Here is a 57,671-nt window from a genome sequence, read left to right as displayed (position 1 = left end):
GGAATTCCGCGCCCTCGCCCGGACCTACGGCGCCGGCACCGGGAACTGCGCTCTGGGATCGGTCAAGACGAACATCGGGCACACCGAACCGGTGGCCGGTCTCGCCGGACTCCTCAAGGCGCTCCTCGCCGTCAACCGGGGGCAGATCCCGCCGAACCTCCGTTTCCACCAATGGAATTCCGAGATCGACCCTGCGGGCACCCGGTTCTTCGTCCCCACCGAAGTCACACCCTGGCCCAGGACACACACCTCCCGCCTCGCGGCGGTCTCCTCCCTCAGCGTCACCGGGGCCAACGTCCACCTGATCGTCGAGCAGCCCCCGCCGGCCCCGAGCCGCCCCCGCCACGCCACGCCCGGATCCGACCCCGCGCGGCGCGAGAGCACCGACCCCGAGCCGATGGCGTTCGTGCTCTCGGCGGCCACCCGTCCCGCGGTCGACATCGCGGCCCGCCGCCTCGCCGAATGGCTCACCGGCGACGGCGCCGACGTGCCCCTGGCGGACGTGGCCCACACCCTCGCCCTGCGACGCTCCCATCTGCGTGAGCGCACGGCCGTCGTCGCCCGCACCCGAGGGGAACTCGTCGATCGGCTCACCGCTGCCGCCGACGGGTCCGTCGACACCGCGACGGCGACGGGCACCGCCGCCTCCGACACCGACACCGACACGGTGTTCCTGTTCTCCGGACACGGCTCCCAGTGGGCCGGCATGTGCCGCGAACTGCTGGACCACGACCGGACGTTCACCCGGGTCATCGACCGGCTCGAGCCGCTGGTCGCGGCCGAGTCCGGGTTCTCCCTGCGCGAGATCCTGGCCGGCACCGAACTCGTCGAGGGCATGGACCGGGTGCAGCCCACCCTCTTCGCCATCCAGGTCGCGCTGTGCGCGATGTGGGCGGACCACGGCGTACGGCCGGCCGCGGTGATCGGGCACTCCATGGGAGAGGTGGCCGCGGCGGTGGTCGCCGGCGCGCTGTCCCCGGAAGAGGGAACCCGCGTCATCTGCCACCGATCCCGGCTGAACCTGCGCGCCGCCGGCATCGGCCGCATGGCCTCCGTCGAACTGCCCCGCGCCGACGTCGAAGCCGAGATCGCCCGAAACCACGTCGAGGGAGTGAGCGTCGCCGTCGTCGCCTCCCCGCAGACGACCGTGATCGGGGGAGACGCAGCCGCCGTCGAATCACTGGTCCACGCCTGGGAGAAGGACGGCGTCGCGGCGACGTTCGTCAACGTCGACATCGCCGCGCACACCGCCCACATGGACCCGATCCTGGACGAGTTGCGGGCCGGCCTCACCGCGCTCGCACCGCAGTCGCCGACGGCCCGTTTCTACACCACCGTCCACGACGACGCGCGCGGCGAGGTACCGCTCGACGCGGACTACTGGACCGCCAACCAGCGCCGTCCCGTTCTCCTGGCGTCCGCGGTCCGGGCCGCCGTCGAGGACGGTTACCGGCGCTTCCTGGAGATCAGTCCGCACCCTGTCCTGACCCACGCGGTGCACGCCACCGTCGATTCCCTGGGCCAGGATCCCGCCGAGGTATTCGCCTCCCTCCACCGCGACACCCACGACCCCACCGACTTCCTCGTCCAGGTCGCCTCCATGCACTGCGCGGGCCACACGGTCGACTGGCACACCCGCTACGGAACGGGCGAACTCGCCGACGTGCCCGGGATGAGCTGGGAACGCACCCGGCACGTCATCGACCCCTCGCCCCTGCGCGACGCGACGACACCGGCCGCCACCGGAGGCCACCCCCTGACCGGCCCCCACCTGACCGACCCGGACGACACCCGGCGCCACCTGTGGCAGAAGACCCTCACCCGCACCACCCTGCCGTGGCTGGACGAACACCGCGTCAACGACGTCCCGGTCCTGCCCGGCGCCGCCTACACCGAGATGGCCATCGCCTGCGCCGGCGACGTGTTCGCCGCCGACCCGCACACCGTCGAAGTCCGCGACCTGGACCTTCATCGCATGCTGCCCCTGGGCGAGGAACGCGAGGTGACCGCGGTCGCGACCACCCTCGGGCCCGCGACGGCCGCGTGGGAAGTGACCGCCCCCGACCCCGACGGCACCCCCAAGCCGTACGCGAACGCGGAACTGCACCACATCACCGACGCCCCGCCGCCGGAGGCGGTCGACATCCCCGCGCTCCTGGCCGCGCCCGCCACCGACATCGAACCGGCCGAGCTGTACCGACGCATGAGGGAAGACCGCGGCATCACCCACGGACCGGCGTTCTGCGGCATCGAACGCCTGCGCCTGCTCCACGACCGGCCCACCCCCACCGCCCTGGCGGACGTGACGCTGCCCCCGACCGGCCACGCCGGCACGCGCTCCCTCCACCTCCACCCGATCCTCCTGGACATCTGTCTCCAGGCCGTGGGCAGCACCTGGCTGGCCTCCCGTGTCGTTCCACCCGGCGGGCTGGTCCCGCGCCGCCTGGGACGGGTCAGGGTCCTGGGCGACACCACCGCCGCGGCCCACTGCCACGTCGAACTCACCGACAGCGGCGACCACTCCTGCACGGCCCGGTGCGTCCTGACCGACACCACCGGAACCGTCCTCGCCGAAGCCGACTCCATCCGATGCGTCACCGTGCCCCTGCAAAGCGCCGAAGACGTCTTCGACCACCGCACCCTCGACGTGACCTGGCAGGAAGCCCCCCTTCCAGCCGACACGTCCGCCACATCCGACACGTCCGCCACGGGAGGCTGGCACCTGTGCCACGAGGCCGACCGCGCAGTCGAGGCACGCGAGGTGAAGTCCGCCCTCCAGGCGCACGGAGCCCAGGCGGTCCTGCACCCCATGACCGCCGACACCATCGCCGATCTGCACGACCCCGCACACGCCGTCGTGTACCTGCCCTCCCTCGACGACATCCCCGGCCCCGCGGTCCGTGCCCGCACCAACGTGCGGCACCTGATCCGCCTGGCCCAGGCCCTCATCGGCCGCGACGACGACCAGCCGAAGCCGCGACTGTGGGTCCTCACCCGCAACACGCAACACGTCCTGCCCGACGACACCCCCAACCTCGCCGGAGCCGGCCTGCGCGGCGCGCTGCGCGTCATGGCCCTGGAACACTCCGCCCTGCACCCCACCCACCTCGACGTCGACCAGGCGACCACCCCCCAGGAACTCGCGCGAGAACTCCTCGCCTGCCCCGAAACCGACGACGACATCGCCTACCGCGACCACACCCGCCACCTCGCCCACCTCACGCACAACCCCCTCGGGACCGATGACCGCATCCGGCGCCGCGTCGACTGGGCCCGCGACGGCGCGAGTCTGCTGCGCGGACGGACCAAGACCCTCGACGGCCTGCACCTGGAAGCACTCGCCCCCCAGCCGCCCGGCCCCGGAGAAATCCAGGTCCAACTGCATTCCACCAGCCTGAACTTCGTCAACGTCCTCAAGGCCGTCGGCACCTTCGACCAACTGCACGCCGACGCCGACATAGCCCAACCGGCGGTCTTCGACGGAGCCGGCACCGTCACCGCCGTCGGCCCCGACGTCCGAAACCCCGCCGTCGGAGACCTGGTCGCCGTGCCCGTGTGCTGGTCCAACGACGACGGCACACTGATGTGTTCGCGCGCCACCGTGCGCGCCGACTGGGCGATTCCCCTGGCCCGACAGCAGGACCTCGACCACGCCGCCGGCCTCCCGATCGCCTACCTCACGTCCTGGTACGGGTTACGTCACCTCGGGCACCTCGGCGAAGGCGACCGGGTGTTGATCCACTCCGCGACCGGCGGCGTCGGACTCGCCGCGCTCAACGTCGCCCGCCACCTGGGGGCGGAAGTCCTGGCCACCGCCGGAACGGAAACCAAACGCGAATACCTGCGCGGTCTCGGCGTCCACCACGTGATGGACTCCCGCAGCCTCGACTTCGCGGAGCAGGTCCGCCACGCCACCGCCGGACAAGGCGTCGACGTCGTCCTCAACTCCCTCACCGGCCCCGCCCAGGCCGCGGGCCTGGACCTCCTCGCCCGCGAAGGCAGGTTCATCGAGATCGGCAAGCGCGACATCTACGAGAACACCCGCCTGGGACTGCTCCCGTTCCGCCGCAACATCACCTTCAGCAGCGTCGACATCGCGCTGCTCATGCAAACGGCCCCCGACCTCATCGGCACCCTCACCCAAGAGATCGCCCACGAGTACACCACCGGAGCCCTCCCGCCCCTGCCGATGGAACTCGCCCCCGTATCCCAGGCCTCGGCCGTCTTCCAGACCATGGCCTCCGCCCGCCACATCGGCAACCTCGGCCTCACCTGGCCCACCGACGGAAGCACCGACCTGCCCGTCACCCCCCGGGACGTCCGACCCGTCCAGCCCCGAAGCTGCTACCTGATCACCGGCGGCCTGGGCGGCCTGGGCCTGGACGTGGCGAACTGGCTGGCAGGACAAGGAGCACAAGCCATCGTCCTGGGCGGCCGCTCCGAACCCAACGAACGCGCCACACAGGTCATCGAGAAACTCACCACCCAGGGCGTCCACGTCATCGTCGTCCTCGGCGACATCGCCGACCCGCAGACCGCCACCCGCTTCGTCACCGCCGCCGAGTCCACCGGCCTCCCGCTGCGCGGCATCGTCCACGGCGCCGCCGTTGTCGAGGACGCCATCCTCGACAACGTCGACACCCCCCAACTCGAACGGGTCTGGAACTCCAAGGCCCTGGGAGCCTGGCACCTCCACGAGGCGACCAGGACCACACCCCCGGACTGGTGGATCTCCTTCACCTCCGTCGCCGCCGTCATCGGCCAACCCGGACAGACCTGCTACGCCGCGGCGAACTCGTGGCTGGACGAGTTCACCTCGTGGCGGCGCGCCCACGACCTGCCCGCCACCAGCATCGTCTGGGGACCCTGGGGCGAACACGGACGCGCCGTCCACCTCGAATCCCTCGGCTACACCCTGATCACCCCCGCCGAGGGAATCGACGCGATGGAGAAGATCCTCACCCGCTCCTCCCGCGCCCGCGTCATCCACGCACCCCCCGACCTCGAACTGCGCCTGGGCCTGCACCCGGACGCGGCCCACCTCGCCTACTACGCGGCGATGCCCGCCACCGACGACGCCACCGAGGACACCGGCACGTTCCTCACCGAATGGGCCGCCTGCGCCGACCCCGCCGGACGCGCACGACTACTCCACGAGCGGATCGCCGACCACACCGCGGCCGTCCTGCGCTGCCCTCCGGACACCGTCGACGCCAACACCCCGTTCGTCGAGCTGGGACTGGACTCGCTCCTGGCGATCCAGCTCCGCAACCACATCGCCCACGAGTTCCACGTCGAACTGCCCACCTCGATCCTGTGGACGCACCCCACGCCCGCCGCCCTCGCGGAACTCCTCACCGACCGCCTGCCCCCGATCGAAAGCGGGAACTGAACGATGGACTCCGCCCACGTCGTGATCGTCGGCGCCGGCCCGTGCGGCCTGGCCACCGCGGCCCAACTCCTGCGCCGCGGGATCCGGGTGAGGCTGTTCGAAGCATCGTCCGTGCCCTCCCAGGGTTCCAAGGCCATCATGCTCTGGCCTCCCGCCCAAGCGGTCCTGGACGACTTGGAGGTACTGGACGCGGCGCGCGCCCTCGCCCACCGACCCGACCGCCTCGACTACTTCGGCGACCACGGACGCCTCGCGCGCATCCCACTGACCCCCGAGCAGTCCCCTCTCGTCCTGCCCCAAGCCCGCACGGACGCCCTCCTCGAACAAGCCGTGGGCAAAGCGGGAGGCACCGTGGAACGGGGACGACGGCTGATCGCCCTGACCCAGGCGCACGACACGATCGAAGTCGTCGTACGCGACGACGCGGGCCGAGAGGAACACCTGCGCACGCAGTGGCTCGTCGGCGCCGACGGAGTACACAGCACGGTGCGCGAACTGCTCGGCATCACCTTCCCCGGCAACGCCCTACCCATCCGGTTCGCGTTGGCCGAAGGCCGACTCACCGGCGAGTCCGTGCCCACCGCGCCGTCCTACTACTTCACCTCGCGAGGGGGCCTGGTCATCGTTCCGCTTCCGGGCGGCTGCGTCAGGGTCTCCGGAAGCACCCACGAGGGCCAGGAGGCCACCGAACACCTCATCCAGGAAATGCTGGACACCCGCGGCCCCGAAGGCCTGCGGATGGACCGCTTCCAGGGGTTCACCACCTTCAGCTCTGCCGAGCGCGTCGTCGAGCGCATGCGGATCGGGCGCGTCCTGCTCGTGGGGGACGCGGCCCACACCCACTCGGCGGTCGGCGGGCAAGGCCTGAACCTGGGACTGCAGGACGTCCGCAACCTGGCCTGGAAGCTCGCCGGCGTCATCAGCGGCAGGCTCGACGACGCGATCCTGGACACCTACGGCCCCGAGCGCATCGCCGCGGCGCGACAGGTCATCAAGACCACCGGCGTCCTGACCCGCGTCGCTCTCGCTCCGCCGCCCTGGAGCGGCCTGCGCAACGTCGTGCTCAACATCGCGCACAGGAGCCGCCGAGCCCTCGGCTGGTATGCCGCCAGGGTGGCGGGGCAGCGCATCCGCTTTCCCGCGACCCCTGTGGGCTGCCCGTCGGCATCCCGAGGCGCGGGACTGCCGGCACCCCACTGGGCGACACGGCCCGCCGGCAGTATGTCCGACCGGCTCCTGCTGGCCACCTCCGGTCCCACCGACAGCCCCCTGCACCGGGCCGCCGACGCCGTGGCCCGGCGCCACGCCCCCCTCGTCGGCCGCCACCACGTTCCCCGTCGACGCCGCGAGTTCCTCCTGGTCCGCCCCGACGGATACGTCGCGGCACGCGGAACCGCGAAGGACCTCCGCCGCGCCGAACGGCTTCTCGCCGCCATCAACCCCGCCGTAAAGAATTGAGAGGACCGGCATGTCGCATCAGCATGCATTCGACGAACACGCGGACACCTACCGCAAGTGGGCCGCCTCGATCGCCGACGGCGACGTGGAGATGTACGTCTCCTGCTTCGCCCCGGACGCCGTGGTGGAAGACGTCGCCATGGGCATGGTCACCCGTGGAGCACACGACATCCGTGAAGCGGCCATCCGCTGGTTCCAGGCGGTAGGCGACCAGAAGATCACCCTCCTCGCGCAGTTGGAAGGCGACGGACACTCCGCCGTCATGTGGGAGCTGTCCGCGGTGGTCCACGGCGTCTTCGCCGAACTCAGCCCGAACTCGCGGCCGGGCAGCCGCTTCACCAAGCAGGGCATGAGCGCCTTCCGCTTCGACGACCAGGCCCGCTTCGTCTGGGAAAGGTCCCACTGGGACCGGGCCGGCGTTCTCCGCCAGATCGAGGCGCCCCGTGACCAGTGAGACTCCCGCATCCCGCACCGCGGAATCCGTCGGCTTCATCGGCCTCGGCGTCCTGGGCACCGCCATCGCGCGGCGACTGGCCGCCTTCGGGCGCCTGGACACCGTATGGAACAGGACACCGGGACGGTCGAGCGGCCTGACCGCCGAGGGAGCACGCGAAGCAGCCAATCCCGCGGCCCTCATGGGCGAGACCACCGTGACGATCCTCTGCGTCAGCGACGCAAACGCCGTTCGAGAATTGGCCTTCGGCCCCGGCGGACTCGCGGAAGGCGCCGGTCCGGACAAGATCGTGGTCGACCACTCCAGCATCTCCCCGGACAGCACCCGGGACATCGCCGCCCGCCTGGCCGGCGAGACCGGCGCGCACTGGATCGACGCGCCGGTCTCGGGAGGCCCCCAGGGGGCCGCAGCCGGAACCCTCACCGTCCTGGCCGGCGGCAGCCGGGACGACTTCGAGCGCGTGGAACCCCTCCTCGCCCCGTACGCGGGCCGACGCACCCTCGTCGGTCCCACCGGGGCCGGACAGGCGGCGAAACTGTGCAACCAAGTCATCGTGGCAGCCACCTCCTGGGGCCTGGCAGAGGCCACCCTCCTGGCCACGGCCGCGGGTATCGACCCGGCCCGCCTGCCCGAGTACCTCGAAGGCGGCTTCGCCGATTCCCCGCTCCTGCGCGTCCTGCAACCGCTCCTGACGCCGGGCAACACGGCCTCCTTCGGTTCACGCGACCACCTGCTCAAGGACCTCGACACCGCCTTGCAACTGGCACGCGGCGCCAACTGCCCCATGCCCGTCACCGCGCATGCGGCCGAACTCCTGCGCACCGCGCGCCGGTGGTCCCCCCCTCTGCACAACGGCGGAATCTTCGACTTCCTCAACGGGCCGCCACCCGACGGAGGCCGTCCCGACGACTGAGCGCGGCGACGCCCCTCACGGCAAAGGACCGACTCCGCCCGCCGGCGAGGACCGTCACCGAATCGCACAACCACAGACCCGACACCCGAACCGAACAGACCGACGGAGCCCCTGTGATGGACGATCCCCGCACACCCGGCGCAGACAAGCCCGCGACCGTGGACCTTCGCCCTCATACCGACGCGCTCATCCACGCCCCCCACACCGTCTACGCCCCGCTCCTGGAGCAGGGACCCGTCCACTGGGCCATCCAGCCCGACGGCACCCGGACCTGGCTCGTCCTCGGCTACCCCGAGGCCAAGGCGGCACTGGCGCACCCCGCCCTGTCGAGCAACCCCGTCCACGCCACACCGCAATGGCGTGCCCACTACCTCGGAGACCCCGACACCACCGAATTTCCCCACGGCCGCAACATGCTCAACTCCGACCCGCCCGAGCACACCCGGCTCCGCAAACCCACCACCCAGGCATTCACCCCTCGCCGCATCGAAACCCTGCGCCCGACGGTCGAAGAACACACCGCCCGCCTCCTCCGCGCCCTTCCCCCGCGGGACCCGTTCGACCTGATCGACGACTTCGCGGCCCCCCTCACGCTCGTCATGATCTGCGACGTTCTCGGGGTCCCCGAACTCGACCACGGACGCATCCGCGAATGGGCAGACCGCGTCAGCTTCCCCGCCGTCCCCGAGGACGCCATCCGCGCCCGGCAGGATCTGATCCCCTACTTCGACCGACTGATCGGCAACAAGCGCGCATGCCCTGGCGGCGGACTCTTCGACGCCCTCCTGCGTACGGCGGACGGCGACCTGCTCTCCCACGACGAACTCCGCGCGACCGCGTTCCTGTTACTCCTCGCCGGACACGAGACCACCATCAGCCTCCTCTCCAACGCCGTCCTCAATCTCCTCACGCACCCCGACCAACTCGCCCTCCTGCGAGGGAATCCGGACCTCGTCGACCAGGCCATCGACGAAACCCTGCGGTTGACGCCGCCGGCACCCAGCCCCTTTCCCCGATTCGCCCGCGAAGACCTCACCCTCGGCCACACGAGCATCCCCGGGGACGGCAGCCAGGTGCAGATCGTCATCGCCGGCGCCCACCGTGACCCCCGTCAATTCCCCAACCCCGACGCCTTCGACATCGGCCGCCCCACCGACTACCTCCTTGCGTTCGGACACGGCATCCACAGCTGCCCCGGTCGGTCCCTGGCCCATCTGGAGGCAACGATCGCCATCCCCGCCCTCCTGGAACACTTCCCGAACCTGGAGTTGGCCGCCGCTCCCGACGCCCTCGACTGGCGCACCGGCCCTCTGCTCCGGGCCCTGACACACCTGCCGTGCACGGCAGGCGCGAGCGGTGTACGCCCCACCGCGGCAGCCGCTCGCAACCGCTGACAGATCCGCACGACTCGCCGGCCGCGACGACGAAGGAAAGCCCCGGGCCCCGGGCCCCGGAACTCCGGGCCCGCCGTGCCCGGTGCCGTGCCCGTCCCCGCGCTTCGCCGCCGGATCCGACCCGGGCGAAGGTGCGATCCGTCACCACATCCCCGGGAAAGGAAAGGAACTCCGACATGGAGCAGCGATTTACTTCCAAGGCTCACCGGATTTGTCTGTGGATGGGCCCGGTGATGATCGCCGCCTATCTCGTCGGTTTCGTCCCGCTGGCGGACTTCTTTCCACCGCCCGATCCCACGTGGACATCGGAGCGTCTGAGTGCGTGGATCGTCGAACATCGACTCGGAGTGCAACTCGCGTGCGTGCTCATGATTTTCGGCGCCACATTGATCGCACCGTGGGGGGCCGCGCTGGCGATATGGACCCGGAAGACCGAGAGCCGGTTCCCCGTGCTCCACGCCACCCAACTCATCTCGCTCGGTTGTGGCGTGTGCGTCCTCATGCTCGTCAACGTCTTCTGGGCGGCCGCCGCCTACCGCGCGGACGAGACATCCCCCCAGGTCACCCAAGCACTGTGGGACATGGGATGGTTCCTGTTCCTGTTCGCCGTCCCGCCGTTCATCGTCTCCTTCGTCTCCCTGGCGCTGGGCATTCTCTGGAACCCCCCGGAACACCAGCTCTATCCGCGCTGGGCCGCCTACATGACCCTCGCGCTGTGCCTGAACTGGAGTACCGACGTGACCGTCATCTTCTTCAAGAGCGGCCAGTGGACGTATACGGGGTTCGCCGGACTGTGGCTCATCTTCGGCACCTTCTCCGGGTGGGTGTTCGTGATGACGTATCTCGGCTTCAGGGCCGTTTCCCGCCAGGAGCGGACGTGCCGACAGGAAGACGCCGAAAGCGCCTACCACGCCCCAGGGGCCACGGTTTCCTGAGCGCGACCGACGCCCACATCGGCACCAGCGCCGGAGTCACACCGCGCGGGCCGCAAGCGAGGAAGGCAAGGAGTCAATGCGCTACGCACCGAAGAGCAAGTGCGCCACTGCGGAGGACATCGAGGAACTCCGCGTTCCGCGTCGGCAATCCGACACCGACCACCCAACCCCGCGGATCCCCGGCGAGTCGGGCATCTGGGTGTTCGTCTTCACGGACCTCCTGATGTTCGGCGTCTACTTCGGGCTGGTGGTCTACGAACGGGGGAACCACCGGCGGGCATTCTCGGACGGCCGCGCGCAGATGCTCACAGGGCTCGGCCTCGCCAACACCTTCCTTCTGCTCACGGCGTCCCTCTTCATAGCCCTGACAATCCCCGCCGTGCGGGAGTCGGCAGGAAGAAGGGCACGCGGCCTCCTGCTGAGCGCGGGAAGCTGCGGAGCGATCTTCATAGTGAACAAAGGAATCGAGTGGGGCACCGAAGCCGCCGACGGCCATACCCCACAAACCAGCATCTTCTTCCAGATGTACTACATCCTCACAGGAATCCATCTCCTCCACGTGGTCATCGCGATGGTCGTGATCGTCCTCCTGTGGCGTCGGGCCGGACTCATTCATGGCAAACCGGGTGTTCGGCAGCTTCGTTTCTTCGAGAACGGGGCCACGTTCTGGCATCTGACCGACGCGCTCTGGATTGTCCTGTTCACCCTCTTCTACCTGGTCCGGTGAGAAATGAGTACGGTCGACACCAACACCGCACACACGCGGAGCCACCGGGCAGTGGTCGTGGCCTGGGTAATCCTGGTAGCGCTCACCACACTGTCATGGAAGCTGGCCGGTGCGGGCCATGCGGGCTTGAGCGCCGAAGCAGGCGCCGTCGCCCTACTCGTCCTCGCCTTCAGCAAGGTCCTGATCGTGGGCTACGTCTTCATGGACCTCCGCTGGGCGCCGCGCACCCTGCACATCGCCTTCTCCGGCTGGTGCGCAGCGATCTGCACAGTGCTCGTCGTTCTCCACGGACTGTGAGACGGACAGCGGGTCCGACACGTAAAGAAGCTGCCGGCGAGCAGGTCGGGCTGATGTGATGGATCCGCAACGGATGGACACTCCGAGGGCGTTGGCTTGCTCGACGATCCGGTGCATGGCTCGTTCGGGGTCGCCCTTGGTGAAGGGGTCGGTGCCGAGTTCTCGATCGGCGGCGGCCGTCCGGTGTCGCCGGGATGCCACCCGTCCGCGTGGTGGTCCGCTCACGCTCGTGGTGCCGGGTGGGGACGGCGGGGATGAGATCGGCGAAGGGCTCGGCGGTGGCGAGCAGGTCGGCCAGGGCAAGGAGGTTGGGGCTGCCGGGGTGGGCGGCGAGGGCGTTGGCGATGGCCTCGCGTAGTCCCTCCTGGCGGGTGGTGGGTATGAGTGGCATCCTCCGGGTCGGGCGGCCGTCCGAGCCTCGTACCGGCTTCCGAGCCTGTCAACGGCCAGTCTTGTCCGGGCCTTCGGCGATTTCCGTGAAGGCGATCATGGTGTGGTAATGGTCCTGGGTGCTCGGGGGTCAAGCTGCTGAACCAAACCAAGGCGTACGCCCGACAACGTCGGGCGGTTCGACCGGCCCTCTGCCGGCCGCTCGACGCATCCTACGCATCAACTCCCGTACCGGAAGCGCGACTTCCATCTTTCAGCCACCCCGTCAGACCGGCTTGGCAGCGCCCGGACGCATGATCAGGCCCGGGTGCATCGACATTCTGCAAGTTGACGCGATGTCGCCGACTCCCGAGGCGGACCGTGACGTCGACGTCGTGTCCGGCGTGGTGAGGGGACTTGCCGGTCCGCCCGGGAAGCGATCGCGCAGGTGGCCCGAGCGTTCGGGCGGGGCCCGACGCGCGTCGGTCGAACGCGCGACGTGCGCGCGATCTGCGGATCCCGCCACCGCGAGCGAGAGGGCCGACTACTCGTCGGGGACGGCTTCCTCGTAGCGGGGGGCCACACAGGTCCGGCTCGTGCGCTCCCGTGGTGTCCCGGCATCGTCGCGCGGGCGTGGCCCGGCTGCCGAACGCGGCGGCCGGGCCACGACGTCACGGGCCGATCAGGGGTGCGGCCGTGTGGCCGTGCGCATCGGGCGGATACCGGTGTTCACACACAGGGGCGGTCGCGAAGGCTGTCGGTGTGGATCCGGTACACGTGTTCGCCGATGACGTGGGAGTGCTCGCGTACTGCGTCGCGAGCGGCCGGGTGCCATCGGGTGGTGTCGGTCCACACGAGTCGTTGCGGCCGCGGACGACGGGCGCCCCCGGGCCGTGCGAATGGTGAGCCCGTAATGGTGCCCGATCTCGATGATCTGCGGGTTGCGGACCGGTATTCGCGCGATATGGTCGCTCGTTACGGTCCGCTCGTTGTCGGTGAGCGCACAGGTCGGGGCACCGCCGATCCGCCGCAGGGTCGCGTCCAGACAACTCGCAATGGTCGGCAACGTCTTGTCGAGGACCGGGATGACGACACGGAATCTCGACCAGGCGAGCCACGCGCACCAGAGCCACGTCCTGCGGCCCGCGATTCTCGGTCCGTCGCCCCAGTCCCATTGGATCCACAGGCCCGGCTCGGGAATCCATAGTCTGAAAACCCTCCGGTGACCCGCCTGATACGACGCTTTCGCCGCGGCGACCGCCCGCCCGCGTTGGGCACTCGCGCAGCAGCCCGGGAACCGTCACCCGCCCCGGGGTCACATCGTGTGCACCTCGATCGAGAAGCCTCGGGCGAGGACGCCGTTGAGGTGCTCCGCATGGGCGCCGAGCCACTGTTCGGCGGGACCCCTGGGAGAACTGATCCCGAGGAGCACGTAGTCCTCGGAGTCGGAGGTGTTCCGGCCGCAGACACAGCACAGCAGGCGCTCGGACATGGTCTGGACGGGGCTCGCGTTGTCGGGCACGAGCGGCAGATTAACGAGCGTGGGCCGTTCGGCGTTGGGATTTATCGTCCCTCGCCGGAAGGACACAAGCCGAGTCGAACCCCAGGATCGCAGTCGGTGACAACCACTCCGCCCGGTTGCGACCTCGGGTCGGGGTGAGGCGGTCCGGCCCGGTGCGCCGCGTCGCCGTCGATCGCTGCTCCGCCGTGTCGGGGAGGTCCGCGCGAAATACGCGTGCCTCCGGCGCGGCGATGGACGCCAAGATGCTGTACGGGGACGCCCGTCCCTCCGTGACCCGGCCCACCGTCGCCTTGCCGCGCGATGTCGGCTCGACCCGGCAGGCTCGGCCACTCGCCGCCCGGCTCACCCGTGCCCGGGCCGAGGAACCGCCGGGAGGATGAGCGCATGAGTGTCGGTCACCAGTCGTACGCGTGGATAAACGAACCCGGACTACCCGTCTATTACCGCATCACCTTGGTTCGGAGTCTGGAGCCGGACGAGGTCCTGCGTCGCTTCGGCGCCGATCCCCGCACCGTGAGGTCGATGACGCTCGAGGAGCGTTCGTTGCACCCGCAATCGTGGCTGTTGGTCTGCGTGCACGACCTCGGCGGCTGGACCCTGGCGCTCGAGGACGACTGTCACGAGGGCCCGGGGGCGGACGCGGTGGCCGCGCTGTCGGTGGGGACCGAACTGGTTACCGTGTACACCAATGTTCTCGCCCACCACCGCTTCACCCACATCGTCGACGGGGACGTTCGCACCGACTTCGACGCGCTGGACGCCGGCACGCGCTTCGGGAGCCGACCCGACGGCCTGGCGGCCGCCATGCACCGGATCGGCCTCGACTCCCGCCCCGAGTTCGAGGATCCGGACGCCGAGCCCGAGTACGTCGCCCACGCGGCCGCGATGCTTCTCGCCCTCGCCGAGGAGGTGACCGGCGTTTCTGTGACCGCCGAGATGCTGAGCGGCCCGGCACCCACCGCCGCGGTCCTCGAACCGGCGACGAACGGATGAAGCAACCCGGCGGCCGTGCCGGGTGGTGGGGTATCGGGTGGTTTCCCGGGCTGCTTGGGTTTCCTGTCGGGTTTTCCTACGACCTTGCCGTTGCCGGAGCGGCGGACGTCCAGGTCGGATCCCGCCGCCGGCCGCAGGCATTGCGGGTCGTTGATGCTGCTCCGGCCCGGGTGCTCGGTGGGATTGCGTGGGGTGGCGTGGTTCGCGCGTCGGTTCGCACTATCTCGGCGATCTGTGGTCGCCGCGCGAGCGCGGCCTCGTGGCGCCGGTCGGCGCGGGCGACCATGGACGCCGCGCCGAACGTCCACGCCCGCAGGTCCTCTGCCCCACAGCGTTCGCCCAACAGCCCAACAGCGCCGTGAGCCGGGCCCCGACCGACCGCAGACCCGCCGCCGCGACGTCGTCCCCACCGCCGACGGCGTGTTCGAGCACGGGTGCCAACATGCCACGCACACGGTGGAGTTGGCCGAAGAGCACCTGGGAGAATAGTTGAGCGCGTAGTGCTCCACGGCCGCCTCGGCGAGATCGACGAGGGCCCGCGACGCGCGCGTGTCGTCGGCGACCGACCGCACCGTGCGGTCACCACCACACCGACCGGGTCACTCATCGGCCCCATTCGATCGGCGCGGTCGTCCGGTTACGGGCCCGGCTCGCCGCGCACCACCGCACCGGCCGGAGTGTGGTCACGTCGCGGGTGTGCGTGGGGTCTCGGTCGGCGGGGCCGAGCGTCGGGCCCGGTAGCCGGTGGACCGGCGCTCACCTCGGGATGCCGGTCCGATCGGGCGCGGATCCACCCGCTCGCACCCGGAAGATTCCCGATCCCATGTCCTCGGAACTGACGAGAATCGCAGCGGCGATGACGCGGTTCGGCCACCATGTCTCTTGGTTCCATCGCATCCAGGCGGCCACCTGCACCCACTCGGCGTCGGCCAGGTTCGTCCCGAGCAGGTCCGCGCGGGTCAGGTCCGCGCGGGCCAGATTCATGCGGGCCAGGCTCGCCTTGACCAGATTCCGGCCGGCGTCGTTCGGGGGGCGAGGATCCGACAACGCTGCAGCCGGGGACACGGCGTCGGTCGGTGGGGTCGAGTCACCGGAGCGGCGTGCGATGGCGTCGGCGGTGGCGTTGATCGCATCCGTGGGGGCGTCGGGGGCGGAGAGCAGGAGCAGACCGCGCTGGACCGCGGCCTGTCGGCGGGTCTCGTCGTCGTCCACCATGGTCTCCAGGGTAGGTCGGGCTCAGCTGCGCCGGCGGCAGATCAGGCAAAGGTGGCCGGCGTTGAAGTCGAGGGCGAGCAGGAAGTCCTGGGCCGCGTGTTCGGCCCGGTGCAGACGCGTGTCGAGAGTCGAGCCCGGTTCGGGAGCCGAGTTGCCCAAGATGTGGCGCACGAGGCGGATCCAGTGCTGCTCGGCGAGGCCCCAATCGGGTTCGGCGCCCCCGCCGGGAGTATTGACATGACAGTGGAGGAGGCCGAAATCCATGACCGCCTTCCCCATGGCACCGCCCCTGCGATGCAGATCGTGCAGGGAGATCACGACGCGCCACCGTCCGAACCCGGGGCCGGAGCGGGTGACACAGGCGGCCGGGACAACGTGCGCGCTCGCTCAGGACATGAGCCATATCGCGGGCCTGGTGCGTTTGGATCTGCGCGGTAATCAGATACCCGGCGGTACCGCCCACGAACGCCGGGATCGCCCCCCACCCCACGATCGACAACGGCCACGCACACCACGACGGATCCGCTGCTGCGGGAGAGGCGATCCCCACCAACACCTCGTACGCCCGCGCCCACCCCAGCAACACCCCGTTGAGCACATACAGACCGGCGCAACCGGCCAGGAGCGGCCCGGCCCGGACCGGCAGCCAGAACCGCATCCGGGGCAACGCGCGCCGCCGCGCCCACCACGCGACCAACCACCGGCGGCGCCCCGGCGGCGGCGGAGGCGGCGTCACGGGATCGGGGGAAGCCACCCATCCACGCTATGCGGTGATCCGGGCGCACCATGTGAGAATCGGCAAACATCCCTGGGAAGAGGCGGCCCGAGCCGGCGCCGACCTCATGCGCCGTCTCCAATCACCGGGCGAACCGGAGCACCGCAGGTCGCGGGGTCGGCTCATACTCGCAGCGTGGACACGTTGCTTCCACCGCTCCTGTGCGAGGTGTCGACCTGCGGTACGGCATGATCCGAGAAGAGTGTTGCGATCTCGTTGAGGCGGCGCGATGGAGCACGGTTTCCCGGTGTTGTCGCGTTGCGGTCGTTCGAATGTTGTCTCCGCGGCCGGTCGGTCGCCGAAGCGAGAACGCGCGCCCCGGCGAAGGTGCTGTCGGCTGCACCCAAGCGTCGGGATCCCGGTCGTGGCACACACGTCGAACCCTGCCGCGGGCCCGGCCATCCACGCCGGTCGACGTCCGTCTCGCATGCCGCCCGGCGTCGCAGGCCCGACGCACTGCGAACGTTCGCCCACCCCGACCCACGGCTCGCTCCGCGGTTGCGCGGGATCGCCGGCGCGGCCGGGTCAGGTGCGCGCCGGCGCTTCACGTGCTCCACGCACCCGGAGCGGAGACGACCCCAGAGCAAGCCGCGAGACCGGACACGCCCACCGCTGCGCCGCGAGGGTCGTTGTTGTGGTTCACGCGTTCGGGAGCGGCCGGCTACATTTCCCAGCGCCGTTCGGGCCGTTCGGCCCAGGCCGATCGCCGTTCGGGTTCGACGGTGATGCCGAAGCCGTAGCCGTGGACTTGGTGTTCGTCCTGCCATTGCAGGGCGGCGTCGACCCCTGCGGGATTCCCACCGGTCTGCCTACCGAGCGGCATGCCGCCACGTTCGACGAGGCCGAGCTCCGCCCCGGGCTGCCGTGGGGCGGCCCGGTCAGGTGATGGCGCAGCGAGTGGCGAGTGCGCGGAGTTCGGGTGTGGTGCGTCCGCCGACGAGGAGTCCGGTGACGAGGGCGCGGACGGCGGGTCGGGTGTGGGTTTCCTCGGGGGAGCAGCGCTCGGCGTGCAGCAGTGCGTGCAGGCTTTGGTCGCGGCGTCCCCAGTGGGTGTAGGCGGTGGCGATGTCGGTGTAGTAGCGGCAGCGGCGCTCCACGGTGGGCAGGGTCGCGGGTGCGATGGTGCGGGCGGCGGTGATGGCCGCACCGGGGTCGCCTGCGGCGTTCTCGGCGGAGATGCGGTGCAGGGCGACGGTGGCGGGTCCGAAGCCGCCACCGTGGTCGCGGAGCATGACCCCGCCCAGGCCGGCGGCGATGGCGGCCGCCTCGTCGGTGAGTTCACGCATGCCGTCCCGATCCCCGGCCCGCGCGGCGGTGTACGCGGCGGATTGGACCAGCAGTCCTCGTTCCGCGGCGAAGCGCGGGGAGGGGCCTTGGAGGGTGGGGTGGTCGGCGGCGTCGAGGGCGATGCGCATGGCTTGCTCGTGCCATCCGGCCTTGCGGGCGAGGACGGCCAGGTTGCGGGCGGCCTCCGCCGCGACCAGTGGACTGTTCCCGGCGTGGGCGGTGGCGCGGGCGCGGTCGGCGGCCATCCACCCCAACTGGACGTCGTCCAGCTTGATCAGCATGCGCGTGGTCAGTACATAGACCTCCGCGAGCAGCGCCTGGTGTTCGGCGCTCGCGCTGTCGTCGGCGAGGGCGTAGCCGGCCGCGACCAGGCGCGGCAGGCGTTCCGCGAGCGCGTGGTAGTGGCCGGCGTGATAGTCGCCCATGGCCACGGCCAAGGCACCCCGCACCCGCGCCGTGGTGGTCGTCGGCGGCACGGCGTCCAGACCGAGCATCGCATCGCGCACCCGCGCCACCAGGACATCGCCCGACGCCGGCGTCCGCGCACCGCCGGCCCCGACGAGGGGCAGGGACGCGGTGGCCGCCAGGTTCGCCAACAGGCGTCGTCTGCGCACGTTCTCGCCCTCTCGTGGGTCTTCCCGCACCACAATAGGACCCGGCAACCCCGGAAACGATTCCCTCGCCGCCTGTCGCGGCCCCGGTATCGCCGGTGTCGGCGCGAGGCCGAAGTCCTCGACCGACAACTCCAGCGCGTGGGCGAACCGCCGGATGACCGTGACGTCCGTCAACGGCGCGAGGCCGCGTTCGTATCGGGAGACCTGGGCGGCGGAGTACCCGGCCCGGCGGCCGAGTTCGGCGAGCGTCCACGCCCGCGCCAACCGAGCCTGCCGTACCCGCATGCCCGAACCCGCACCCTGCCGCTGTTGCCTGACGGTGGCCACGAACGACCTCCTCGCCTGCCGGTGCGCGAACTCCCAGTGATAGCACCCGCAGACCCCCGCGCTGAACCGCTTTGCACAATATGCAAAGGGTTTGCGTCATGCGTTCCCGGTCGGGACGCCGGGGCCCGGTTCGAGGCGTGATGGGACCGCGCGGTACCGCACTTCCCGGGCCGCGCCCGAGGCGGTCACAGCCGTCCGGCCCACGGCGAAGGAGCGACCATGCGCACCCCGATCTCGCCCTGTCCCGACGAAAGCCTCACCCCCGCCTACTACATCGACCCCCGGCAGGTCACGCACCGCCACATCGCCGACCTGCTGGCCGGCTGCGCCACCGTGTTCGACGTCAAGCCGGCCATCACCGCCGACCTGGACCACCTCACCGCCACCGTCGCCGACACCGCCGACGTCCACCCCGACGCGCGCCTGAGCGGCGCGGTCCGCGTCGAGACCGGCGCGCGGGTCGAGGCCGGCGCCATGATCGCGGGTCCCGTGCTGATCTGCGCCGGAGCCGTGATCGGGTCCGGCGCGGTGATCCGCGACCACAGCGTGATCGGCCCGAACTGTCGGATCGCGGGCGGCGCGGAGATCACCCGCAGCCTCCTGGCGGGCGGTGTGCTGATGGTGCATCACGCGTTCGTCGGGGACTCGATCCTCGGTCACGGAGTCAACGTCGGCGCGTTCTGCACCACCACCGGGATGCGTGTCACCGGCCCGGTGACCGAGCCCGCCACGACCGAGATCACCCTCGTCCTCGACGACACGCGCATCGGCACCGGTCAGACGAAGTTCGGCGCGGTGATCGGCGACGGCGTCGCCCTCCCCGCCGCAACGGTCCTCAGCCCCGCCACCCTCATCGGCCCCGGCACGGTGATCCTTCCCCGCAACCACGTCGGCGGCGTCCTGCCGCGCGGCAGCCGAATCAGGTGACCCCGTGACCACAACACACCCCGCCACCAAGGCGACCGAGACAGCGGACGTCCTGCGGATCACCGGCGGCACCCCGCTCACCGGCACCGCCACCATCCAGGGCGGCAAGAACATCGCCCTCCACCTCTACGCCGCGGCCCTGGCCTGCGACGGACCCACCGTCCTGCGCAACGCCCCCGGCATCGTCGACTCCGACGTGTGCGCCGCGATCCTGCGCCACACCGGCGCCGAAGCCGACCACACCGACGGGGAGTTTCGTGTCACCCCGACCGGCCGCCCGACTCCGGAGATCCACGCCGTCCTGGGCGGCCGTGTCCGCATCAGCACCATCCTGGGTGCCGCGATCCTGGCCCGCGCCGGCCGCGTGAGCATGCCCCGGCCGGGCGGGGACGCGTTCTGCCCGCGCCTGATCGACCGCCACCTCGCCGCGATGACCGAGGCCGGCGCCACCGTCACCGACGACGGCCACACCATCCGCGCCTTCCTCGACCCACGCGGCCTGCGGCCGTTCCGGGTCGACGTCAACACGCCCTACGGCCCCAGCATGGGCGCCACCGTCACCGCCCTGCTGCTCGCCGCCCGTACCCTCCGCAGCAGCCTGATCACGCACCCGAGCATCGAAGCCGAAGTCGTCCACACCGCCGCGTTCCTCGCTGCCGCCGGCGCGAGCATCCACTGGGCCGACGACGGCCTGCACGTCACCGGCACCGACCGCCTCACCGGCGGAACCCACACGATCCCCGGCGACCGGATCGAGGCCGCCACCTGGGCGATGGCCTGCGCCGCCACCGGCGGCCACGTCCTCCTCGACGGCATCACCCCGGCCGACCTCCCCACCTGCTTGACCGCCCCCCTGCGCGAGGCCGGGCTGACCCTCACGGACCTGCACCACGCCGTCGCCGTCCTGGCCCCCGACCGGCTCCTCCCGGTCACCACGACTACGGCTCCGCACCCGGGCCTGCCCACCGACACCCAGCCCCAACTCACCGCCATGCTCACCCAGGCCCACGGCGCCTCCACGATTACCGAGGCGATCTACCCCCGCCGCGACACCCACGTGACCGGGCTGCGCGCGTTCGGCGCCGACGTCACCACCAGCGGCCCCCACATCCGCGTGCGCGGACCCGTGCGACTCCACCCCGCCGACGTGCACGGCGACGACATCCGCGCCGCCACCGCCCACCTCATCGCCGCCCTGACGGCGGACGGGACGTCTACGCTCCGGGGCATGCATCACCTGCGGCGCGGCTACCAACGGCTCCTGCCGACCCTCGCCGCTCTCGGAGCCCACGCCACCCTCACCACCCCGGAGAGCCCCCACCCATGAGCCCGACGCCGTTCACCCGCACCGACATCCAAACCCTGCGCGACGCCCTCGAGACCCTCGTCACCACCGGTGGCAGCCCCGGCGGCGTCATCGTCTGCGGGACCCGGTCGGACGAGCGGCACACAATCACCGCCGGCGTCGTCGCACCCGAATGCGGCGACGCCCCACCCACCGAACACACCGCCTACGACGCCGCGTCCCTCACCAAAGTCATCGCTACCTGGCCGCTGATCGGCCGCGCCCTCGACACCGGACTCCTCGACCTCGACACCCCGGTACGCGCCTACCTGCCCCCGATCACCGGCGAGGCCCCCGGCGCCGACGCCACCATCCGCCAACTCCTCACCCACACCAGCGGACTGCGCGCCGAAACCCGCCTGGACCGCTACCGCGGCAATCCCGCACCGCTCGCCGAACTCCTGTGCCGCGAACCCCTCGACGAGCCCCCGGGCCGCCACCGCTACCTCAACCGCGGCTTCATCCTCCTCGGCCTCGCCCTCACCCACGTCCACCGGCGACCACTACACGAACTCGCCACCGAACTGTGGACCGACCTCGACATGACCACCACCACCTACGGCCCCCTCACCCGCAGCCCACACGTGGCACCCACCGAACAACGCCTCGCGGGGGCACCGCGGATCTGGGGCGGCGTCCACGACGACAACGCCGCCCTCCTCGGCGGCACCGCCGGCCACGCCGGCACCTTCACCACAGCGACCGACCTCGCCGGCTACGCGCAACACCTCCTCGACCCCGAACACCCCCTCCACACCTGGCTCACCACCTCCCGCGCACCCCACGCCCCGGTCGAACCCGGCCTGGACCGAGGATTCGCCTGGCTCGTCGCCCAAGACGGCGCCGTCTACCACCACGGCTGGACCGGCACGAGCCTCTTCCTCGCCCCCACCACGGGCCGCTACATCGCGATCTGCACCAACGCCGTCTATCACGGACCCCCGAGCCCGCGCCTCGCCCCGCTGCGCACCCTCGCCCGCAAAACCCTCACCACCACCTGACCCCCCACCACCCGGAGGCTCACCATGGGTGACCTTCTCGCCGACCACACCACCCTGCGCCTCGGCGGCCCCGCCGACCGACTCCTCGTCCACACCGACCCCACCGCCTGGCCCGACCTCCTCGAGGAACTGCCCTACCGCCCGTGGGTGTTGGGTGGTGGCAGCAACGTCCTGGCGCCCGACGCCGGACACCGCGGAACCGTCGTGGTCATGGCCACCCGAGGCAGCCACCGCCGCACCGTCTTCGCGTCGCACCCCGCCCGAGCGGCCGCCCGCGGCACACGCAGACCTTCCCAGTTCAGCGCGACGATCCGGGCGCGAAGAATCCAGTCGGCAGGCGCGTGACGAGCCCCGGCCAGCCTCAGGATCCTCTTCTTCTCGTCCTCGTCCACGGGTTGACGGGCCATCAGAAACTTCGGCATCACACTCGCCCCCGAGCAGCCGAAACACCACTGTTTGACCACTACTTACCCGCCCAAAGCGGAACTTGGCACTAGGCCCCGTCCGGCGGAGCTTTGGCGGGGCCGCGCCGCCCAGCACCGCGCGCGCCTCGCCGCACCGGAGAAACAGCTGCTTCGCCGGCACGCCGAGGCACGGCACCGGACGACGTGGCCTGATCAGCGGCAGGCCGTGCACCTCGCCGACCGGCAGTGTGTCGTCGTGTCGACCTTCGGGTCATCCGCCGTGCGTGCCGGTGTCACGAGCTCTCGGGCATGGGCCAAAGGAAGTTCGCGCCTTCGGGAGCGGGCGCCGCCGGCACAGGATCTGCCCCTCGGCGCCCGGCTGCGGGGCCGGCTCAGGCGGCCTGCATGCCGCCGTCGACGGAGAGGACCACTCCTGTGACGTAGGAGGCGCGGCCGCTCAGCAGCCAGGCGGCGGCCTCGGCGATCTCGCTGGGTTCGGCCGCGCGACGCAGCGGGGTGCGCGCGGTGAGCCGGTCGACGACACCCGGGGTCTGCGCTTCCCAGTCCTGAATCATCTCGGTGAGTGTGGTGCCGGGGGCGATGGCGTTGACGCGGATGCCCTCGGGTCCGTAGGTGACGGCGGCGGACTCGGTGAGGCTGTTGACAGCCCGCTTCATCGCACCGTAGGCGGGCAGTGCGGGGTTACCCGCCAGGCTGCCGACCGAGGACGTGTTGACGATGGCACCCGTGCCGGCGGTGGTCCGAATAGCGGCGACCTGGGCGGCCATGGCCAGCCAGACGCCCTTGAGGTTCACCCGGTAGACATGATCGAAGTCTGCCTCCGGTGTCTGGTCCAGAGGGCCGGGCCGGTGGCCGGCCCCCGCGTTGTTGAAGGCGGCGTCGAGCCGGCCATACACCTCCAGGGCGCGTTGCACGCCGGCGCGCACGCTCGCCGGGTCGGCCAGGTCGCACACCACGTATTCCGCAGTGCCGCCCGCCGCCCGGATCTCCTCGTTCACCGTCTTCAACTGGGTCTCCGTGCGGGCCGCGAGCAGCACCTTTGCGCCTTCGCGGGCGAACAGCCGCGCCGCCGCGGCGCCGATGCCGCGACCGGCACCGCTGACGAAGACGACCTTGCCGGCCAGCAGGCCCACAGCGGCAGAGGTGGGGATGTCGGTGGTGGGTGAGTTGTTCATGGCAGTCAGCCTGCACCCGGGCGCCATGCTCATCCAGGAACCGGTGGTACCTGGATCAACTTGGCGGCCGGACGCACACTGGGGCGATGGACAGACAAGAACTGGCCGGGTTCCTGCGTAGCAGGCGCGAACGGATCACCCCTGCCGACGTGGGGCTTCCCACCGGGCCGCGCCGCCGCACCCCGGGGCTGCGCCGCGAGGAAGTGGCACAGTTGGCGTTCATCTCGACGGAGTACTACGCGCGGCTGGAACAGGCCCGCGCCCCGCGTCCCTCGCGTGAGGTCCTGTCCGGGCTGGCCCGCGCCCTGGGTCTGTCGGATACCGAGCGTAACCACCTGCACTACCTGGCCGGCGCCCCACCCGCTCCGCCACAGGGCCCCTCGCGCGAGGTACGGTCGAGCGTCCAGGACCTGTTGCACCGGCTGCCGCACGCGGCGGCGCTCGTGCTCTCCGCGACCTACGAGGTGCTCGCCCACAACGACCTGGCGGCCGCTCTCCTGGAGGACTTCTCCGTCCTGTCCCGGCGCGACCGTAACCTCATCCGCCGCGCCTTCCTCGTCCCGCCGGCGCCGCAGGAGCGGCAGTGGTACGGCCTCGCCGACCGCGAGAAGTTCGGCCGCGCCGCGGTCCAGCACCTGCGGGCGGCCTCCGCCCGCTACCCGGAAGACGGTGCGACGGCTGCGCTGGTGCGAGAACTGCTGGCCGGCAGTGCGGAATTCGCCCGGCTGTGGGCCATACACGAGGTGTCGGCCGAGCCCATGCTGGTCAAGACCTTCCACCATCGCATGGTCGGTCCCATCACCGTCAACTGCGACATCCTGGACCTGACCGACCGGGACCAGCGCGTCGTGATCTACACGGCCGAACCCGGCTCGCCCGCGGAGGAGGCACTGCGGCTGCTGTCGGTGATCGGCACACAGCCCATGTACATACCCGGCTGAACGGTCCCACCCATCACCCGCGCTGCTTGCCCGAACCCGCAGCGAAGCGGCGTGATTTGCGAGAACGCCGCCGGCCTCGACACCGCCTCCCAAGCGACAGCCCCCGGGCCACGCGAACCTCGGGCCTGTGGCGCCGCTGGGTCGTGGGGCCGGCGACCGTGCGCAGTGTGAGTGCCACCCGGGAGTCGGGGCTCAGCACGGGTGGCAGCACAGCAGCAGGGGACTCCCGCCCGGTCGCCGCCGGGCCTTTGGATCGCAACCGGATCACCCGGACGCTGGAACGAACCTGTGCGGCGCCGGCTCCCATGCTGCCCTTCACGAGTTCGTCGCGGAACTCACCGCTGCCTGCCCTGAGATCGTGCGCGGCGGGGCCATGTGACGGCACCGTTTTACGACGGTGCCGTCGCTCGCGTCGGGCGTGATCAGCGCGAGGTCCTGCGGCGGGCGTAGACGAGGGATCCGAAGCCGATGGCGACCGAACCAGCCGCGGCACCGGCCAGGATCAGCCCGGACTGCGATCCACTCCCGCCGGTCCGGGCGAGTTCGGGGCTCACTGGTGCCGGGGCCTGTTCCGGCGCCACCGACTCGGACTCGCGTACCGGTGCCGCGGCGGGCTTCGGCGGGGTGAGTGAGGACGGCTCTGTTCGGGGCTTCGACGATCCCGCGGTGGGAGTCCCCGGGGTGGGCCGGGTGTGCGCGTCGTGTCCGCCGCTCGCCGCAGCGGTGGTGGGGGAGGACTCGCCGGCGGGTGCGGGGACGGAACTGCCACCACCGTCGAAGACCACGTCCGAGCAGGAGTAGAACGCCTCGCCGCTGTCGGAGCGTTGCCAGATGACGTAGATCAGGTGACGGCCGGACCTCGCCGGCAGGCGGCCCTGAACCACGTAGGCGCCGTTTTCGAGCGAGGGGTCGGTCGCGGTCACGAACGGTGCCGCTTCCAGGTCGGACCAGCGGAGGGGTTTGGTGATGTCGAAGCCGTTCTTGGTGATGTAGTACTCGAACGTGCCCTTGTGGGGCGCGGTGGCCTTGTAGCGGAACGTGTACGACTTCCCGGAGGGCAGGTTGGCCGTCGGCCAGTCGGTGCGCGGGAGATCGAGACCGGCGTACTGGGGGTTGTTCGCGCTGCACAGTTTGCCGTCGGGAATGATCTGCCGATGCCTGCCCGCGGCATCGGCGATGTTGACCGCGTTCGGGTCGTAGAACGGGGCGGGGTTGTTGCCCACCGCGGCCTTGGCGGCGCGGCACGCCGAGAGTCGGAAGTTCTCCGGATTCTCGCCCCCCTGGGTCGAACACAACTGGATACGACTCGGAGGATTCAGCGACGTGCCGTGCGCGAAGGCCGTTCCCGTTCCTATTCCTGAGAAAGCGAGCGCGAGTATGAACGAAAACGCTGCCAGAATTTGCACCGGATGCTTCTTCACCGACGGTTGTCCTTCGTTCGCGTGGGTTCGGGTGCTGCGTCGGAACCTAACATCGACGAGTGATTCGAAGAAAGGATCCCGAAGAAATCGGTCCGATCCCGAGCAGCGTTTATGTGGGAGATGAGTCGCACTTAAGGAAGGCGCGTTGTGGGTACACCCGGCGCGTAGACGGGGTTCCGGCCACCCTCGATGGCATTTGTTTCGCCATTCGCGATGCACGCCGGGATCACGGACATTGTCGACGGATGTGTCGGGATCTCCCGGCGTCCCCGCCCCGGCGGAATTCCCGGGTGATCCGTCGGCCGAAGGCATCGGGAGCGCGCCTGCCTCGGCGGCTCGCTCGGGTCAGGTCGGTGCCTGGAGCTTCACGCCCACACCGCGCACGGTGTGCACGTAGCGGGGTCGCCGGGCCGTTTCGCCGAGCTTGCGCCGCAGCCAGGACAGATGCACGTCGATGGTCTGGTCGTCGCCCTGGGCGTGGCCCCACACCTGCGCGAGGATGTCACGGCGGGTCACCACCGCCCCCACCTGGGACGCGAGGCACGCCAACAGGTCAAACTCGCGCCGGGTCAGGTCCACCGTCCTGCCGTCGAACACCACCTCACGGCGCGGGACATCGATGCGCAACGCACCGCAGACGAATACCTCGCGAGCGTCGCGGCGCCTGTCGTAGCGTCTCATCACCGCCGACATCCGTGCCCGGAGGTGCTCTCCCGAGAACGGTTTCGTCACATAATCGTCGGCGCCGGCATTGAGCAATCGGATGATTTCCGCCTCGTCGTCACGACCGGTCGCGACGATGACCGGGACATCGGATATGCCGCGCAACATCTTCAGCGCCTCACCACCGTCGAGATCCGGCAATCCCAGGTCGAGAATGACCACATCGAAGGATTGCCGGGAAATTTCACGCAGGGCATCCAGGGCGGTTCCCACGCTGCGGACCCCATGAGCTTCCTGCGTGATGAACCGAATCAGAGCGGAACGTACAAGATGATCGTCTTCGACCAAGAGTACCTGAGCCATGACCGGAGACCATAGTCCTTCGGCGTCCCCGTGGAGATCGGGAATCGAAACCCTGCGGGAAATCAAGGCCGGAAAAGCGGCGGAATGAAACCTGAAGATACTGCCGGCCTGTGCCGCAGGCCCGTTCGGTATCGCCGTCGGCCGCGACCTCACGGCACCCGGGCCCCGCGAGCGTCCTCGAAGCGGGCGCCGCCCGCGGAGTGGTGGTCGGCGCGCCCCGCGGCCGCAGGGCGATCCGGGGCAACCGGCGCGCTCGGTGCGGGAACGCCGGCGAGGGCGACGATCAACGCGCTCGTGACCGTCAGCGAGAGGGCGGTGGCCATGCGACGAGGAGTCATGGGTTCCTTGAACGAAGGAGCGAAGGGGCCGTGCCGGCGCGTGTGGGCGCCGACCACGCGGGAGTTGCTCGGCCCATGGCGATACGCGGTGCCGTGGCCGCTAGGGCGTGTCTTCAATCTCCCGCCGAGCTCCACGACGCCCGGCACCGCACCTCGCCGCCCCGGAGAAACAGGCGAATAGAACCACTATGCACCTGCTTCTCCGGCACGCCGATGCACGGCACCGAACGCCGCGGAGCCCGACGGGAGATTGAAGACACCCCCTACGCGTCGAAGACTTCGGCGTGGACCTGCCCACGTGGCACCCCGGCGCGGCGCAGGACTCGCAGGGTTGCGCGCGTCATGTCCGGCGAGCCGCACAGGTACACGTCGTGCTCGCCGATGTCGGGTACGAGTCGGCGCAGTCGCGCGGACGTGACGGGGTTGTCGGGCCCGCGCGAGGAGCCCAGTAGGTAGTGGACGTGGCACGAGCGGCGCCACGCGATCTGTTCCAGTTCCTCCCGGAGCGCGAGTTGGGCGGAGTCGGTCGCGCGGTAGAGCAGCGTGATGTCGCCCGGTTCGCCAGGCAGCGTTTCGAACAGGGCACGCATCGGGGTGATCCCGATGCCTCCCGCGATCAGCAGTACCTTGCGGCGCGTGCGGCGTCGGGCGGTCATCGCGCCGAAGGGGCCCGTGGCGAGCACCCGGGTGCCCGGCCGCAGGCGTTTGACGCGTCGGGTGTGATCCCCGACGACCTTGACCGTGATACGCAGGGTGTCGTCGCGCACCGGCGCCGAGACCGAGAAGGGCAGCGACGTCCAGCACAGTCGACGGGTCAGGAATCGCCAACGAAAGAACTGACCCGAGGCGGCGTCCAGGGACGCGAGCCCGCGGCCGGTCATGAGCACCGAGACGATGTCCGGGGTCTCGTCGTAGACGCGCACCACGCGGATGTCGTGTCGACGCAGCGCACGAAGCGGGACGACAACCCGGTACCACACCAGCAACACCGCGACCTGGACGTGGAGGAAGGTCCACAACCACGCGAGGACCGGCGCTCCGCCGAGGTCGGGGCCCGCGGGCTGATGGAAGAAGGCGATCGCTGTCCCGACGTAGGTGAGCAGATGGACCCGAAGCCAGCTCTCGTGGCTCACCCGGGTGCGCACCGCGCGCGCGGAGAACACCGCGACCGCGACCAGGAGCGCGCAGCCGAACGTGGCGGCGGCGAGCGCGGGATAGCCGAGAATGTCGAGCAGCCCGTCGACGGGCCCCATGTGGTTGTGGGCGTTGTGGGCCCACCAGGCGAGTCCGACGTGGGCGAGCATCAGCGGGATGACCGTGCGCCCGCCGCGCGCGTGCCAACGCGCCAGTGCGTCCGCGCCGATGCCGTGTTCGACCGCCGGTATACGCGTCATCAGGAGCAGCATCGCCAACATGCCCAGACCCGCGAGCAGCCCCGTCAGGTGCGCCGCGGTCGCCAAGAGGACGGCGAGGCGCGTGCTGGGTCGGATCTGTGCGGCCCATATGCCGAAGGTCGTCCCGCCGACGAACAACAGGGTGAACTGCACGGCAGGTGGGGAGATTCGCGGTGGGGCCACGGTTCGGTGCGTGCCCGCCCCCGTCCTGTGCCCCTCGGTCCCGAGCGTGGGGTGGTCTTCGGCGCGAACGGGCAGTCGTGGAGGCGCCGCAGGCGTTGCCAAGTTCGGGGAATGGGCAGGGGGAGCCTGCGGTGACGGTGTCGCTGCCGTGCGCGGGACGACGGGAGGCTCGCTCGGTGTCCACGGCACGCTGCGTGCGTGTGCGGGTACGGATGCCACTGGGAGGTTGTCGGTCGAAGTGGACGTGGACGTGGACGCGGGCGGGAACGGGGACGCGGACGGCGAGGGGGACAGGGATACGGGTGGCACCACCGGTCCGCGGGAGGACACCGGTGCCACCAGGGGTGGTGTCTTCCCGGTTGTGAGCGGACCAGGTGCGAGTCGTGTGGGCACTGCGGCTTCCGGGGAAGTGTCGGGGGGGACCGCGCGGCGGCGTCGGCCTTCGGGGCGTGACGCCGCGTTGTGAATACCGTCGGGGCGAGGGTGCTGTGCGGCGGTGTGCGGCATAGGCGGGAAAATAGCGGTGAACCGAAGATTTGTCAGGGCGAAAAGCCCGACCGAGACGGTACTTAAGATCGACTTATGATTTCCTTGACGTCAGTTTGAGAGACCTGCTCCGGCCTACTGCCGAAGACAATGCCCGGGTCGGTAAAGGAGCACCTGCCCCGCGTGATCGTGTACCCGCTTCGTCGTGAACGACCGGGGGCTCGGACGTCGCGCGGACGGTGTCTGCCGGCCGGCGGATCCGTCGTGGGCCGACCCTTGGGACCCGGTTCCACAGGTTGCCTCGACCCCCCCCCGAACGCGGGATAAGGGACGGGTACTTCGTCTCCGCGAGTGCCGGTGCGTACATCTGTGCGACCCCGTCGGATGCAGCCCGACCCTGGACGCTCGCCGCCTGCTCGCCGCCCGTTCCCGCGCTCGCGTCGATGGTCGTCGGCAAGCGGAAAAGGTTCGTTCGCATACCTCGGGAAGAATTTTCCATGACTGACGAGGCCCCCAGTCGTCGAACAGTCTCGAGAATTGTTCGATCCATGCTTCCGCCCGGACCGCCGGGAGCGGGGCCACATCCAGCGAAGACGCGCCGAAGGGAATTCCGCAAAAGCGGATCGGATGGCTGTGTGAATCGTCGGGGACCGGACGGATCACGGTCAGTGGACCGTGTACCCCAGGAGCAGCGTCCAGTGGGGAACACCCATTGCGTCAATGTGGACCCCCGCTCCGACGCGTGTCCAGCGCGGGTCCAAGATGTTCGCCCGGTGTTGCGGGCTGTGCATCCACAGCGCGAGGACGGCCTCGGGGGAGGTCCGGCCGAAGGCGAGGCTCGCGCCGCCGATCCCGGCGGTCCGCGGCAGGCCGCTGCGAGTCCACGGCCCGATATTCCATCGGTCCCGCGCACTGGCGCGAGTGTCGTCCGCATACCTCGGCGTGGCCGCGTCCCGGCTCATCGTGTCCGCGACGCGCACCAGTTCGGGGTCCGTTGCGAGCGGGCGGAGTCCGGCGGCCTCGCGTTGCCCGTTGACCATGCGCAGGACGGTGCTCGCGAACGTCGACCCGGCCGGCGGTGGTGCCGGTGCTTCCCTGGCCGGCGGTTTGGCCGGGGGCGGGGCTGCGGCGGGTTGCGTGGCGGCTTTGATCGGCTCGGCACGGGCGGTCGGGCGGGTGGCGGGCGGAGGCGTCCGAGGGGCCACGGGCGCGTCGGAGTTCGCCGACGAAGCGGGTGGTACGGGCGGGATGAGCGACACGGAGGTGGCCGGGGACCCGTCCGCGGCGGGTGCCGCTTCGACGACGGCGTGCCGTGGAGTGGTCGCCCGGTTGACGACGGTGACACTGACACCCAAGGCCAACACGCTCGCACCCACGGCGTATGCCATACCCCGTTGCGCGCCGAGCGGTGCGGCCCCGGTCTGTGGCCACGTCGGGCGCCGGTGGCTCCCGGTTCTGCCCCGACGGCGATGCTCTCCCACGTTCGGTCCTTCCTCAAGTCTCGAGCGCCCCCGGGGTATACGGGCGTTGTGGATATCCAGCAGGCTCACGTCCGGTCGGCGCCGATGGCTCCTCGGCCGTCAGCGGGCGCGGTGGACGTGGTCGTACCGGCTTCCAGGGCACGGACCACGATGCGCGGCGCCGCAAGGCGTTGTCGGTGCCGGCGGCGTGGTGGACCGGCGTCGACGACGGTGCCCGGCACGGTGACCGGGGGTGAACCGAAGAGGCGGCCGCGCTGCGCTTTGGCGTGGGCGTCGGGGAGGTCGTCGTCACGGTTGTCGGCGTAGCTGCCCCGGCGGGCGGGCTGTGTGGCGGGCTGGGCATGGATGGCTGCGGTCGTCGCGACGTGCGCCGCGGGTGGCTGCCGGCGGGCGAGTTCGGCCGTCGGTTGTGGTGGGCCGTCGGCCGGTTGCAGCAGCCGCTCGGCCAGGTGCGCGGCCTGGCCGCAGTCCTCGGCGAGTTGCCGCAGGATGCGATTGGCCTCGGGCCACAACACGCCCGCCGGGTCCTCGACGAGATGGGTCAGGATCCGCGCTGTCCGGTCGAGCGGGGCACGTAGCTCGTGGTCGAGGACCGCGGCCAGCCGGTCGCGGCGAACTTCGGCCGCATGCATGGCGGACCGATCGGTGAAGGCCACGACCGCGCCGACGAGGTGGCCCTCGTCGGTCATCGGGACGGTGCTGAGCAGGACCGGGTGCCACGTGTCGTCTCGGCCCCACAACACCGCGCCCAGGTCGTGGTGGCTGCGTCCCCACCGCAGAGTGTCGGTCAGCGGCGACTCCTCCGGGGGCAGGGGGCTGCCGTCCTCGGTGGAGTGCAGTGCCAGGGCCAGGAGTTCGCGACCGCGGAGTTCGCTCGCGGGGCGTCCCAGCAGGCGTGTGGCCGCCGGGTTGGCGAGCACGATCCGGCCGCGCATGTCCACCCCGACGATGCCTTCGGCGGTGGCCCGCAGGATCAGCTTTGTCTGCCGGTTCAGGCGCCGGCAGGCGCGCTCCGCGGCGAGCTGCGACGTCAGGTCGGTGACGGTGACCATCAGGAAGTCGCGGTCGTCGTGGTCGAGACCGTGCGGGGCGGGCCCGGCCGGCGGGGACATCGGCGATGCCGGTTCGTCGTCGAGGTCGGCTCGGCGCACGAGGCGGATCGCGACTTCGGCGGTGAACTCGAAGCCGTCGGTGCACCGTACGGTCATTCGCGTCGGCCCGTCGTCCCGGTCGTCGTCGCGGGCGACGCCGCCCGGAGTACGGCCGAGGTCGAACTGCGGGAGTATGTCCAAAACCCCGCGGCCCAGGAGGTGGGTCGTGGGTGCCTGCAGACCGTCGACGGCGGCCGTGTTGGCGCCGACGACGGTTCCGTTGCGGTCCACGAGCAGGACCGGTTGGGGGAAGGCGTCGGTGATGCGCGGCAAGCGTGCGGTGCGACGGGCGAGCGCGCCGCAGGTGACGGGCGGGACCGGGTCGGTCGTGGTCGGCGGTGTCCAGGCGGGGGTGTGCGGCCCCACGGGTGCAAGGTCTGCGTAGTTCACTGTGACGCCAATCTCGGAGTCGGAGGCGAGGTGGATGCCGCGACGTGGTCCTGCGAGCGGGACCGGGGCGGGCGGCCTCGGCCGCCCTGCCCCGGTCCGGTCAGCGTCGCCGTGCCATCACGTCCGGCGACGGCGCCGGGCGGCTGCGAAGACGCCCGCGCCGCCCGCGAGGGCGACCGCGGCCGTTGCGGACACGGCGAGGACGGTTGCGTGCGAACCACCGGTCTCGGCCAGCGACTTGCCGTCGCCGGGCGTGTTCGGGCCGGCCGCCTCCGGCGGCGTGGCGCCCGGAGACTCCGCAGACGGGGCCGGCCGGTCGGGTAGGCCCGGTTGCTCGGACGTACCCGGCCGGGAGGGCTGCGGGACGGACGCGGACGGCGGGGGAGGCGCGGGGAGTTCGGGCTTGCAGGCGAAGGCCGGCGTGCCGCTCCACGGATAGTTGTGGCTTTCGTTGCCCGTCCCGTGCATTCTTACGTTCCCACCGACGTACAGACGGCCGTTGGTACTTGCCGTCAGGTCCGCCGATGCCCTGGGGGCGAGGATCGACCCGATGAAGTTGCCGCCGCCGCCCAGGGTCAGGGACGCGGATTCGCGGAAGTTGTACAGGATACGCGAAGCGGCCTGGCCGTATTTGGGTGACGAATAGATATCGACGCGTTCCCCGTTGAATCCGACGGACATCGGTGAAATGGAAATTCCCGTTGTGCCGGTCACATTCACCAGGACCGAGGAGTTCTCCGGGATCGCCTCGAATACGAACGAAGAGGCCCCGCTGATATCTGCGGCGGATATTCCGAAAACCTGGATGTTCCCGACGCTCGCCGCGGTGCTCTTGAACGTCACCGTCGCGCCCGAGCGGATCGCCGTGCCGGTCTGCCCGAGTGCGCCGAGCGATGCGGACTCGTCCTGCAGGGTCCGGTCGAAGCCGCCGTATGGCTCGATCGCGCGGGCGGGCCCCATCTGCGCCGGGGCGGCGCCGCCGTTGGTCTCCAACACGCCGATGGTGTTCAAGGAGCCGCCGATCCGTACCGAACCACCGTATTTCGGTCCTGCGATGAGCCCCGAGCCGACGTCGACCGTCGTACCCTTGGCGATCGAGAGATCACCACCGACGGCCAGCATGACGTTGCCGGCGGTCGGCAGGATGCCCGAACCGGCACCGACACGGCCCACATTGAACACGCCGCCCGAACTCTTCGCGAACGTCGCCCGCCCCTTGACCACCAACAGGCCCTCGGCTTCTGCGGCCGCACCGTCGGCCGTGTAGTCGCCGCCCGCGAAAAGCGCCACATTGTTGTCGGTGAAACGCGGCGAATTCCCTATCGCCGGCATTTCTCCGGAGGTCGGACAGGACGCCGACCGGCCGTCCGACTTTTCTGCGTAACCGGGTCCAGCGCCGATCAGACCGAGAGCGGCCGCTGCGGCGACGGCCGCGGTGACGCCCGCCATGTTCTTTCCATTGATTCTCACGACGCGAAAGATTAGCAGCCTCTGCCGCAAATGAAGTCGCACATCCGGTGGTTCATGATTAATATCGGCCTAGTGTCGCCTTAAAAGAATCTCAAGAACATCGCCGGCGGGTGCGGGAGTGTTCCCGCACGGCGCGGCATCGACCCGTGCATTGGGACATGCCCCCCGCAGATGGGCACCGGCACCATTCGAGTTCGATGGCTTTCGATGGGGTCGCGCCGGGGGCGCACGCCGCACGCACCGCGGTACACACGCCGTACACGAGGCGGCAGCCGGGCCCGGCGGCACGAGGCGCGGTCGGGCGGCAGGAAGGAGCGGACGTACCCGCCTATTCCTCGTGGGTGGAGACCACGGGCGGGTGGTCGTTCCAGGTGACGAAAATGGAGGACGTGTGCCCGTCCTTGGTGAAGTCCACCCGGATCCACTCGGCGCTGTTCCACACCTTCGCGGCCCAGTTCGGCGCAGGGGTCGCGGCGATGAGCGATGCCGACGTGGCGCCGATCTCGAAGGACGCCCGTCCGCCGAGGACCTGGTAGGTCCCTGGCGTCGCGTTCGCGTCGGAGGGACTCTTCGTCGGTGTCGGGGACTTCGACGGCGGACGGGTGGATGCGGGCGGCGGGACCGCCACCACCTTCTTGCCGGTCGGGCTCGGTGCTGCGGGGCGTTCCGACGACTGGGGCAGCGCTTGGGCAGACGGGCTGTGTTGCGGCGCGGCGGGGAAGAGGGGCCGTTCGAAGACGGTGTCGCGCAGCACCGCGCGCACTCCCCACCAGGCGAGCGCGGTCACGATCGCGGTCGTCGTCACCCAGAGCGCCAGGGAGGCGGCGGCCCGGCGGGCGCGCCGCATCGTCGTCTCCCGGACGGCGCCGGGTGCCTGGGGGCGCGGACGCGCGGGAGCGACGGAGCCTCGGGGACGGGCGTGGGCTCGGCGCCCCGGGGCCGGGCGCGCGGACGGGATGTTGACGGCGATTTGTGGACCTCGCACTTTCGCCCGACCACGTGGACGGAACGGTGTTTTCCCGGCACGGGAACCTGCGTCGGGCCGCCACCGTAGCGACCTGCCCGAACGCGCGTCCTTAAGAGGTGTTGAGCCGCCCCTTAACGTCCGCTCAAAGATCACGGCGGCCACACGAGGAGCACCTCCCACCGCCTCCCCGGGCCTGGCCCGCCGGCGGCGGTGTTCCTCCGGCCCGCCGCGTCGAAACCTGTAGGCGAACGCTCCCGGGTTCGGCCCTGTTGTGGCGTGGGCGCCCGGTGACGACGGCGAACGACTCGGCGGTGTCCGCCCGTGACCGGGAGTGGAACCACTCGATGGTCGCCGACGCGATGGCATGTCACACAAGCTTTCGTGTACCCGCGTCCTCGGCGGAGTCGTTGATGAGTACCGTGGCTGCGGGCCGTCGCAACTCTCGTGCCCCCGCGAGCAGCCGGTGCGCGAAACGTGCGAAGGGCGGCGCGAACGGCGGACGACCGTCGAGAGCACAGTGTCGAACTCGCCGACCGGGTGTCAGAGCGGATCTCAGAGGGCGCCTCTTTCATGTTGATTCGCCCCTGGAAGCCGTTGACGTCTGCGATGCGGGCGACGACTCGGACGTTGATGCCGAGTTCGGCGGCATGTTGGACGACCTTGGTGCGGAAGCCGGTGTCGGCCCGGGCTGCTGCGAGTTGGGGGCGGGCGGCCTCGGCCCGGTCGAACAGGCGGATGCCGATGGCGTTGTCCGAGGCGCCGGACCCCGTCATCGCAGGCGCCCTGGGTGAACCTCAGGCGCACTGCCGCCCTGCCTCGCAGCGCTTCGGTCGACCGTCCGGGGAGACCGGATCTCCACCCGAAAACAGCCGTCGACATCTTGTATACAATTAGTCTACAGTTGGCATACCGCTCTTGCTCGCAGCGCTGCGGCGACTGACGAGGTTGATGGGCCGCCACCTTCCATGGTCCACACCGCCATCGGCGCCACCTGCGGTCGCGACCACCCGGGGCTGCACATCCGCCGGACTGTCCGCACATCGAGTCGAGCCGGCGGCAGCGCTGCGGCCCCTTCGACCTCCCTGAGGCACACGCCCCGTAACGGCGGCGCCACCCGACCCCACGCACCGAACCCTCGGAAGGAGTCGTCCGTGTCGACGACCGCCCTCGCTGTCACCCTCACCACGCCCGACGGCGTGCCGGTGCCACTGCGGAACGCCACCGTGGTGGTGGCCGGGTATGCCGGCCGCGACCAAGGCGAAGTCAAGGCGCACATCGATGAATTGGCGGCCATCGGCATCGCGCCGCCGCCCGAGGTGCCGATGTTCTATCCCATGCCCCCGGGCCTGCTGACCACCGCCCACCGAGCCCCGGCCTCCTCGACCTCCTCCGGCGAAGTCGAGCCCCTGATCGTGCGCCAAGGCAGCCGCTTCTACCTGGGCGTGGCCTCGGACCACACCGACCGCGAGATCGAGAGGGTCGACATCCTCGCCTCGAAACAGGCCTGCCCCAAGCCGATCAGCCCGATCGTCGTCCCATTCGACCCGGACACCTTCGACTGGGACGGCTGCACCCTCGCCAGCACCGCCCAGGGGGCCCCGTACCAGAACGGCAGCCTCGCCCAGCTACTGCACCCCGCCGACCTGCTGGCTCGCATGACCGAGCGCGGCTTGGTCACGAACGACCAGGACGTCGTGATCATCGGCGGCACGGTGCCGCTCCTGCACGGCCGGTTCGCCTTTGCCACCTTCTGGGGCATCGAGCTGACCACCCCCGACGGCATCACCATCCGCCACGAGTACACGACCAACTGAGGAGAGCTCCGATGCGAACCGGAGCCGAGTACCTGTCCAGCCTCAACGACGGCCGGCAGGTCTACCTGGATGGCCAGGCCGTCGAGAACGTCACCGAGCACCCCGCCTTCGCCGGCGTCGCCCGCACGGTGGCCGCCATGTTCGACGTGGCCGCCGGCCCCGAGCGCGGCATGCAGACCACCCGAGCGGACGGCACCGTCATCAACAAGGCGCTCTCCGCCCCGGCCGGCCGTCAGGAACTGGCCGAGCGCCGCCAGGCCATCGAAACCTGGGCCGAGGTCTCCCACAGCTGGATCGGGCGCAGCCCCGACCACCACCAGCAGTACGAGATGTTCTACGCCGGCGCGCCGTTCCTGGCCTGCGGGTCCCCGACAGGTTCGCGGTGCGCCGCACCGTGGGGCACTTCGTCACCGGCGTCGCCGTGGTCACCACCCTCGAGGACGGTACCCCGCAGGGTATGACCATCAACTCCCTGACCTCCATCAGCCTGGAACCGCCGATCCTGATGGTCTCCCTCGGGCACGGCTCCCGTACCGGGAACGCCATCGAGTCGTGCGGCAGCTTCGGGATCTCCATCCTGTCGTCGCGCCAGGAGCACGTGGCGAGGGTCTTCTCCCGACCGGGACAGGACCACTTCGCCGGCGGCGACTTCGACGTGACCGACACCGGGATATCCCTGATCAAGGACTCCCTGGCCCAAGCGGAGTGCACCGTCCACCAGGCCGTCACCATCGGCGACCACCGGGTCGTTTTTGGCGAGGTCACCGGCGCCTGGGACCGCCAAGGCGCCGCGCTCGCCTTCGACGCCGGGCACTTCGGGGAGTTCTTCGGCTTCGGGCGCGACCCGATGCCCTGGACGTTCCGACCGACCGGCCCCGCTCCGTGGGACTGCCCGACCCTCTGGGCAGCCTCACGGAGCGGGCACCCACCGAACGAATACGATCTCACCCATGAATCAGGCGGACACCGCGGATACCGGGACCGGGCAGGCTCTCTCCACCCGGGACAAGGTCCTGGCGCACCTGCGCGAGAACGTCCTGACCGACCCCAAGGTCCAGGACACCTTTCTCAGCGAGCAGGCCATTGCCGACGCCGTCGGCGTCTCGCGGACCCCCGTGCGCGAGGCGTTGATCGTCCTCGCCTCCGAGGACCTGGTGCGACTCCTGCCCAAGCGCGGCGTCTACGTCCCCGCTATGACCGCTCGCGAGCTGACCGAACTGTTCGAGATCCGAGGCCTCTTGGAGAGGAACGCCGCGCAGACGATCACTTCCCGCCCCGGAGCCGACCTTACCGAGCTGCGCCAACACCTCGCCCGCCAGCGACGGCTCGCCGACAGCAGCCCGCACACCCCTGAGCAGGCCCGCGAGTTCATCGCGACCGACCGGGAGTTCCACCAGGCGCTGGTCGCCCTGGCCGGCAACCGCCTCGCCACCCGCACCTACACCAGCCTGCGCGACCGCCAGACCCGCGCCGGCCTCCTGGCCGTCCAGGAACGCGAATCCCGGTGGCACGAGGTCTGCGACGAACACGCCCTGATCGTGCAGGCCCTCGAAGACGGTGACGCCCAGGCCGCTGCGACCGCCATCGACCACCACTTGAACTCCACCCTGGTCACCCTCCAGCCCCACTAGAACCCCCGGGAGCACCCGGGCAGCAGGGCAGCAGGGGGACCAGGCCACCGACCGTCCCACCGGAGGACCCCGTGCGTATCGCCCTGGCCCAGATGCTCAGCACCGCCGACCCGCAGGAGAACCTGCGCGCCCTCACCGACCTGACCGCCCGCGCCCGCGACCGGGGCGCCGAGGTCGTCGTCTTCCCGGAGGCTGCCATGTGCGCCTTCTCCGGCACGGTCGCCGACATCGCCGAGCCACTGGACGGCCCATGGGCCCGGCAGGTCGCCGCCCTCGCTGCCACCCACCAAGTCACGATCGTCGCCGGAATGTTCACACCGGCGCCCGACGGGCGCACCCGCAACACCCTCCTGGTCACCGACGGAGCGACCACCGACGGGTACGACAAGATCCACCTGTATGACGCGTTCGGCTACCGCGAGTCCGACACCGTCCAGGCCGGCATCGGACTGCTCCTGCGCGACATCGGGGGCCTCCGGGTCGGCTTCGCCACCTGCTACGACGTGCGCTTCCCCGAGCAGTTCGTCGCCCTCGCCGAGGCCGGCGCTCAGCTCGTCGTCGTCTCCGCGTCCTGGGGCGACGGCCCGGGAAAGCCCGAGGCCTGGCAGCTGCTGACCACCGCCCGCGCCGTGGACTCCACCTGCTTCGTCGCCGCCTGCGGGCAGGCCGACCCCGCCACCACCGGCCGCCCCTCGGGGCCGGGCCCCCTCGGCGTCGGCCGCAGCCGCGTAGTTGCCCCCGACGGCACCCTCATCGGCGCCCTCGGCCCCGAACCCGGCCTGCTGGTCGAAGACCTCGACCTTGCCCTGCTGGACAAGACCCGCGAAGCCCTTCCGGTCCTCGCCAACCGCGTGCCGCTCGGGGCTATCAAGGGATCGTGAACGCTCTCCGGCGACGGCTCGGTAGGCAGACGCCTCCGCGTGCCGAGTGCCGCCGCGCCGAAACTGCCGCTTCTCGAAGAGCGTCCGCCCTCAACCGCACGGGAACCATGATTTTCAACCGTAAAATCCCGGCTCCACGCCTGGCTCCGGAACTCGACGACACTGAACTCGGCAAAGTCTGCCGTCTGGAGGTCGTAGACCGGGTGAGGGCCACAGCGCCGGCCACGGCTCCCGTGGCAGGATTGCCGCTGTATGCCCTGGTCGACCGGTACATCCGCACGGTGGCTGGGGGCGGAGTCGATGCTTTCATGGCCGAACACCTGTGGTCCGGCCGTGAAGCGACCTCGACGTTGACTTCCTGCACCTCCAAGTGGGCCCAAGACGGCCTCCTGGTTCATGCCGAAGCCCTGCGCGACCTGAACATGCTTGCTTTCGCCCTCGTTGCGGCGCGCCGTATACCGCCGGCAGCGCCGGTCTTCCAGAGGATCAGGGGTGTGGTCACGCCTGCCCCCTGGAACTACGCCGGAGAACCCCCCGTTGTGGCCTTCGCCCGGGCTCAGCAGCGCGTGAAGGCCACGCGATGACCCGGCCGATACAGCCACGGGAATGCGTCACCACGGTCACGGCGACGCCGCATCGTCGGGCCGGGCACGCGGGGACGGTTCAGTATCCGTAGCTTCGCCAGCCGGCCAGGACGTGCTGCTGGAGCTGCCGAGGGTAGGAGCCCTGGAACGAGGCTGTGGTGCCGCGGAAGTCCTCCGGGAGCAGGCAGTCGGTGATGGACTTTCCGCCCGTGGCGGTGCGGACCTCGTCCTGGGTGAGGTAGGGGACCATCGGGATGCCCGGCGCGTCGGGGAAGACATGCTCGCCGGTGGCCGGGTGGCAGCGGGTGGCGAGGGCCCAGACGACCTGGCTGATGTCGGTGATGTCGATGTCGTCGTCCACCAGGATCACCTTCGGCACCATCCAGCCGACGTGGGAGGGAAACAGCACCTTGGCGACGGCGTCGACCAGTTGCCGCCTCGTCCAGGCGAGAGCCGTTCGGCGGGCGCGGTCGATGGACAGGACGATCCAGCAGGTGGCCGCTTCGTAGGAGCACCAGGCGAGGTCGACGGGCAGTCCGGCCGTGCGCAGCAGGTCCAGGGCCGAGGCGGAGATCATCGTGCCCCAGACGGTGTGGTTCTCCTCCGGCGGCAGGCCGGCCACGCAGACAGGCAGGACGGCGTCGTCACGCCAGGTCACGGCCTCGACATGGAAGACGGGCTGTTGCCTGCCCTCCGGGAACGCGTAGCCGTGGTACTCGCCCATGGGGCCCTCGGGCGCGGTCTCGTCGCTGCTGAGGTACCCCTCCAGCACGATCTCGGCGTGCGCCGGGACGTGCAGGCCGTTGGTCTGGGTGCGCACCACCTCGACGGGCCGGCCGGTGAGCGCGCCGACGTAGCCGTCCTCGCTCACCTGTTCCGGCAGAGGCATCGCCGCCGCGGCGAGCGCGGCCGGCGGAGCGCCGAGGACCATGGCCCACGGGGTGTGCTCGCCGCGTTGACGCCACATCTGTTGGATCATGCCGATGTGCTGCTGTGGCATCGCGGGCCCGACGAGGGTATTGCGGTTGTGCAGCATGGTCCGGGCCACCGACCAGCTGGTCCAGCTGCCGTCCGGGCTCTGGACGACGTGGAATCCGTAGGTGCCGAGGTAGCGTCCGCCGTCCTCCTGGTGGAGCAGCGGCACCGGGAGCCGCTCCAGGTCGACCGCGTCGCCGGTGGCGACGTTCTGCCGGCAGGGCCCGCTGGGGACCACGACCGGTGGGATCGGCTTCGCGTGCATGGCGCGGACCAGGTGCTCCAGGATCTCGCGCGGGGTCGAGGTGCGCGGCAGTCCGAAGTGGGAGGCGATGCGGCCGTGCCGCTCCTGCGGCAGGCTGCTGAGTCCGGCTGGTGCGCCGAGGATCCGGAAGCCCGGTTCGGCTCCGGCGAGGGATGTGAACAGGGGTGCCGGCGCATGGGTCTCGTACGCCCTGCGGGTGACGGCGCCGACTTCGAGGTGGGGATCCACGGTCTGCTCGATCGCGATTGCGTCGCCCGCGGCAAGCAGTTCGTCGAGGAAGGCCCGGAAGTCCAGGGCCGGGTCGGAGTGGGGCATGGTGTCGCTTCCTTGGGTCGGGGAGACGGATCGTCGCGGGAGCAGGGGAGGCGGAGGTCAGGGGACGGCCCGGGCCGTGCGCATGCCCGTCCAGCGGCGGGCTGACGGGACGTCGAACCCGAACTGGTCGAGGATGCGGACCACGATGTGGTCGACGATGTCCTCCGCAGTGCGGGGATGGTTGTAGAAGGCGGGCATCGGCGGGACGATCCGCACGCCCATCCGTGCGAGCGCGAGCATGTTCTCCAGATGTACCTGGCTGAGCGGGGTCTCCCGCGGGACCAGCACCAGCGGCCGGTTCTCCTTGAGGACAACATCCGCCGCCCGGCTCACCAGGCCCTCGGCGTAGCCGGTGCGGATGCCGGCCAGGGTCTTCATGCTGCATGGCACAACCACCATGCCGTCCGTGTGGAAGGAGCCGGACGAGATGGCCGCGCCCTGGTCCTCGGGGCTGTGCAGGACGTCGGCGAGCTCGGCCAGGTCGCGTGCCGACCGGCCAGTCTCCAGCTCGACCGTAGCCCGGGCCCAGCGGCTGAGCACCAGATGCGTCTCCACCGCCGGATCGGCTGCGAGGTGCTCCAGCAGGCGCACCCCGAGGACCGCCCCGGTCGCGCCGGTCATCCCCACGATCAGTCGCATGCTCCTCGCTCCTTCGGTCGGGCCCGCGCAGCCCTGTGCGGGTGCGCAGTTTCGGTCAGTACAGTGCGGGCGCGCGGAAATCGGCTGCGCGCCAAGAACCCGTCGCAGATGGGGGGCAGGCTTTGCACTGCTGTAACGCTAGAGGGATGAGCGGTCGGGCTGCGGATAAACTCGGACGCCCTATGTGCAGAAACGGACAGCCTGTGGATGTCGTGGACGTGCCCTTCCCGACCACGCCCGGCGGACCGCCCGGCGTGGAGGTCACCGACCTGCCCGGGTGGGTCCAACGGATCGGCAGACTCGGCGCCGGGGCCGGTACACCGGTCCGCCCGAGTTTCCACCTGCTGGTCGCCTTGCACCGGGGGCGGCTGCCCTGTGCTGTGGACCTGACCGAGTGCGTCATCGAGAGCGGGCAATGGCTCTGGGCGCGACCGGGCCAGATCTTCCGGCTCCGTGATCTTCGGGACGCCGACCCGCCGGACAGCGCACACGGCACGGGCACGGCACCGCGGGGGACCGTGATCCTGTTCCAGCCGAGCTTCCTGGACTCCGCCACCGTCGCTGCCGCGCACCTGGACCGGCGGGCATGGCGGCTGCCGCTCGCGCCCGTCTCGGAAGCCGAGGCACCAGTGGCACAGACCCTGGCCATGCGGGAGGGCCAGTACCACCGGCTGCGCGACCTTCCGCTGGAAGTGCACGTCGAGGTCGTGCGCCACCTGCTCGCGATCCTGGTGCTCCGCCTTTCGCACCTGTCGGGCGGAGATCGTCGGCGGACAGCGGGGGACGAGACCTTCCGCCGTTTCCAGCGGGCGGTGGAGGAGAACTTCAGACGCTGTCACCACGTCGCGGACTATGCGGCCGGGCTGGGCTACAGCGTGCGCACCCTGACCCGGGCGACGCACGCGGCCGTCGGGCGCAGTGCCAAGGCCTTCATCGACGACCGGCTGGTCACCGAGGCCAAGCGGCTGCTGCTGCACACCGATCTGGCGACGCACACGGTCGGAGAGCGCCTCGGCTTCCCGTCCGCGACGGTGTTCACCCGGTTCTTCCGGCAGCGTGCCGGGGAGACCCCGGCGGGCTTCCGGGCCCGGGCCCGCACGCACGGGCACGAGACCGGCCTGGGATGACAGCGTGGCCGGCCCCGGCCGCCGGTGTGCTGCGATCGCGCGACATGACCCCGGTGCGGGAGCGGCGCCCGGCTGCCGATCGTCGCCGGCGCGGCCTACGACCGAACGAGAGCGCCTGTCAGCTCCCCGGGCTCCCGGATGTGTCGGAACGCTCGACCGGCACCGCGGCCGTACGGGTGGAAGGTCAAGCCGGGTAGTCGGCGGGAGCCAGATCCGGCACGCCGGGGAGCCATGCAACGAAGTCATCGAGCCAACGCTCGATCAGCGGGGCGGCGTAGTGCCCGCGATCCCATCCTGCGACGAGTCGGACTCTGACCTGGCTGCGACCCAGCATGACGCGAACCGGGTGCAGCCCGAAGGAGGGCGCGTTCGTGACGATCGCGGCGCCGCGGCCGGAGGCCGCATGCGCCTGGGCCATGTACGAGGAGTTCAACTCGGTCGTGCGCGTCGGTTGGAGTCCCGCCTCGGCCAGGGCGTCGTCGAAGACCGTCCGTGCCGGGTTCGTCCGGTCGATCAGGATCAACGGGAACTCGATCAGCTCCTCGATGCGCACTGTGTCGCTTCCGTACAGCGCGTGCCTGGGCGCCACCTGGACCATCAGGCCGGCCGAGTAGAGCGGCCGGCTCTCCCATGTGAGGGGCGGCAGCAGGGTCGAGATGCCGAAGTCGGCCTCCGCTTCGACCACCCGATCGAAGATCCGGGACGGCGTCTCCTCGAGTGCGTCGATGATGGGCAGGCCGCTGCCGTGCTCCGCGGTGAACGGCGCGATGATCCGGGTGATCGAGGTGAAGGACGCGACGACGGTCAGGCGCGCGGACGCCGGGTCGTCGAGGCCCGCGACACGGCGGGCGCCCCTCTCCCGCAGGACCAGATCACGCGCGATCGGTTCGAAGCGACGTCCTGCCTGGGTCAGCCGCACGGGCCCCTTCCCCCGCTCGAACAGATCCGCGCCCAGTTCCTTCTCCAGCGCATGAAGCTGCCGGGAAACGCTCGGCTGGGAGACGCGCAGGCGGCGCGCGCCCTCGGTGATCGAACCGGCGTCGATGGCAGCCAGGAAGTACGTCAGCACCCGAATCTCCACCATGCCTCCAAAGCATCGCGATCAAGCTATACAGGCATTGGACAGCATGGGGATTGAAGGCCAGGATTTAGAAACCCCCGCACAGTGATGCAGGCCACACTCCGCGCTCTCGAGGGCTCACCCGTCCCCGAGCGCAAGGACGCGGCAATGAAGGTCTCCCGATCCGCGACGAGCCGCCGCCGGCCGGCCGGACTGCCTCGCGGGTCTTCGAAAGCACCCCTGTCGCCCCCGAACGGCACTCTCCTGCTCGCTGCGACCAGGGAGCCGTTTGCTCGAGCCCCCTGGCGGGGCCCGGTCGCGCCGCGACTGCTCCCGCGGCCACAAAAACCCACTGACCCCTTACGAACGAGAAGACCTCCCATGCGTACCGGTACCGAATATCTGGCCTCACTCAACGACGGCCGCACCGTCATCCTCGATGGAGAGATCGCCGGCGATGTCTCCCACCACCCCGCGTTCGCCCCGATGGCCAAGACCATCGCCGAACTGTTCGACATCGCCAACGACCAGCCCGCGGTGATGCAGTACACCGCCCCCGAGACCGGCCGGGCCGCAAACCGCGTCTTCTGCGTTCCGCGCTCGCTCGAGGAACTGCGGGCACGGCGAACAGCCATCGAGACGTGGGCGGCCCACACCCACGGCTGGGTCGGCCGCAGCCCCGACCACGTCGGCACGTTCCTGGCCTCGTTCGCCGCGAACAGCCAGGTCTTCGAGATCGACGGCAGCACACACGACTTCGCCGCGAACGCGCGCGCGCACTACCAACGGCTGCTGGACGAAAACCTGTACGTGTCCTACGCGATCATCCCGCCGCAGGTGTCCCGCGCCACCACGGCCTCCGGCTGGGAAGGCGAATACCTGCAGGCCGGTGTGGTCGAGGCCACCGAGGCCGGCCTGGTCGTCCGCGGGTCCCAGATGCTCGCCACAGGTGGAGCGGTGGCCGACGAGATCTTCGTCTCCTGCATCAAACCGCTCGGCCCCGACGACAAGGACTTCGCCGTCGGATTCATCATCCCGACGAACACCACCGGCCTGAAGCTGTACTGCCGCCGTCCGTACGTCACCGGCGCGACGAGCTCCTTCGACTATCCGCTGACCACCCGCTACGACGAGTCCGATGCGCTGCTCGTCTTCGACGACGTCCTGGTGCCGTGGGACCGCGTCTTCGTCGATCGTGACACCACGAAGGTACGGCAGCAGTTCTTCGACACCGGCGCCCACGTCCTGGGCAACTGGCAAGCCCAGATCCGGCTCGCGACCAAGCTGAAGTTCATCGCCGGCGTGGCCCGCCGGGTCACCCAGGTCAACGGTGTGGACGCGATTCCCTCGGTCCAAGAGAAGCTCGGCGAACTCGCCGCGGTCGTCAGCGGCGTCCAGTCCGCGGTGCTCGCGGCCGAGTACACCGCGGCACCCGACGCTCAGGGTCAATGGCTGCCGAACCGCCAGCTGCTCTACAGCGCGATGGGACTGCAGTCCGAGACCTACCCACGCGTCCTGGCGATCCTGCGCGACCTGGTCGGCGGCGGCGTCCTGCAACTGCCCTCCAGCGTCAGGGACCTCACCAGCGAGGTCAGCCGGGCCGACATCGCACGGTACGTACAGTCGCCCGGCGTCCCGTCGGTGGAGCGGGTCAAGCTGTTCAAACTCGCCTGGGACATCCTCGGCTCGGAGTTCGCCGGCCGCCACCAGCAGTACGAGATGTTCTACGCCGGTGCGCCCTTCGTGGTGAAGGGCGTCTACACCTACCGCAACTACGACTACGACGGTGCCCTGAAGTCGGTCCAGGACTTCCTGGACAGCTACTCGGTCGATGCGTGAACTGTTGGGAGACCCGGAAATGCCCAAGCCCGAGTACGAGTTCTTCGCGGTGACCGATGTCGACTACACCCCGTGCGACGGAGGGAACCCGCTGATCAAGGAACGGATCCTGTCGCGCGACCCGGACACCGGTTTCGCGTCCCGGATCCTGCGCTACGAACCCGGCGCGGACTCCTCCCCCATGGGGCAGCTGCGCCACGACTTCTGGGAAGAGGTCTACATCCTCGAAGGCTCCTTCGTGGACCTGACGCTGAACCGGACCTTCTCCGCCGGCGACTACGCCTGCCGGCCCCCCGGCATGCCGCACGGACCGTGGCGCAGCGACGAAGGCGTCACCACGTTCGAAGTCAGGTATGGCCATGACCCTTCCTGACTTCACTCCCGCGACCGCAGTCGGCATGCGAGCCGCCATGGGCCGGTTCGTCACCGGTGTCGCTGTCGTCAGCACCGGCACCGGCGAGGGCAACTGGTGCGGCATGACGATCAGCTCCCTGACCTCGATCAGCCTCGACCCGGCCATCCTGATGATCTCCCTGACCCACAGATCCCGCACCACCGAGGTCATCCAGAGAGCCGGTCGATTCACGGTCTCCATCCTCGCCGCACGGCAGGAGGCGGCGGCACGGCACTTCGCGACGCGAGGCGGTTCGCGCTTCGAGGAAATCGAGCACGACCTCGGGCCGTTCGGCATGCCCCTGATCTCCGACGCTCTCGTCCAGGCCGAGTGCCGCGTCCACGCCGCCCACGACGTCGGCGACCACACGGTGGTCTTCGGGACCGTCGAGCACCTCAGGTTCCGTGACGGATCTCCGCTCCTCTTCAACGCCGGACGGTTCGGCGCCTTCCACGACTTCGGCCACGACGAGATCCCCTGGTGGTTCTGATGACACCGCAAACAGCCACCCCGTCCACGTCGGCCCAGACGCTGCACGGCAATCTCAGCGCCACCGCGATCACCTTCTTCGTCGTCGCCGCCGCGGCTCCTCTGTTCGTGATGGCCGGCGTCGGCGCGCTGGCTGTCGGCATCGGCGGAATCGGTGCGCCGGCCGGCTATCTGTTCGCCGGGATCGCGCTCGCGATCTTCACGGCCGGCTTCACCGCGATGACCAAACACATCCGCAATGCGGGTGCGTTCTACGCCTACATCGCCAAAGGCCTCGGTTCCGGGCCCGCAGTGGTGTCCTCGGTCGTCGCCCTGGTCTCGTACAACGTCGTCGAGATCGGCATGTTCGGCGCCCTGGGCTATTTCACCGACACCACCCTCGACACGCTGGCGGGCATCAACCTGCCCTGGTGGCTGTGGGCCCTGGTGGGCGTGGTGATCATCTGGCAGCTCGGGTCGCGGTCGATCGACGTCGGCGCGAAGTTCCTGATCGCTCTGCTTGCCCTCGAGACCGCGGTGTTGGTGGTTCTGGCCGTCGCGATCCTGTGGCGGCACCCCCATGGCATCACCTTCACCTCGTTCGCGCCACAGCATGTCGCGGTCGGTTCCATGGGAGCAGTGCTCGCCTTCGCGTTCGCCGCCTTCATGGGCTTCGAGAGCACGGCCCTGTACCGCGAGGAATCCCAGGACCCCGACCGGGCCATCCCGCGCGCCACACTGGCCGCCGTCGCCTTCCTCGGCCTGTTCTACGCGTTCATGGTCTGGATCATCGTGCAGGCCTATGGTCCGGCAGACGCGGTGAACGTCGCGAACACCCTCGCCGGAGGGCTCTTCTTCGACGCCATGGAGCAGTACGTCGGGACCTGGGCCGTGGATGTCATGTCGGTCCTGATCATCACCAGCATCCTGGCCAGCCTGCTCGCCTTCCACAACGCCATCACGCGCTACGCGTACGCACTGTCCCGCGAAGGCGTTCTCCCGCCGACATTCGGCAGGCTCCACCCACGCTACTTCGCGCCGTACATCGCCGGCCGCCGGCAGAGCGTGCTCGCCGCGCTCGTGGTCATCATCTTCGCAGTCGCAAAGCTCGACCCGTTGACCCAACTGCTCATCTGGGTGAACACGCCCGGAATCTTCGGAATCCTGCTGCTGCAGGCACTGGTCGGTGTCTCCGTCGTGCGGTTCTTCCGGAAGGACCGCCGTGGCCACACTGCCTGGCGAGTGGTCGTCGCGCCGGTCGTCGGCAGCGCCCTGATGCTGATGGCGATCGTCCTCGTGGCCAAGAACATCACACTGCTGACCGGCTCCACGCCGACAACCAGCGGCGTGAACCTCGCCATCATGGCTGTAGCTCCCATTTCCGTGGTGCTCGGCGTCGTCGTCGCGTCGCGCCTGAAGAAGACACGACCCGAGGCGTACGCAGCCGTGGGAACCCGCAACACCGACTGACCCGAGAACAGGAATCCGATCATGGCGACTGCCGATCTGATCGTTCGGGCCGCGCGCCTCCACACCATGGGGCCGGCGTCACCCCCGGCCACCATGGTGGTCGTCGCCGACGGCAAGATCCTTGCCGTCGGCGACGACCGGCTGGCCGACGAGTTCAGCCGGACCGAGGTCTTGGACCTCGGTCCCGCGACGCTGACACCCGGGCTGATCGACGGACACTTCCACCCGGTGTACGGGCTCGGCCTCACCTCTGGAATCGACCTCACCCGCGCCACCACGGTCGCAGAGGTTATCCAGACCCTGCACGCCAACCGCGGTGACGGGCCTTGGGTGCGCGGATGGGGACTGGACCCCAACGTCTTCGGCCGCGAACCCATCTCGAACTCGCTCCTCATCGAGGCGTTCGGACCGGACGTACCCGCCTTCGTCACCCTCTTCGATGCGCACTCGGCCATCGCGACCCCCGCGGCCCTGGCCGCGGCGAAGATCACGGGCTCGCGCGAGTTCGCGGCCGGCGGCATGATCGTGTGTGACGACGACGGCACACCGAACGGACACCTGCGGGAGTTCGAGGCGATGACCCTGGTCGAGTCGGTCATGCCGGCAGAATCCCCACAAACGCGCCGGCGGCGACTCGGCGACCTGCTGCAGGCGATGGCGTCGGTCGGCATCACCGCCGGCAACGCGATGGACTTCAGTGGGGACTCGGCAGAGCTCGTCACCGCGCTGGAAGCCGCGGGCGAGTTGCCGCTCAGGCTGCGGTTCCATCCCTGGGTCGAACCCGGTGGCGGCGTCACCACATGGGAGCACGTCCTCGAACAGCAGCGACTCCGGGGACGTCGTTGGAAGGTCGACGGCGCGAAATTCTTCATGGACGGGACCGTCGAGGGTGGCACCGCCTGGCTGACCGAGCCCGACAGCTGCGGCGAGTGTCATGCCCCCAACTGGTCCGACCCGACCGAATATCGCGCCGCGGTGCACTTCCTCGCACACCATGGCGTACCCACGGCGACTCACGCCATCGGTGACGCAGCAGTGCGATGGGCTCTCGAGACCCTGTCCGGTGCGGCGCCGCTCGACTCGGGAGCACGGCACCGCATCGAGCACATCGAGACAATCCCCGACGACCTGATCCCGACGTTCGCCGACCTGGGCGTGGTGGCCAGCGTGCAACCCACCCACTGCACCGACTTCAACAGCGCCGACTTCTCGGATGCCTGGTCCCAGCGACTCGGCCCGGCACGTGCCGCCCACGGGTTCCGCTTCGGCGACATCCGCCGCGCCGGCGCCGTGGTGGCATTCGGGTCGGACTGGCCCGTCGCCCCGTTCGACCCGCGAGCAATCCTGAGCGCCGCGCGACTACGCCGCCGCGGTGGCCACCCCGAGCAGGATCCGATCGGACCCGAGCAGGCCGTCACTGCGCGGATGGCCTTGGAGGCGTACACCACGCACGCCGCGATCTCCCAAGGCGAAGCCGGAACTGCCGGAGTGATCGCACCCGGCGCCCGTGCTTCCTTCACCGCATTCACCGCAGACCCACTCAGCACCGATCCAGACGAGTTCGCGCTCGCCCCGATCGCTGCGACCATCGTCGAGGGCCAACTCGTCCATCTTGCTTCTGACTAGGAAGCTCTCAAGATCTGCCGGAGCTCGGGCCCGGAATCGCTCTCAGTCGGATCCGGGCCGCCCTCGGTCGACCCGACGCAGCCCTTACAGCGGCGCGGGAGGCCGCGAGGCCATGCCTCGATTCGATCTCATTCGCGACGGCACCAACTTCGCCTACGCGCTACACGTACTCGGCGACATTCACCTCGGCCTGGGACGTCCCGAGGATGGAGTCAGGCCTCTGGCACGGGCCGTCGAGCTCTACGAGCAACTCGTCGACGCTGACGACCGCTGCCGGTCCGGTCTCGCCGCGGCGTTGCACAACCTCGCCGACATCCAGGTCGCAACAGGCAGTCACGATGCGGCAGTCGCCAGTGGCCAATGGGGCGCTGCCACCTATGAGCGGCCGGCTGACGAGGACAAGGACGCCCACCTGGGACGGTTCGCCGGCTCGCTGAGGGATCTGCGGGGTATGTCTCGCAACGGCAGGACGGCTTGAGGACGCCCCGCTTGTGGCACGGCGGCTGGTGGAGGTCCTGGAACGCCTCGTGAGCAGGAGGCCCGAATTCACGGAGCTGCTGGCACAGTCCCGTTCCGAGTCCGACCGCGCGGTGTGCTCCCTGGGGGAGTTCGCCCAGTCCCGGCGGGCTGCGGGACTCGATGAGATCTATCGAAGACTGGCCGGGGAAGGGCCGGACCGCACCGAATAGACGAAACGGTGTTGCCGGACCGCGGTCGGCGGCGAGCTGACCTGACGCCCGGTGCTGCACCAGCCCGTGGCGCGGTGGACGTGGGCGCCGGTGTCTTGTGGGGCTCGCGGCGGTCCACCCCGGGTCGGCCGCGCTGATCCGCGGCGCGGTTCACGGCAGGGGTACGGGTTCGTAGCGTGCGAGGAAGAAGCGCAGGTGCGGGGGTTCGTAGGTGAAGCGCAGGCCGTGGTCGACCTGTTGCCGTCGTTCGTTGAGGGCGATCACGGCGTCGGCGACGACGTCGAGGTGGCTGCGGGTGTAGACGCGGCGGGGAATGGCGAGTCTGGCCAGTTCGAGAGCGGGGGCACGGTTCTCGCCCGTCGCGGGGTTTCGTCCGGCGGAGACGATGCCTCGTTCCAAGCCGCGTACGCCCGAGCGCAGGTACAGCTCGCAGACCAGCGTTTGCGCGGGGAACAGGGCCTGGGGGATGTGGCCGAGAATGGTGCCGGCGTCCAGGCAGACGGCGTGTCCGCCGAGGGGGCGGACCACGGGCACGCCTGCGTCGATGAGCCGTTGTCCGAGGTAGGCGACCTGTTCGACGCGGGCGCGGATTGAGCTGCTCTGAGTTTTGTGGAGTCCTGGAAGCCGGGTTATGGTGCCCGGCGTAAGGAGCACCACGAACCATGCCGGCACCACGCAAATATCCCGACGAGTTGCGGGAACGGGCGGTCCGCGAGGTCCGGGCGTCCGGTCGCCCACGTCGCCCGGGACCTGGGCATCCACAAGGAGGCCCTGAGGAACCGGGTCCGCCAGGCCGAGGCCGACGCGGGTGAACGCGACGACCGGCTGAGCACCGGCGAACAGGACGAGCCGAGGCAACTCCGCAAGGAAGTCGCCGAGTTGCGTCGGGCGAACGAGATCCTCAAGGCCGCCTCCGTGTTTTTTGCCCAGGAGATCGACGTCCCCGGTCAAGGCCGAGCAGGTGATCGACCACCTGCGTGACAAAGGTCTCGGGGTCGATCCCGTATGCCGGGTGCCGGACCTGTCGCCGTCGACGTATTTCGCGCGGAAGAAGCGCCCGAAGTCCGCCCGCCGGCTGCGTGACGAGCAGCTCGTGCGGCTGATCGAGGCCGAGCACGCCGACTCCGGCGGCACCTACGGCGCCCGCCGGATCACTCGCGCGCTGCACCGCAAAGGCACAACGGTTGCCCGCTGCACGGTCGAACGTCCGATGCGCGAACTCGGCATCGAGGGCGTCATCCGCGGGCGGCGCCGCCGCACCACCGTCCCCGAGCCGGCCGCGCCGCGCCCGCCGGACCCGGTCGACCGCCGGTTCACCTCCGACGGCCCGGACCGGCTGTGGGTCGCCGACCCGACATATGTGCGGACGTGGTTCGGGTGGGCGGTGGATCCCACCTTGACCACGGGGCGCAGGCCCTGGAATCCGAGGACATACAACCGGCTGCCTTGCTTCTCCGGCTCGGGGAGCTCCCTGCGCAGCCGTTCGCGCACCAAGTGAGAGGTCAGGAGGATCTCTTCATGCTCGTCGAGGTTCCACGGCGGCATGGCCCCAGCCGCAAGGTCGGGGCCATGCCTTCGCGCGGGCTGCCTCGGGGCCGATATCCTCGAGCCGCTTCGCCATGAGGATGTCGCGGAAGACCCATTTCGGGATGTGTGGCATCCGCTCACCGTTTCATCCGGTACCGGCAGTCGGTCATCTTCGCCCGGCGAGAGTCCACGGACGTCCGCGCGATCTTGCGCGATGCGCGGATATCGAGGGGCCATCCGGACTCGGCCGTTCTCGTTCCCGGGCGGGCTCGCGTTTTGCGTTACGTGAGCTGGAGCGCATCGTCGCCGCAGGCCTGCAACAGGCCTACTTTCAGGAAAGCGGCACCCGCGCCGACGACCTGGAGGCAGTCGAACCGACCGACGTTTGGCTCTATAGGTGAGTTGCCGTTCTCACCTGCGCAGCCGCGGGTGCGTGGCGTGCCCACCGCCACCTCGGCGCTCTCGCGCGCGCTGGGTTACCAGGCGACGGCTCCCTTGTCGTCGAAGAAGCCGCCTCGGGGGCCGTCGTCGGGCAGGGTGGCGAGGCGAAGGGCGATCGCGGCGCCCTGCTCGGGTGTTCGTTCCCCGGCGAATCCGGTGAAGTCGGTTGCGACGTACCCGGGGCATGCCACGTTCACGATGATGTTCGTGTCGGTGAATCGGCGGGCGTACTGGGCTGTGACGCTGTTGAGCATCGACTTGGAGGGTGCGTAGGCGGCCATGACCGGGCCGGTCTGCAGCGTCAGCGAGCCCATGTTGCTGGACATGTTGACGATCCGGGGCGAGGCGGCACGGCTGAGCAGCGGGAGCATCGCGTTCGTCACCCGTACAACCCCGAACACGTTCGTTTCCAGGACGGTGCGCAGGACGTCGAGGTCGAGGGTCGTGGGGTCCTGCGCCCCGTCCTCGAACCGCCCGGAGATTCCTGCGTTGTTGACGAGGACGTCGAGTCGCCCGGCTTCCTTCTCGATGCTCGCCGCCGCTGCGGCGACACTGGCGTCGGAGGTGACATCGAGGGCGACTCCGAACGCATCTGTGCCTGCGGCCTGCAACCGCCGCACGGCCTCCTCGCGTCGGGCGTCGTCACGCGCCCCCACGGCGACGGTGAAGCCAAGGGCTCCGAGACCCTTGGCGATGGCGAAGCCGATTCCCTTGTTCGCGCCGGTGACCAGCGCTGTCCTGGTGTTGTTCACGCTGCCCATGCTCAGCGCGCGGCGTTCGTTTCGTCCAATATCGATCAAGTACGCTGTGATACCCGGCGGGTATCACAAGGTGGATAGGGTATGCGCATGGACGACCTGGAGACCCGTGAGCTGCGGTACTTCGTTGCGGTCGCCGAGGAGCTGCACTTCGGGCGCGCGGCCCAGCGGCTCGGGATCGCGCAGCCACCGCTGTCGCGTGCCATCCGGCAGCTGGAACGTCGGCTCGGCGTCCAGCTCCTGGACCGGGACCGACGAGGGGTGGCCCTCACCGGCGCCGGCGGTGTCCTGCTGCGCGAAGCCCGGGTGTCCCTCGATGCGGTCGCGGCCGCCGCGCGCCGGACCCGGCGGGCAGCGGATCTCCAGCGGCCGCTGGTACTGGTGACGAAAGCCGGCGCATCACACGAGCTGCTGCAACGGCTGCTCGCCGCGTCGGCAGCCGACACCGATACGGCACCGGTCGAAGTCGTCCTTTGCGAGGTCGGTGAGCAGGCACGGTTCCTGCGCAGCGGGCGCGCGGATGTGGCCCTCATGCACCGGCCGGTCGACGACCTGGCCGGGTTCGATACCGAAGACCTCTGCACCGAAGGCCAAGTCGCCCTCCTCCCGTCGGGACACCCGCTCGCCGCACGACCCCAGCTCACCCTTGCGGACGTCGGCAACGTGCCGGACCTTCCCATCGCCCGATGGCCCCGGCTCGACGGCTCCTACCCCGACGGCCCCGGGCCAGAGGTGCACACCCAGTCACAGCTCGCCCAGCTCGTCGCGCTCGGCAAGACCCTGCTCGTCATCCCTGCCTCCAGCCGCGCCTGGCAGTGGCCCGACCATGTCGCGGTGCCCGTCGTCGACGCCCCGGACATCACCACCGTGCTCGCATGGCCGGCCGGCCACCACTCACCGGCCCTCGCCGCACTGGCCCGAGCCGCGGCCGAGCTTCGCAACACACCACCAACTGCGCCCAAGCCCTGAACCTCCTCGCCACCCGACTTCGCGGATGGTCAACGGGGGCCAACCAGAGCTATATCGTTAACCTCGCGAACGCGTCGTGCGCCGCACCGGGCGGCTGCTCGTCGCTGCCCCCGCCTCCGCCGACGAACACGCCGCGCGGGAAGCGCTGTTGCAGGTGGAGGGCCGTCGGCGGACCCCGAAGCTGGGCCGGCTGCGCCACTCGCCGCGCGAGGTCTGCGGCCCCGGCGTCGGCAAGGTGCTCGACCGCTACCTCGAAGCCGACGCGCTGGGCGCTCACGGACGCAACCTCGCGGCGATACCCGCCGGCCGTCTGCACCACCTTGCCCACTACGCCTGCACCGCCCGCCCCCAGGCCGTCGTCGACCTCACCCCCGACCGGCGCACCGCCATCCTGGTCGCGTTCGCCGCGACCATGCGCGCCACCGCCGCGGACGAGGCGATCGAGGTGTTCGACCTGCTCATGGCCGACCTCGCGCGCCAGTCATCCCACCGCGCCGTCAAGACCCGGCTGCGAACCGTCGACGCCGCAGCGCTGCTGCTGCGCGAGGCGTGAATCACCGTCACCCACGCCGCCGCCGACGTCCGCGAAGCGCTCGACCTGCTCGACTTCGCCGCTGTCCACGACGCCGCCCGCGCCGTGCGCGAGATCGCCCGCCCGCAGGCCGACACCCTCGCCGGCGAACTGCAACGGCGTGGACGTCCCGAACTTCGACCCTTGATGGTGCGTTCGTCGTCGACACGACCCCCCACACGGCGGGAGCCGGGCGCCGAGCGATTGCTCCATGATGTGTTCGTGACATCACCCACCGATGACGAAGCCGTCCAGCGGTGCCCCGGTACCACGGCCCGGGGGCTGCAGTGCCGGGCGTTGGTGCCGATCGCGAACGGCTGGTGCGCCGCCCACCGGCCGCCGGAAGCCGGACCCGCGCCGGTCCGCCCGGCGCCGTTCCGGGGCAGGCTGAGCAAGAAGGCGTTGGAAGAGAACCGGCAGCGGGTCAGGGCCACCGTCGCCTGCCCCTACTGTGACGCCCCCGTCGGGCAGCCCTGCGTGGGAGTCGACGGCGCCGAGAGGGTGAGCAACCACAACGAGCGGCGCCATCTCGCCCTTCGAGCGGATGCCACCGCGCCCGTCACCGCCGGGGGCCCGCCCGCGCCGCCCGCCGAACACCCCCACGGTTCAACCGAGTCGGACTCGACCGTGGCGGGAATCGTCGCACGGCGCTGGCGGGCCACCCTCGCGACGAGCGGCCTCGCGGCGCGCATGAACGAGCCGGGCTGGTCCTACGAAGGGCGCGTCGAGTTCCGGTGCCCCATGTGCGCGGGCGTCACCCACACCCTGCGCAAACCGTACGTCGATCCGAAGGGGGAGACCCGACGCTACATCGCCGTCGTCTGCCCCAGCTGCCCCGCCGCGAGCACTCTCCGGGAACTGGGGATCTCCTCCCGCGACTTGATGAAACAAGCGACACCCCCGGCCACCGCAACCCCGGCCGAGCCCCACCCCGCCGCCGACCCGCACGTACGCGTGCCCGGCCCGCGCGGTGACCACGCCGATGCCGCAGTCGTTCCGGTACGCGGCACACACGTCCCACCCGCCCGCCGCATCGACCGGCCCGGCGTGTGGCCCGCGGACCTGCCGTCGCACGCCCCCGCGGAGACCCGGCGACTGTACTGGCGCAAGGTCACCGACCCGCTGTGGCGACTGCCCGAACACGTCGCTCCCGACACCGACGTGCGCGTGATCCTCCCCGAAGGCGACGAGTACGCGCCGTTGCGCGCGCACCTCGACGCCCGCGGAGCGCAGAGTCGTTCCGTGCCCTACTGGGTCGAGGACGAGACGGTCGGCACCGTCGACACGCACGGCACGCTCGTCGAACTCGCCGCCCGCCCCGCGGTGTTCGCACCCTCCGTCACCGACGGCGAGGAACGCCCACCCGTCCTGGGCCCGGGCGCGCACGCCGCCCGCGACGTCTTCGAGGCCGTCTGGGAAAGCCTCACACCCCAGGATCCCGAGAACGTCCCCGAGCCGGCACCCGTGGCCGAACTCGTCCCCGCCGCATGGGCCCGACTCCTGCCCCACCCCACCTTCAATCCGGCGCAGCTCCAAGCGGTGCCCGTCGTGTTGGACGACACCGTCGGCCACGTCCTGATCGTCGCCCCCACCGGGGCCGGCAAGACCCCCATCGGCATGGTCGCCGCCCTGCACACCCACGAACGCGGACGCAAGGCCGTGTGGTTGGTGCCGCAGCGCTCCCTCACCGACGAACTCGACCGCGACCTCGAAGCCTGGCGCCGCCACGGCATCCGCGTCGCCCGCCTGTCCGGCGAGTACGCCACCGACGCCCGCGCCATCCGCGACGCGGACGTGTGGGTGTCCACCACCGAGAAGTTCGAGGCCATCTGCCGCACCGCGTCCCTGCGCGACGTCCTCGCCGAGGTCGGCTGCCTGATCGTCGACGAGATCCACCTCCTCGGTGACCCCGTTCGCGGCCCCGTCCTCGAAGCCCTCCTCGCCCGCGTCCGCGACGTCGCCCACCAGGTCCGCATCGTCGGCCTGTCCGCGACGGTCTCCAACGCGGACGACATCGGCCACTGGCTCGGCGCGGCCCTGGTCCGGGTGTCGTGGCGGCCGACCCGCCTCGTCTGGCAACTCCCCATGATCCCGCTCGCCGCCGACCGCCCCACCCGACAACTCGCCCGAACCCGCGTCGCGACCCGCCTCACCGAGACCGTCACCCGCGACGGCGGCAGCGTCCTGGTCTTCTGCGGCAGCAAACGCAACGTCCGCACCACCGCGCTGGCCATCGCCGCGAGCCGCGGCCAACCCACCACCGGCATCGACGTCGACGACACCGACCGCGTCCACGACCTGTGCCGCAACGCCGGCGTCGGCCTGCACTACCGCGACTGGCCGCACAAGCACGACGCCGAACGCGCCTTCCGAGCCCGCGACATCGACGTCCTCGTCGCCACCTCCACCGTCGCCGCCGGCGTCAACCTTCCCGCCCGGGCCGTCGTCGTCCGCGACACCCAGGTCGGCCTGGACCGCGTCGAAGTCTCCATGGTCCAGCAGATGTTCGGACGCGCGGGACGCGTCGGCACCGGCGAAACCGAAGGCTCGGCCTACCTCGTCACCGAGGAGAGCGAACGCCCGATCTGGCAGGCCCGCCTGGCCGCCGGCTACACCGTGCGATCCCAGATCCGCAACAGCCTTCCCGACCAGGTCCTCGCCGAGATCGTCCAGGAACGCGTCCGCACCGTCCGCGAAGCCGACGCCTGGTGGGTCCAGACCCTCGCCCACCACCAGGACGGCGAGGATCCCGATCTCCTCGGCGACGCCATCGACTTCCTCATCGAGGGCGAGTTCCTGCACCGCGAACCCGGACCGCGCGGAGACGACGCCCTC

Annotated in this window: 50 protein-coding genes and 3 pseudogenes (2 of these 53 cut by a window edge); 31 read left to right on the top strand and 22 right to left on the bottom strand. The window is 70.3% G+C overall.

Translation table 11 applies throughout. The features are described from left to right. The 8 genes from ACMXN5_RS00470 to ACMXN5_RS00435 form a co-directional block, all read left to right on the top strand. Window positions 1–5,392: the 3' portion of an SDR family NAD(P)-dependent oxidoreductase gene (locus ACMXN5_RS00470; protein WP_439673432.1), read on the top strand. It extends 968 nt beyond the left edge of the window; the window shows 5,392 of its 6,360 coding nt (coding positions 969–6,360); its start codon lies off the left edge, out of view; its stop codon occupies window positions 5,390–5,392. A gap of 3 nt (window positions 5,393–5,395) precedes the next feature. Continuing rightward, a complete protein-coding gene (locus tag ACMXN5_RS00465) occupies window positions 5,396–6,850 on the top strand; it encodes an FAD-dependent oxidoreductase (protein WP_439673430.1) in 1,455 nt (484 codons plus the stop codon). 10 nt (window positions 6,851–6,860) lie between these two features. Then, window positions 6,861–7,304 carry an ester cyclase gene (locus tag ACMXN5_RS00460; RefSeq protein ID WP_439673429.1) on the top strand — a complete coding sequence of 148 codons (444 nt, stop codon included), beginning with the start codon at window positions 6,861–6,863 and terminating at the stop codon, window positions 7,302–7,304. Further along, window positions 7,294–8,217 carry an NAD(P)-dependent oxidoreductase gene (locus ACMXN5_RS00455; RefSeq protein WP_439673428.1) on the top strand — a complete coding sequence of 308 codons (924 nt, stop codon included), beginning with the start codon at window positions 7,294–7,296 and terminating at the stop codon, window positions 8,215–8,217. The genes ACMXN5_RS00460 and ACMXN5_RS00455 overlap by 11 nt, the downstream gene beginning before the upstream one ends. Before the next feature lie 116 nt (window positions 8,218–8,333). After that, complete coding sequence (locus ACMXN5_RS00450) at window positions 8,334–9,611, top strand: cytochrome P450 family protein (protein ID WP_439673426.1); 1,278 nt, start codon at window positions 8,334–8,336, stop codon at window positions 9,609–9,611. Between the two features lie 230 nt (window positions 9,612–9,841). Beyond that, window positions 9,842–10,546: a hypothetical protein gene (locus tag ACMXN5_RS00445; RefSeq protein ID WP_439673425.1), complete on the top strand. Its 705-nt coding sequence runs from the start codon at window positions 9,842–9,844 to the stop codon at window positions 10,544–10,546. A gap of 76 nt (window positions 10,547–10,622) precedes the next feature. Continuing rightward, entirely contained in the window at window positions 10,623–11,273 is a 651-nt protein-coding gene (locus tag ACMXN5_RS00440; protein ID WP_439673424.1) for a cytochrome c oxidase subunit 3, read from the top strand. A gap of 3 nt (window positions 11,274–11,276) precedes the next feature. Then, on the top strand, window positions 11,277–11,570 hold the full coding sequence (locus ACMXN5_RS00435) for a cytochrome C oxidase subunit IV family protein (protein WP_439673423.1): 294 nt from the start codon (window positions 11,277–11,279) through the stop codon (window positions 11,568–11,570). Window positions 11,571–12,831: 1,261 nt separating this feature from the next. On the opposite strand, the pseudogene ACMXN5_RS00430 reads toward ACMXN5_RS00435, so the two are convergent. Together ACMXN5_RS00430 and ACMXN5_RS00425 are read right to left on the bottom strand one after the other, a co-directional pair. Then, window positions 12,832–13,203 (bottom strand): annotated as a pseudogene (locus ACMXN5_RS00430) (IS21 family transposase); the annotation flags it as partial. Between the two features lie 51 nt (window positions 13,204–13,254). Beyond that, window positions 13,255–13,461 (bottom strand): hypothetical protein, encoded by a 207-nt coding sequence (locus ACMXN5_RS00425; RefSeq protein ID WP_439673421.1) that lies wholly within the window; start codon window positions 13,459–13,461, stop codon window positions 13,255–13,257. Between the two features lie 384 nt (window positions 13,462–13,845). Here ACMXN5_RS00425 and ACMXN5_RS00420 point away from each other — a divergent pair, with 384 nt between their 5' ends. Further along, window positions 13,846–14,454 (top strand): DUF6461 domain-containing protein, encoded by a 609-nt coding sequence (locus tag ACMXN5_RS00420; protein WP_439673420.1) that lies wholly within the window; start codon window positions 13,846–13,848, stop codon window positions 14,452–14,454. 756 nt (window positions 14,455–15,210) lie between these two features. Here the strand turns inward: ACMXN5_RS00420 and ACMXN5_RS00415 are convergent. The 5 genes and pseudogenes from ACMXN5_RS00415 to ACMXN5_RS00395 form a co-directional block, all read right to left on the bottom strand. Beyond that, on the bottom strand, window positions 15,211–15,669 hold the full coding sequence (locus ACMXN5_RS00415; RefSeq protein WP_439673419.1) for a pentapeptide repeat-containing protein: 459 nt from the start codon (window positions 15,667–15,669) through the stop codon (window positions 15,211–15,213). 21 nt (window positions 15,670–15,690) lie between these two features. Beyond that, window positions 15,691–15,987, bottom strand: a complete 297-nt coding sequence (locus ACMXN5_RS00410; protein WP_439673418.1) for a hypothetical protein — start codon at window positions 15,985–15,987, stop codon at window positions 15,691–15,693. Between the two features lie 73 nt (window positions 15,988–16,060). After that, window positions 16,061–16,327: pseudogene (locus ACMXN5_RS00405) on the bottom strand (DUF6313 family protein); the annotation flags it as partial. A 778-nt stretch (window positions 16,328–17,105) separates the two neighbouring features. Further along, window positions 17,106–17,267 (bottom strand): hypothetical protein, encoded by a 162-nt coding sequence (locus tag ACMXN5_RS00400; RefSeq protein ID WP_439673417.1) that lies wholly within the window; start codon window positions 17,265–17,267, stop codon window positions 17,106–17,108. A gap of 55 nt (window positions 17,268–17,322) precedes the next feature. Continuing rightward, the gene (locus tag ACMXN5_RS00395) at window positions 17,323–18,672 is read right to left on the bottom strand and encodes a helix-turn-helix domain-containing protein (protein WP_439673416.1); all 1,350 of its coding nucleotides are present in this window, start codon (window positions 18,670–18,672) and stop codon (window positions 17,323–17,325) included. Between the two features lie 219 nt (window positions 18,673–18,891). On the opposite strand from ACMXN5_RS00395, the gene ACMXN5_RS00390 reads away from it, so the two are divergent. From ACMXN5_RS00390 to ACMXN5_RS00380, 3 genes are read left to right on the top strand one after another with little or no spacing between them, the layout of a single operon-like run. Then, window positions 18,892–19,599 carry a hypothetical protein gene (locus ACMXN5_RS00390; RefSeq protein ID WP_439673415.1) on the top strand — a complete coding sequence of 236 codons (708 nt, stop codon included), beginning with the start codon at window positions 18,892–18,894 and terminating at the stop codon, window positions 19,597–19,599. 4 nt (window positions 19,600–19,603) lie between these two features. Further along, window positions 19,604–20,926 carry a UDP-N-acetylglucosamine 1-carboxyvinyltransferase gene (locus ACMXN5_RS00385; RefSeq protein WP_439673414.1) on the top strand — a complete coding sequence of 441 codons (1,323 nt, stop codon included), beginning with the start codon at window positions 19,604–19,606 and terminating at the stop codon, window positions 20,924–20,926. Continuing rightward, entirely contained in the window at window positions 20,923–21,945 is a 1,023-nt protein-coding gene (locus ACMXN5_RS00380; RefSeq protein WP_439673413.1) for a serine hydrolase domain-containing protein, read from the top strand. The genes ACMXN5_RS00385 and ACMXN5_RS00380 overlap by 4 nt, the downstream gene beginning before the upstream one ends. Before the next feature lie 134 nt (window positions 21,946–22,079). Here the strand turns inward: ACMXN5_RS00380 and ACMXN5_RS00375 are convergent, their stop codons facing one another. Both ACMXN5_RS00375 and ACMXN5_RS00370 read right to left on the bottom strand, forming a co-directional pair. Next, window positions 22,080–22,352, bottom strand: coding sequence for a helix-turn-helix domain-containing protein (locus ACMXN5_RS00375; protein ID WP_439677923.1), 273 nt, complete (start codon window positions 22,350–22,352; stop codon window positions 22,080–22,082). Between the two features lie 389 nt (window positions 22,353–22,741). After that, window positions 22,742–23,545 (bottom strand): SDR family NAD(P)-dependent oxidoreductase, encoded by an 804-nt coding sequence (locus ACMXN5_RS00370; protein ID WP_439673412.1) that lies wholly within the window; start codon window positions 23,543–23,545, stop codon window positions 22,742–22,744. A gap of 86 nt (window positions 23,546–23,631) precedes the next feature. Between ACMXN5_RS00370 and ACMXN5_RS00365 the strand changes: the two genes are divergently transcribed. Next, complete coding sequence (locus tag ACMXN5_RS00365; protein WP_439673411.1) at window positions 23,632–24,486, top strand: helix-turn-helix transcriptional regulator; 855 nt, start codon at window positions 23,632–23,634, stop codon at window positions 24,484–24,486. A 422-nt stretch (window positions 24,487–24,908) separates the two neighbouring features. Here the strand turns inward: ACMXN5_RS00365 and ACMXN5_RS00360 are convergent, their stop codons facing one another. The 8 genes from ACMXN5_RS00360 to ACMXN5_RS00325 form a co-directional block, all read right to left on the bottom strand. Further along, on the bottom strand, window positions 24,909–25,892 hold the full coding sequence (locus ACMXN5_RS00360; protein WP_439673410.1) for a lytic polysaccharide monooxygenase auxiliary activity family 9 protein: 984 nt from the start codon (window positions 25,890–25,892) through the stop codon (window positions 24,909–24,911). 360 nt (window positions 25,893–26,252) lie between these two features. After that, entirely contained in the window at window positions 26,253–26,933 is a 681-nt protein-coding gene (locus ACMXN5_RS00355; RefSeq protein WP_439673409.1) for a response regulator transcription factor, read from the bottom strand. 149 nt (window positions 26,934–27,082) lie between these two features. Next, window positions 27,083–27,271 (bottom strand): hypothetical protein, encoded by a 189-nt coding sequence (locus ACMXN5_RS00350; RefSeq protein WP_439673408.1) that lies wholly within the window; start codon window positions 27,269–27,271, stop codon window positions 27,083–27,085. Window positions 27,272–27,534: 263 nt separating this feature from the next. Beyond that, window positions 27,535–28,848, bottom strand: a complete 1,314-nt coding sequence (locus ACMXN5_RS00345; RefSeq protein ID WP_439673407.1) for a ferredoxin reductase family protein — start codon at window positions 28,846–28,848, stop codon at window positions 27,535–27,537. A 1,151-nt stretch (window positions 28,849–29,999) separates the two neighbouring features. Next, entirely contained in the window at window positions 30,000–30,374 is a 375-nt protein-coding gene (locus ACMXN5_RS00340) for a CAP domain-containing protein (protein WP_439673406.1), read from the bottom strand. 506 nt (window positions 30,375–30,880) lie between these two features. Further along, entirely contained in the window at window positions 30,881–32,332 is a 1,452-nt protein-coding gene (locus tag ACMXN5_RS00335; protein ID WP_439673405.1) for a PAS domain-containing protein, read from the bottom strand. Between the two features lie 141 nt (window positions 32,333–32,473). Then, window positions 32,474–33,805, bottom strand: a complete 1,332-nt coding sequence (locus tag ACMXN5_RS00330) for a choice-of-anchor A family protein (RefSeq protein WP_439673404.1) — start codon at window positions 33,803–33,805, stop codon at window positions 32,474–32,476. Window positions 33,806–34,154: 349 nt separating this feature from the next. After that, complete coding sequence (locus tag ACMXN5_RS00325) at window positions 34,155–34,673, bottom strand: hypothetical protein (RefSeq protein WP_439673403.1); 519 nt, start codon at window positions 34,671–34,673, stop codon at window positions 34,155–34,157. Between the two features lie 1,271 nt (window positions 34,674–35,944). Here ACMXN5_RS00325 and ACMXN5_RS00320 point away from each other — a divergent pair. The 6 genes and pseudogenes from ACMXN5_RS00320 (at window position 35,945) to ACMXN5_RS00295 (ending at window position 39,703) form a co-directional block, all read left to right on the top strand. Then, window positions 35,945–36,607, top strand: coding sequence for a DUF2848 family protein (locus tag ACMXN5_RS00320; protein ID WP_439673402.1), 663 nt, complete (start codon window positions 35,945–35,947; stop codon window positions 36,605–36,607). An 11-nt stretch (window positions 36,608–36,618) separates the two neighbouring features. After that, window positions 36,619–37,068, top strand: a complete 450-nt coding sequence (locus tag ACMXN5_RS00315; protein WP_439673401.1) for a 4-hydroxyphenylacetate 3-hydroxylase N-terminal domain-containing protein — start codon at window positions 36,619–36,621, stop codon at window positions 37,066–37,068. After that, window positions 37,065–37,367, top strand: a pseudogene (locus ACMXN5_RS00310) (flavin reductase family protein); the annotation flags it as partial. The gene ACMXN5_RS00315 and the pseudogene ACMXN5_RS00310, both read left to right, overlap by 4 nt. Window positions 37,368–37,557: 190 nt before the next feature. After that, window positions 37,558–38,238, top strand: coding sequence for a GntR family transcriptional regulator (locus ACMXN5_RS00305; protein WP_439673400.1), 681 nt, complete (start codon window positions 37,558–37,560; stop codon window positions 38,236–38,238). 71 nt (window positions 38,239–38,309) lie between these two features. Continuing rightward, complete coding sequence (locus tag ACMXN5_RS00300; protein WP_439673399.1) at window positions 38,310–39,119, top strand: carbon-nitrogen hydrolase family protein; 810 nt, start codon at window positions 38,310–38,312, stop codon at window positions 39,117–39,119. A 107-nt stretch (window positions 39,120–39,226) separates the two neighbouring features. Continuing rightward, complete coding sequence (locus ACMXN5_RS00295; protein ID WP_439673398.1) at window positions 39,227–39,703, top strand: hypothetical protein; 477 nt, start codon at window positions 39,227–39,229, stop codon at window positions 39,701–39,703. Window positions 39,704–39,782: 79 nt separating this feature from the next. Here the strand turns inward: ACMXN5_RS00295 and ACMXN5_RS00290 are convergent, their stop codons facing one another. Next, complete coding sequence (locus ACMXN5_RS00290) at window positions 39,783–41,258, bottom strand: UbiD family decarboxylase (protein ID WP_439673397.1); 1,476 nt, start codon at window positions 41,256–41,258, stop codon at window positions 39,783–39,785. Window positions 41,259–41,315: 57 nt separating this feature from the next. Continuing rightward, window positions 41,316–41,897, bottom strand: a complete 582-nt coding sequence (locus ACMXN5_RS00285; RefSeq protein WP_439673396.1) for a non-oxidative hydroxyarylic acid decarboxylases subunit B — start codon at window positions 41,895–41,897, stop codon at window positions 41,316–41,318. A 203-nt stretch (window positions 41,898–42,100) separates the two neighbouring features. Here ACMXN5_RS00285 and ACMXN5_RS00280 point away from each other — a divergent pair, with 203 nt between their 5' ends. Further along, window positions 42,101–43,024 carry a helix-turn-helix transcriptional regulator gene (locus ACMXN5_RS00280; protein WP_439673395.1) on the top strand — a complete coding sequence of 308 codons (924 nt, stop codon included), beginning with the start codon at window positions 42,101–42,103 and terminating at the stop codon, window positions 43,022–43,024. 184 nt (window positions 43,025–43,208) lie between these two features. Here ACMXN5_RS00280 and ACMXN5_RS00275 read toward each other — a convergent pair whose 3' ends face one another. Further along, window positions 43,209–44,108: a LysR family transcriptional regulator gene (locus ACMXN5_RS00275; RefSeq protein ID WP_439673394.1), complete on the bottom strand. Its 900-nt coding sequence runs from the start codon at window positions 44,106–44,108 to the stop codon at window positions 43,209–43,211. A 357-nt stretch (window positions 44,109–44,465) separates the two neighbouring features. Here ACMXN5_RS00275 and ACMXN5_RS00270 point away from each other — a divergent pair, with 357 nt between their 5' ends. The 6 genes from ACMXN5_RS00270 (at window position 44,466) to ACMXN5_RS00245 (ending at window position 50,359) form a co-directional block, all read left to right on the top strand. Then, window positions 44,466–45,923 carry a 4-hydroxyphenylacetate 3-hydroxylase family protein gene (locus ACMXN5_RS00270; RefSeq protein WP_439673393.1) on the top strand — a complete coding sequence of 486 codons (1,458 nt, stop codon included), beginning with the start codon at window positions 44,466–44,468 and terminating at the stop codon, window positions 45,921–45,923. Beyond that, a complete protein-coding gene (locus ACMXN5_RS00265) occupies window positions 45,916–46,296 on the top strand; it encodes a cupin domain-containing protein (RefSeq protein WP_439673392.1) in 381 nt (126 codons plus the stop codon). The genes ACMXN5_RS00270 and ACMXN5_RS00265 overlap by 8 nt, the downstream gene beginning before the upstream one ends. After that, complete coding sequence (locus ACMXN5_RS00260; protein ID WP_439673391.1) at window positions 46,283–46,807, top strand: flavin reductase family protein; 525 nt, start codon at window positions 46,283–46,285, stop codon at window positions 46,805–46,807. The genes ACMXN5_RS00265 and ACMXN5_RS00260 overlap by 14 nt, the downstream gene beginning before the upstream one ends. Further along, on the top strand, window positions 46,807–48,255 hold the full coding sequence (locus tag ACMXN5_RS00255) for an APC family permease (RefSeq protein WP_439677922.1): 1,449 nt from the start codon (window positions 46,807–46,809) through the stop codon (window positions 48,253–48,255). Before ACMXN5_RS00260 ends, ACMXN5_RS00255 begins: the two co-directional genes overlap by 1 nt. 21 nt (window positions 48,256–48,276) lie before the next feature. After that, on the top strand, window positions 48,277–49,881 hold the full coding sequence (locus tag ACMXN5_RS00250; RefSeq protein ID WP_439673390.1) for an amidohydrolase: 1,605 nt from the start codon (window positions 48,277–48,279) through the stop codon (window positions 49,879–49,881). A gap of 112 nt (window positions 49,882–49,993) precedes the next feature. Further along, window positions 49,994–50,359, top strand: a complete 366-nt coding sequence (locus tag ACMXN5_RS00245) for a tetratricopeptide repeat protein (protein WP_439673389.1) — start codon at window positions 49,994–49,996, stop codon at window positions 50,357–50,359. A gap of 361 nt (window positions 50,360–50,720) precedes the next feature. Here ACMXN5_RS00245 and ACMXN5_RS00240 read toward each other — a convergent pair whose 3' ends face one another. Then, window positions 50,721–51,224, bottom strand: a complete 504-nt coding sequence (locus ACMXN5_RS00240) for a beta-eliminating lyase-related protein (protein ID WP_439673388.1) — start codon at window positions 51,222–51,224, stop codon at window positions 50,721–50,723. On the opposite strand from ACMXN5_RS00240, the gene ACMXN5_RS00235 reads away from it, so the two are divergent. Both ACMXN5_RS00235 and ACMXN5_RS00230 read left to right on the top strand, forming a co-directional pair. Then, window positions 51,180–51,551 (top strand): transposase, encoded by a 372-nt coding sequence (locus ACMXN5_RS00235; RefSeq protein WP_439673387.1) that lies wholly within the window; start codon window positions 51,180–51,182, stop codon window positions 51,549–51,551. The genes ACMXN5_RS00240 and ACMXN5_RS00235 overlap by 45 nt on opposite strands. Window positions 51,552–51,582: 31 nt before the next feature. Next, the gene (locus tag ACMXN5_RS00230) at window positions 51,583–52,068 is read left to right on the top strand and encodes an IS3 family transposase (protein WP_439673386.1); all 486 of its coding nucleotides are present in this window, start codon (window positions 51,583–51,585) and stop codon (window positions 52,066–52,068) included. Window positions 52,069–52,573: 505 nt separating this feature from the next. Here the strand turns inward: ACMXN5_RS00230 and ACMXN5_RS00225 are convergent. Continuing rightward, the gene (locus ACMXN5_RS00225) at window positions 52,574–53,299 is read right to left on the bottom strand and encodes an SDR family oxidoreductase (protein ID WP_439677921.1); all 726 of its coding nucleotides are present in this window, start codon (window positions 53,297–53,299) and stop codon (window positions 52,574–52,576) included. 87 nt (window positions 53,300–53,386) lie between these two features. Here ACMXN5_RS00225 and ACMXN5_RS00220 point away from each other — a divergent pair, with 87 nt between their 5' ends. The 3 genes from ACMXN5_RS00220 to ACMXN5_RS00210 all read left to right on the top strand — a co-directional run. After that, on the top strand, window positions 53,387–54,265 hold the full coding sequence (locus tag ACMXN5_RS00220; RefSeq protein WP_439677920.1) for a LysR family transcriptional regulator: 879 nt from the start codon (window positions 53,387–53,389) through the stop codon (window positions 54,263–54,265). A 76-nt stretch (window positions 54,266–54,341) separates the two neighbouring features. After that, a complete protein-coding gene (locus ACMXN5_RS00215; protein WP_439673385.1) occupies window positions 54,342–54,818 on the top strand; it encodes a hypothetical protein in 477 nt (158 codons plus the stop codon). Between the two features lie 240 nt (window positions 54,819–55,058). Beyond that, on the top strand, window positions 55,059–57,671 hold the 5' portion of the coding sequence (locus ACMXN5_RS00210) for a DEAD/DEAH box helicase (RefSeq protein ID WP_439673384.1). The gene runs 969 nt beyond the window's last position; 2,613 of the gene's 3,582 nt are visible here — the first part of the coding sequence; its start codon is at window positions 55,059–55,061; its stop codon lies beyond the right edge, outside the window.

Source organism: Embleya australiensis (assembly GCF_051903075.1).
Taxonomy (GTDB): Bacteria; Actinomycetota; Actinomycetes; order Streptomycetales; family Streptomycetaceae; genus Embleya.
The sequence above is the reverse complement of the archived record's forward strand: the minus strand, read 5'-3'. Positions and strand labels throughout refer to the sequence as shown.

What these genes read in the sequence shown, in the direction of transcription:
- ACMXN5_RS00465 (WP_439673430.1), top strand. Translation starts at nt 5,396, where the DNA reads ATGGACTCCGCCCACGTCGTGATCGTCGGCGCCGGCCCGTGCGGCCTG.
- ACMXN5_RS00460 (WP_439673429.1), top strand. Translation starts at nt 6,861, where the DNA reads ATGTCGCATCAGCATGCATTCGACGAACACGCGGACACCTACCGCAAG.
- ACMXN5_RS00450 (WP_439673426.1), top strand. Translation starts at nt 8,334, where the DNA reads ATGGACGATCCCCGCACACCCGGCGCAGACAAGCCCGCGACCGTGGAC.
- ACMXN5_RS00440 (WP_439673424.1), top strand. Translation starts at nt 10,623, where the DNA reads ATGCGCTACGCACCGAAGAGCAAGTGCGCCACTGCGGAGGACATCGAG.
- ACMXN5_RS00435 (WP_439673423.1), top strand. Translation starts at nt 11,277, where the DNA reads ATGAGTACGGTCGACACCAACACCGCACACACGCGGAGCCACCGGGCA.
- ACMXN5_RS00420 (WP_439673420.1), top strand. Translation starts at nt 13,846, where the DNA reads ATGAGTGTCGGTCACCAGTCGTACGCGTGGATAAACGAACCCGGACTA.
- ACMXN5_RS00415 (WP_439673419.1), bottom strand. Translation starts at nt 15,669, where the DNA reads ATGGTGGACGACGACGAGACCCGCCGACAGGCCGCGGTCCAGCGCGGT.
- ACMXN5_RS00400 (WP_439673417.1), bottom strand. Translation starts at nt 17,267, where the DNA reads ATGCCGCTCGGTAGGCAGACCGGTGGGAATCCCGCAGGGGTCGACGCC.
- ACMXN5_RS00390 (WP_439673415.1), top strand. Translation starts at nt 18,892, where the DNA reads ATGCGCACCCCGATCTCGCCCTGTCCCGACGAAAGCCTCACCCCCGCC.
- ACMXN5_RS00380 (WP_439673413.1), top strand. Translation starts at nt 20,923, where the DNA reads ATGAGCCCGACGCCGTTCACCCGCACCGACATCCAAACCCTGCGCGAC.
- ACMXN5_RS00375 (WP_439677923.1), bottom strand. Translation starts at nt 22,352, where the DNA reads ATGGCCCGTCAACCCGTGGACGAGGACGAGAAGAAGAGGATCCTGAGG.
- ACMXN5_RS00370 (WP_439673412.1), bottom strand. Translation starts at nt 23,545, where the DNA reads ATGAACAACTCACCCACCACCGACATCCCCACCTCTGCCGCTGTGGGC.
- ACMXN5_RS00365 (WP_439673411.1), top strand. Translation starts at nt 23,632, where the DNA reads ATGGACAGACAAGAACTGGCCGGGTTCCTGCGTAGCAGGCGCGAACGG.
- ACMXN5_RS00355 (WP_439673409.1), bottom strand. Translation starts at nt 26,933, where the DNA reads ATGGCTCAGGTACTCTTGGTCGAAGACGATCATCTTGTACGTTCCGCT.
- ACMXN5_RS00350 (WP_439673408.1), bottom strand. Translation starts at nt 27,271, where the DNA reads ATGACTCCTCGTCGCATGGCCACCGCCCTCTCGCTGACGGTCACGAGC.
- ACMXN5_RS00340 (WP_439673406.1), bottom strand. Translation starts at nt 30,374, where the DNA reads ATGGTCAACGGGCAACGCGAGGCCGCCGGACTCCGCCCGCTCGCAACG.
- ACMXN5_RS00330 (WP_439673404.1), bottom strand. Translation starts at nt 33,805, where the DNA reads ATGGCGGGCGTCACCGCGGCCGTCGCCGCAGCGGCCGCTCTCGGTCTG.
- ACMXN5_RS00325 (WP_439673403.1), bottom strand. Translation starts at nt 34,673, where the DNA reads ATGCGGCGCGCCCGCCGGGCCGCCGCCTCCCTGGCGCTCTGGGTGACG.
- ACMXN5_RS00315 (WP_439673401.1), top strand. Translation starts at nt 36,619, where the DNA reads ATGCGAACCGGAGCCGAGTACCTGTCCAGCCTCAACGACGGCCGGCAG.
- ACMXN5_RS00305 (WP_439673400.1), top strand. Translation starts at nt 37,558, where the DNA reads ATGAATCAGGCGGACACCGCGGATACCGGGACCGGGCAGGCTCTCTCC.
- ACMXN5_RS00295 (WP_439673398.1), top strand. Translation starts at nt 39,227, where the DNA reads ATGATTTTCAACCGTAAAATCCCGGCTCCACGCCTGGCTCCGGAACTC.
- ACMXN5_RS00290 (WP_439673397.1), bottom strand. Translation starts at nt 41,258, where the DNA reads ATGCCCCACTCCGACCCGGCCCTGGACTTCCGGGCCTTCCTCGACGAA.
- ACMXN5_RS00285 (WP_439673396.1), bottom strand. Translation starts at nt 41,897, where the DNA reads ATGCGACTGATCGTGGGGATGACCGGCGCGACCGGGGCGGTCCTCGGG.
- ACMXN5_RS00275 (WP_439673394.1), bottom strand. Translation starts at nt 44,108, where the DNA reads ATGGTGGAGATTCGGGTGCTGACGTACTTCCTGGCTGCCATCGACGCC.
- ACMXN5_RS00270 (WP_439673393.1), top strand. Translation starts at nt 44,466, where the DNA reads ATGCGTACCGGTACCGAATATCTGGCCTCACTCAACGACGGCCGCACC.
- ACMXN5_RS00265 (WP_439673392.1), top strand. Translation starts at nt 45,916, where the DNA reads ATGCGTGAACTGTTGGGAGACCCGGAAATGCCCAAGCCCGAGTACGAG.
- ACMXN5_RS00260 (WP_439673391.1), top strand. Translation starts at nt 46,283, where the DNA reads ATGACCCTTCCTGACTTCACTCCCGCGACCGCAGTCGGCATGCGAGCC.
- ACMXN5_RS00255 (WP_439677922.1), top strand. Translation starts at nt 46,807, where the DNA reads ATGACACCGCAAACAGCCACCCCGTCCACGTCGGCCCAGACGCTGCAC.
- ACMXN5_RS00250 (WP_439673390.1), top strand. Translation starts at nt 48,277, where the DNA reads ATGGCGACTGCCGATCTGATCGTTCGGGCCGCGCGCCTCCACACCATG.
- ACMXN5_RS00245 (WP_439673389.1), top strand. Translation starts at nt 49,994, where the DNA reads ATGCCTCGATTCGATCTCATTCGCGACGGCACCAACTTCGCCTACGCG.
- ACMXN5_RS00225 (WP_439677921.1), bottom strand. Translation starts at nt 53,299, where the DNA reads ATGGGCAGCGTGAACAACACCAGGACAGCGCTGGTCACCGGCGCGAAC.
- ACMXN5_RS00220 (WP_439677920.1), top strand. Translation starts at nt 53,387, where the DNA reads ATGGACGACCTGGAGACCCGTGAGCTGCGGTACTTCGTTGCGGTCGCC.